Raw genomic sequence first — 57671 nt, 5'->3', positions numbered from 1 at the left:
GCATAATTGCTGTGGGTTATCATGGTCGTCTTCCCTTCATTCCTAGTGTCACGATCATTTGCAGTCTGGGCTTAATTCTGCTGCATCTTGCGGTATGTCTGCGGCGAGACCCCGGCATATTGCTTAAACATGCGGCTGAAGTGTACCGGACTCGTAAAGCCGAGGTGCTCGGACATGAATCCGATCGGTTCGTCCGATAGCTTTAATAGTTTCTTCGCATCATCAATGCGCTTACGCGTTATGAAATTATGAATAGAAACCCCTGTTACTTCTTTAAAAGAGTGACACATATAATATTTGTTCACATGCATTTCCTTGGACAGGTTCTCGAGTGTAATCTGGCTTCTATAATGCTGATTCAGATACTGGAGTATGCGGCGAACGTTGGTCTCTTTTTGCGATTGGGTCGGCGCCGTCAAGAGCGCATACATTTCTTTGGATCTGCGGTAAATTTTCAAAAGCAGCTGGACCATAAGGCTCTGCAGCATGAATTCATTGCCGATCACTTCCTTATCCTTTTCGTGAAACAAATTGGAGAAGTGATGGTCCATGTCGCGTAAACCTTCCTCATCCCAACGAATTAGCAAGCCATTCGGATGGCCGAACAGGCTGATCAGCTTCGTGTACAACTCTTCGCCAGCCATTTCCTGAATATAATCCGCTGTAAAATTGATATAGCTTCGAACATACGGCACATCTTCCATCGGACTCGGCCGGTGAAGCACATCTCCGCTGAACAGCAGCATGTCGCCCGGCTGCATCTGGTACAATTCGTCCCCAACAATCAAATTCACATTGCCTTGATGGAATAAGTACACCTCATAGCCGTCATGTGCATGCAGCGGCCAGCTGTCCTGCCATTCCGCAGCTTGATGGCGGATGTAGATGCGTTCCCGCTTGAGTGCCGTGTTCGTCAAAAAATGGAGATAATGCGCCATGTGCCGCTCCTTCTTGCTTAATGGATTCGCTTGATCAAATTTTAGCACAACCGTTGTTACCGATTAGCACCGATGTTGTCCTATATCCTACATATGTTGCTCTCCTGAACATGAATGAAGGACTGCCGGTAGGCAGCCCTCCTCTCATGCTTACTTGCTTTGCTCGCTGATCGCTTTGTCGATCAGTTTGGCCGTCTTATCCAGGGCATCCTTCGCTGTCGCTTTGCCCGTGATAGCATCAATAATATTGTTTTTCAAATCGGTAGAAAATTTAGGGATGAGAGTTTGACGGGACCAATCGTTCGCAGCAAGAGGTGTTGTATTGGCCAGCTCATCTGCAAACACTTCGAACATTTCTTTGCCGAACGCATAGTCAAGTTTTGCATTGTCCTTACGAGGACTGATGAACAGTGAATCCTTGGTGAACTTGGCGTTTACATCTTTGGAAGACAAATATTTAATAAACTCCGCAGTCTCCTTTTCTACACCTGTACCTTTGAAGCCCATCACGTACTTGCCGCCTGGAACGGAGGAACGGATCTTGCCTTTAGGCATGTAAGTGACGCCCCACTCGAAGTTCGTAATGTCCTTGTAATTGCTGAGCACCCAGTTTCCTGCCATATGAACGGCTACCGTACCGGAACGGAACAAGTTGTTCGGATTCTCATTACCTACCCATACGGATGGAGGCATAATACCGTCTTTGTGAAGCTTTACAAAGGCTTCCAGCGCCTGTACGCCTTCCGGACTGTTGATCGTAGCTTTTTTACCGTCTTCGCTGATCATGCTGCCGCCAAATTGATACAGCATAGTCGACCATCTGTGAGGCGATACGTCCCAGACCATACCTGTCTTGGCTCCGCCTTTATCCATGACTTGCTTAAGGTCCGCTGTGAATTCATCCCATGTCCAGATGTCATCCTTGGAGGTAGGCACCTTGACTCCTGCTTTATCGAATAGCGTCTTATTGTAGATCATCCCGTTAGCGGTTACATCCATGGGTGCAGCGACAATTTTGTTGTCCATCACATAGTACGGCTTGATAGAATCAACAAACTGGGACGTAAAGCTATTGGCATCGCCGACATACGGCGTCAGATCCAACGCTTGGTTAGCAAACATCCCGGTATCGGTAATACGCGCCAGTGCAGGCGGTTGACCACCGGAAATCATCGTCTTCAGTTTCGTCGGCAGGTCTTTAAAAGCAACTTCGATGAGGTTGATTTTTACATTCGGATTTTGTTTTTCATAATCGCCAATAATCCCTTTCATCACGTCGCCTTCAATACCGTCCGTAAACCAAACATAGTCCAGTGTAACCTGCTTCTTGGAATCGGAGTCGCTCTTACCTGCAGCTTGGCCGCCGGCTTGCGAGCCTCCCGAGCTGGATCCACAAGCTGTTAACCCGAGCGTGAGCAGTCCTGCAAGAACAAGATTCATCGCAGATTTCATGGTTTTCTTCATATGACATTCCCCCTATTTTTTGGATCATATTTACTGTTAGCGTTTTCTGATAGCGGTTACAATAAAAATCTTATCATATCTACATTTTTCTGTTAGATCGATTATTGCTCATAATTTAACGGATATTGCTTTAAAATATGAATTCAAATATAACCAAAAAAGCACCTCACAATGGAGGCGCCTCGTTAAGTTGCTATCCGATTACTTGAATGACCGCTGAATGAAAGCCCGTCTTGAACCCGACAGTCAGCACTCCGGCTTGCTCATTAAAGTCAAAAGAATGGGGGTTATCTTCGATACGAACACTCACTGGTACAAACGGAACGTAAAGCATGCGCAGATGGATAAACTGTATACCGTTTTCAAACTCTTTATGCCGGTAATTCAGTTGTACGGATACTTGATTCGGACTCTCGTTCACCTGAATATTCAGCAAATTGTAGCTGCCTTGCTTATATTGAGCCGTTCGCCCATCATCTTCGTAGTAATCAAACTGATGGTCGGCACGGCCGGAACAATACATATCGATGGTAAGTTCAGGACTGGAAGCTTCCGACAATGACTGTCTGAGCGGTGCTTGCGGCACAATCGCGCCTTCTCTGATGAAAAGAGGCATGACCGAAAGCGGTGCATGGCACAAGTGATGCTTGCCACCTTCAAGGCGTTCGCCGGTCCAGTAATCATACCAGGTTCCTTCCGGGAGATAGACGGCTCTATGATCCGTGGACGGTCTAAGTATAGGCGCTGCTAAAATGTGGCTTCCGAGCAGGAACTGGTCGCATAAATTGAACAATTTCGGATCATCCGGGAACTCCAGCAGCAGCGGACGAAGTACAGGGAGACCGCTCCGGCTCGCTTCGTAAATCAGCGAATACATATAGGGCATCAAGCGGTAGCGCAGCGCAATATAGGTGCGGCAAATTTCCTCAATCTCCGCCCCGAACGCCCATGGTTCCTGCCGGATTGAATCCAGCATGCTATGATTGCGGCAGAACGGGAATAATGATCCTGCCTGCGTCCATCTAGCGAGAAGCTCTCCGCTCGTATGATGCGTAAATCCGCCAATGTCCGGCCCGGCAAACGCTACGCCAGACAGACCCAAATTCAGCACCATGGGAATGGATAAAGCCAAATGCTCCCAATAGCTGCGGTTATCTCCGGTCCAAACAGCCGCATACCGCTGAATACCTGCATATCCGGCCCTCGTTACGACAAATGGACGCTCTCCGTTCAGATTCCGTTCAAGTCCCTCATAGGTAGCCTTCGACATCATCATGCCGTACAAATTATGCGCTTCTTTATGCGTCATTGGGCTGCCGTTATTGGAGTGGACAACATCCAAATCCATCGTCTTGGAATCGTTAAACACGGAAGGCTCGTTCATATCGTTCCATATCCCGGCGATCCCCAGTTCCGTATAGTAACGGTGCAGGTCGCCCCACCATGTACCCGCTTCCTGATCCGTAAAATCCGGGAAGGCGCTGTCCCCTGGCCACACTTTCCCAATAAATACTTCGCCTTCGAGCTTCTCACAGAACAGCCCCTGCTCGATTCCTTGGCGGTATACCTGATATGTCGGGTCTTTTTTCACGCCGGGATCGACAATCGGCACAATCCGAATGCCAAGCTCTTTTAGCTCTTGAATCATCTGCTTGGGGTTAGGGAATCGTAGGGGATCAAACGTAAACACCCGGTATTCATCCATATAATGAATGTCCAAATATATGACATCGCAAGGAATCTGCTTTTCACGGAATGTACGCGCAATCGTCATGACTTCTTCCTGATTCATGTAGCTGTATCTGGACTGCTGATACCCAAGCGACCAAACTGGCGGGAGCTGCATGCGTCCGGTCAATCCGGTATACGAACTCACTACGTCTTTGATGGACGATCCGCCTATAAAGTAATAATCCAGGCTTCCTGTTTCACAGCTTACACGGTAATGATTGGGATAGGAGCGCATATCAAAAGCGGTTTTTCCCGGGTTGTCTAGAAAAAGCCCATAAACTGTACCTTCATTCAAATGAATGAGAAATGGAATCGACTGATACAAGGCCTCGATGTCGGGAACGTGAGGCGAAAATACATCCGAATTCCACATTTCGTACCTTTCGCCGGCTTTATCTAAAAATCCCGTTTTTTCGCCCAACGCATAAAAATGGGAATCGCTGCTTTTTTCGAAATGAACCGCCGCTTCTTTATGAACATTCCATACAACAGGCTCTTGCCTGGCAAGCAGATGGCCTTTGTCATCATAGATGGCTATGCTGCTATCCGATTTATGAATGAAAGCTTGTAAAGCCGAAGAATGAATGATAAATTCATCTTCCCGCTCTTCAACTTGCTGATCTACTGCGTTCTCGGGAAAAAGGACGACTCCGCTGCCTGACCAAGCATGGGTGTCTGAAGCCGACTTTGCGGTCACTCTTATGATCTGTTCGGTAATAAATTGAACCATGAGTTGCCCTGCCGAGCAGTTGACAATCGTCAGCCCGTTTGCGGCTGTAATCCTTTCTGCACGGCCCAATGATCGGCTTTCCACCGCTTGAGCCTGAGTCTGTTTATCCGGATGAATCGTAGCACTGTTCTCCATGTCTGCACTCCTATTGATATCTATTTATTTGCGTATAACTTGACTTCAGATGGATTACATCCAAAATGTTTTTTGAACATCTTGCTGAAATGCTCGGGTGATTTGTAGCCCAAATCTATTGCAACCTCGTTCACTCTTTTATTCGTTGTCAGAATCAGCCTTCTGCCCTCTTCCATTCTTTGCTCGGTGACATAGTCCCACAAGCTCGTTTTCATCATTTTTTTAAATAAGGCGCACAAGTAATTCGGACTTAAGAAAACGGAAGCGGCAATCTCCTGCAGCTTTAATCCCTGATTTCTGTAATTATGGCGGATGTAGTCCATCGTTTGGTTGATTAAGGCATGTTGACCCTGAACATTCACTTTCCCCTCGTCCGGCTCACCCAGGTTCTCGACCGCTTCGCTGTAAAGTTTGGGCCAGCTTGAAAGTCCTGCACTCACAGCGCTTATACCGGTCTTGCATGTCAAATTCAAGTAGCTCGCCAAATTATTCTGAAGCTCTCTGGCTGTCATACCCAAATGGCCAAACTGCTTGCGGCTCATTTGCAGCCCGATCGTCATTTCATTTTGTTTGCTGAAGAAGATGATGTTCTGACAGCTTTTTACGGTTTCTTCCGCAATGTTAGCAGCAGCATATTTAAAAAGATTGCGATGCCGGAAAGAAGAAGCTTTACCGTCCACGAATCCTGCAGAGTTCAAGTCCAATTGGATCACGATCATCCCGTGTAACGCTTCTTTGTCATGAAAACCGAGCGAAGCCAGCATTTCTTCCACTTCGCTGCCGGAAGCCGATTCGGCTATGCACTCGTTAAGGATATAATTTCGCTCTGAATGAATCTCGTCCAGTGAAAATTTGCATGAAAAGCTTGTATTCATACGTCATCCCTCACTCCATAACCGTACTTCCCACCATGCCTTGCATCCATTTCATGATTTCATTATATGTCCGTTTCTGGTCCTTCCCTACCAATTCTGTGACCCCAAATGATACGATTATGACAATAAAGAGCCCCTCGCACGAGGGGCTCCGTTTGTTGATAAAGTAGGTTTCATTAAGAGCTTCAGTAGCTTTTCTCCGATCGCTATTTGTCGAACAAGTTCATCGACTGCAAGGCGCGAAGCACGATTACGGCCGATTCGGCTCTGTTCGCAGGCGCTTGCGGCGCCAATCGATCCGCCGATTGCCCTTGTATGACGCCGCCTTGAACAGCTTCTACGAAAGATTCTTGTGCCCAAGAGCTGATTAACGAGGCGTCCTGATATCGGGAAAGATCCTGCTCGGATTGCTGCTTGCCGGAAGCAGCAGCAATCTTCATGGCTCTTGCGATCATGACTGCCATTTCCTCGCGTGTGACGGTTTGCTGCGGTCTAAACGTATGATCTTCAAATCCTTGGATCAGTTTAAATTCGGCAGCTGTCTTCACGGATGCCGCGTACCAGTCGGAAGCCGCTACATCGCGGAATTCGACTGGTGTTTCACGGCCCGGCGTCAGTCCCATAGCGCGTACTAGAAGTGCTGCGAATTCTGCCCGCGTCACCATATCTCCCGGAGAAAATGCCCTCTCCGATTTGCCGTTTACGATCTGCTTGGACGCCAGCCATTCAATATCCGCTTGTGCCCAATGCCCGGCAAGGTCGGGGAACGATAGGGATGCTGCCGCCAGCACATATATGCTGTTCGTTGTGCTTTTCACTGTAACAACCGTCTTGCCGTTGTCGGTGGAGAACAACGCAGGAACGTAGCGGAATTCACCGCTTGCAGGATCATAGACAAGCGCTGTTGTCGTGCGGTTATCCAGGATCTGATCCACGGTAAGGGTTCTTGTCACGAATGTGCTGCCGAATCGGTTTACTTCCTGCGATTTGTCACCTGATTGGAGCCACAGTCCAAAACGTACCGGCTCCCCTATGATCTTCATGCCGCTTCCGGAAGCGCTGCTTTGCAGCTGCTCTATGGAAGCCGCTTCCGGCTTTTCAATGACCACTTTGACTACGGCCGTATTCAAATCCATATCTGCCGTTGCCGCATCGCCAATCCATCGACGGATGTCGACTGGAAGCTCATAGGCTGCATGGCCATGGCGAATCACCACCACCGCATCGGGAGCATCTTTGGCAGCCTTAACCAAAGCACCCAGGTTCATCTCAACAGAGGAAGATGACTTGTTGGCATCCGTTTCAATGACAATTCTCTTCTGACCGTTGGCAGCTGCCGTAGTCAGCTTGCTGTCATCCACTTTCACCTTGTCGGATCCATCCGCTAACGGGCCGCCCGATCCCCCATGCGACGGTCTTGGAGTCGGTGTTGGATCTGTCGGATCTGTCGGTTGAACGTTGGTGCTGGCGAAGCCTTCATTGCTTTCATTTAGGTTAAATTGCCCGCTAGCATTGTTCGCAACGTCGCCAAGTCTGGCGTTTCGAATAATCACATTATCAATATTCGCTTCCCCGCTCACTGAACTGGCCACTTCTGTGCCGGTTGTTCCAGCGCCATCGATGACGATATTTTTCAAAGAAACTTGGTGCATCGCTTGTGTGCCTTGAATGGAAATACCTTGATACGTACTATCGAGCGCCACATTATCCTTGATCACAATCGGACTGTCGATCGGTTTCGTATCTGCGTAGAGCCAGATCGCGCCAAAATTCAGATTCAATCCTGCATCTCGGCTGCCTGTACGGATCAACGTATTTCGCTCGACAGAAGTTGTTCCGCTGAACGGAGTCGGTTCGAACCGCGTCGAGACGACGATCCCCCTCCCAGTCCGATTGTATCGGACAGCACATTATCCTGCATGTTGTTATCCTTACCGCCAAAGACGACCATGTTGTTGGATAACCAGGGAAGCTGGACCGTATCGAAGCGGAACGTATTATTTTCCGTAAAATCGTCCGGATATCCGGTCGTAAGCGTAGACCACATCGCCAGCCCGTCATCGCCGGGATATCTGACATTGGACTGCTCGACCATGCTGTTCTTCGTGTTAATGCTGAAATTGATGCCGTCCGCCATCAAATTGCGCATGCGCAGACCGGCTACATAAAATTCATTCGTGTAGATGTCGCTGTTAAAGCCGAATTGCGGCTTCGCGCGGGCGATCCACATCGCCGTCTTCGTATGCTCGATCCAAACACTTTGGATCGTTGAACCGGGACCAAAAGCACCCTCAAAACCATTCGTGTGCGCTTCGTCATCCCTGACGTTCAATTCCCCGTCCAGGAACAGGTCATACACGCGGATATGGCTGCCGATTCCATAAAACTTCGCGCCTTTAAGCGTCGTATGCCACATGCCCGCTCCGCGGATCGTGACATTGTCCAGCATGAACAATTGTCCGCCGTTATCGAGTTCATACGCACCTGCCGGGAACCAAACTCCCTTTCGCTGAGCTTTGGCCGCATCCATGGCAGCTTGGAACGCATCCGAATCATCCTGACCGTCACCTGCAACAGCGCCAAAATCAGTAACAGAAAGAAATCCTTGCGGCTGTTCATAAGGCTGATCGTCCACTTGCTCCAGCTCGGCAAAATCAATGATATAGTAATCTGCTGTGTTCGCATCGTTTTTCAGCGTAATTTCGGCGCCTGCCGGAACATCCCCGATCAGCGCATGTACTTCATCGAAGAATCGGTGTGCGCTGCCCTGCTGCGGGTCGTTCGACCAAGGATAGTTGCCGTATTCCCAAGCATATTTGGATGTCAATTTCAAGTCTTTCACTTTGACATCATTTACATACAAGCCAAGTGTCGTTTGAATGCCTGTACCGGAAGCGCTATCCGGTATCGCATAGCGGAGCACAATCGAATTCGCCTGCTTCGCAGTCGTAAATTTGACATATTGGCCGGCTTGGTCCAGCTTCACAGCTTTGCGGCCGGACGCTTCATTAGCCACTTCGCGGTATGTGCGTGATGGCCCGATCAATGATCCATTCGTCACCGCGTACTCCGCTTCGTACGTTATATAGGGCTGAATCGCGCCCCGGTAGGCTTTATTGACCGCATTGTGCAGCGTCAAGGAATCGATCGCTATTTGACCGGAGCCCGATCCCCCCGCTTCGACCGTAACCGAGTTATAGCCTGCACGGAGCTGAAGGTTGAGGTCCATCGTCTTCCACTCATCTGAACCATTTCCTGCATCAAAAGTAATTTGCTCTGCATGCAATCCGTTCACATAGACCGTTAATTGCTCGGCAGTGTCAGCTGGATTTTGATAACGTAGCGTTGCGTCATATTCCTGTCCTTCCTGCGCATTCACACCAAAAATCACTTTAGCGCCATCCGCTGAGAAATCGTCGACATAACCGGTTCCTGTAAAGGACGCGATAGAATCCGCTTTATGCACGCCTCCCGAAATAAATGCATCCTCTGCTTCATAGACAGCTTCGCCCGGAACAGGCACAATCATCCAATCTGCACTGCCCTGCTCGGCATTACTTAACTTATCAAGTCGCACATCGTCTTGAGCTTCATACAAATGGAGCTGCTGAGCTGCATTTACGACTTTCATGTATCCAAGCTCATCCTGAAGGACCCATTGACTGGTTGGATTGACCGGGTCGGTATCATTGGTAAGCACCGCAGCTTGATTGGGGGATGCAGACAGCAGATGGCCGGTCGCCCGATTCTGCAGCAGCTTGCGTCCATTAAAATCTTGAATCATCCATTGATCGCTGAAATCGCTCTGTTCTTCACCAGTTGAAAGAGCTGCTCCATTCTTTTCATACAAGGATTGCTTCGTCTTCTTATTAACAATTTTCGAATAATTCGTATCGTTAAAAATCGTTGTGTGTGTGTGTTCATTTCTCGCCTCATCAGAACTAGGAGTTACAAAATCGTCCGAAGCTTGCTCAAAGTTCCATTGCAGCGTCGCAAACTGATTAGGGTATAAGCCCCTTTCCGGGTAACCCAGGCCATTTTGCACATTCACATACTCATCGTTAAAATGATTCTGCGTACTGTGGATCAGATAGGTAGATCCTCCGTTATTGCTTTCTACCGCCCAGCGAGATGCCTCATCATCCACGTCCGCAGCTTCGCTCTGGATATACGTGTAGTCAGGATTCAGCACCATATAATGTCCGGTAGCCCGGTTCTTCAACCTCTGCCAGCCGCCCGCCGACTCGATGCTCCAGTGAGCGTATCCATTATTCGCTTCCGGCGTACCATACATGACGATACCGCGGTTGTTTTCATATAAATACTGGTTCGTAGCTGTATTCTTAATCCGAACGAACCCTTGAGGCAACTGGATCGGCACTTCAGGCGCCTGTTCAAATGCGAATTGCGCTGAATCCTGGTCCGCTACTTGTTTATTGGATTGCGCATAGCCGGTCTGATCCTTTACATTGATGTAATGCTCTCCGGTCCAACCGCTTCGGATCACTTTATAGCCATCCGCAGGAGCGTTCTCAATGAACCATTTCGGACTGGCAATGCCCCAGCTCAGATCCACATTCATGCTTTGCAGCGGAGTACTCTGCCCGTCATCACTGGGATCTACGCCTTCCATCGCGATGTAGTGGCCGGTAGCCCGGTTTCTGATGTATTGCGGCCCCCCGCCAGCATCCTCCATGTACCATTGGGCTGTCGCAGCATGGGGGTCGATGTCCCCATATTTCACTTTGCCGTTCTCCACACCCGGCGTGATTTCTTCATAGAAATAAGCTCCGGTCGCTTTGTTTTTCAATAAATAAAACTTCGCCGAATCATCCGTTACCGGAATGAATTTCCAATGGGGGCTGCCCCAGCTGCGATTAATCTCCCCATACTCTGCGTACTTCAACAAATTCTGAAGGTGGATAAACTTCTGATGGTTGATGTCGCTGTTGCTGTCATTCACACTGTGAATAAGTTTGGCGCCGCCGCTTAACGTTTCCACGACCCAAACAGCGCTGTTCCAGCTGTCTTCCACATCCGTTACGCGAATATGTCCGCCGGACATGTCCTGGATATTGATGTAGTGCCCGGTTGCACGGTTTTGAATCCGTTTACGTCCGGCGAAACGTTCGATGAGCCATTGGCCTCTGTAATCGTCCGCTTTCACGTTGCCGTATTTCAAATCGCCGTTATCGTCTTCATACATGGACAGCGATTGCCATTCATTTTGAATTTGCACATATTGCGTCGCTGCTGATGCGGCATTCGGATCCTCGAACAGCCATTGCGCCGGATTCGTGTTGGGATCGGCTGGCGAAGCCTGTACAAAGCCAAGATTGTCCGTGATATGAATATTTGCGGATGAGTAGACCGCGTTTTGTACTGTCACATAATCATCGTAAATGGCTGATGGGGTTATTCTCCATTGATCACCGCCCAAGTTATCCGCAGTCGGCAAGCTTAGAAGCGGATTCGCTGCATAGACGGCATCCTGAACCGACATGTAGCTGCCGGTCGCCATATTTTTGATCCGTTTGTTGCCGTTATAATCCTCTACCAGCCACTGGTAGTAGACCGACGAAGTAACCGATGAGCTATCCCATGCACCGTATTTGACCATGCTGTTATCCTCATACAAATAAGTATCGCTCAATTGGTGTTCCGTAAACGCAGCAATTCTAACGGGCGCTACATCGGCTGCAGGCTCTATTTTCCACTGTGCATTATCATTTTGTTGAGGCGGAACGCTGTCTCGTGTCGGCCAATCGTTCGATCGCACAAACGTATCGTCAAATTGCGTATTGAGTACGTAGTTCGAGCTTTGATCCAAGGCGTCCACATTGGTGAACGTTACCCAGCCTTGCTCCGTGCCGTCAGCCATAATCCACTGATTGACTTTGGAGTCAGCGGCAGGCAAGCTTTGGATTTTGTCATAAAAAACGCCTTGCGTAATGTAATGGCCGGTTGATCGGTTTTGGATGCGTACGCTTGTTATTCCGCTCGAATCAGCATGGACGGACTCTATATACCAGTGTGAGGTTGCATCATTCAGCGGCACTTTGCCGAATTCCACCAGGCCGTCCTTGTCCTCATACAAGTACTGGCCCTCTCTGAATTTATTGACAATGCGCACAGGCGCAGCCTCGTTAACCGGCTCCAGCTTCCACTGCGGGCTTTCCCAGATTGCGCCGATATCAGAGCTTACTTCCGCAAAGCTGAGCTGATCCTCCACATGGATAAAATTGTTGACATTCGGCGTCGTTGCCGTGCGGATCGTCACATATCCGGGTCTGCTCGCATCTTCGATCATCCATTGATCGCTAAGTGTGCCGCTTGCTCCATCTGCCGTTGTAACCGCCGTGCGGCGTCCGTTTACTTGATCCATCGTGATGTAATGGCCAGTGGCCCGATTCTTGATCCTTTTGTTCGAGGAACTTCCGGATGCGCTTTCGACGATCCATTCCGAACTAGGATCTGTGATGCTTGTAAAGCCATATCGAACAACTTGACTGGAGTCTTCATATAGATAAGTCCCCAACCATTTGTTCTTGATTCGAACATAGCCTTCAGGCGTATTCGCTCCTCCCCCCGAATCCTCAGCTCCGTAGACGCTGGCAGGTGCAGGTATAATGAGCAGCAGTGCCATCCATAGCAAAATAAGCTTTTTTATAACCAACTTCAAATCTTACAACCTCCATCTCATGATCAGATATGCCTTGAAACAAGTATATGAAACCGCTTACCATCAAGCCATGTCTAATCTTAAGAGAAATCGGTGTTAAATTACGATAACAAAAAGCCGATACCGGTTTCATTCGGTATCGGCCTTCTCGAATTTTTTCACTCCGCTGGGATCACAGCATCATGCAAATACTTCTCCAGCTCTTCGCTGTAAGTATTCTTCTGCTCCTCACTCCAGCCCAAATATTCAGCCATAAAGTCAATAACAGAGGCTTTATATTGACGTACCCAAGCGATATCGAACAGCAGCTTACCGGTACGGCGGATAAAGAAGTCGGCTGGTTTCACCGTCATTTCCGCTTCAAGCGCGTACAGGATCATGGCCAGAACGTCCTTAGGCAGGTCGCTCTTCACGCCTTTCTCCTCATACTGTTTCACCAACTCGTAAACACGGTCAATATTGGAGCCGTATTTACGAGCAAGCATCTCGGCCTGCTCCTTATGGAATCCGTGCTTGACGCCTTCCGCCGCTTTCCGCTGGATGTAAGCAGGGAATTGCCCCGGCCCTCCTACGTCGCCACCGGAGATTGGCATCGGCTTGGTGATGCAGCCGGTGAAGCGAGTTACGCCTTCTTTCTTGAACAGCTCATCGAGTCGATCGACGACCATCTCCGCCATTTTGCGGTAACCCGTTAGTTTGCCCCCGGCTATCGTAATGAGTCCCGAGTCCGACTCCCAGATCTCATCCTTACGGGAAATCTCTGACGCACTTTTCCCTTCTTCAAAAATGAGCGGACGCAGACCGGCCCAGCTGGACTCGACATCTTGGTCCGTGATGCCCACGGTCGGGAACATATAGTTAATCGCATCGATGATATAGGCGCGGTCCGCCGAGGTCATTCTCGGATTGACGGCATCGCCTTTGTAGACGGTATCGGTCGTGCCCACATACGCTTTGCCGTCGCGCGGAATCGCGAAGACCATCCGTCCGTCCGGCGTATCGAAATAGACCGCTTGCTTCAAAGGAAAGCGCGATTGATCGATGACCAGATGCACGCCTTTGGTCAGCTGCAGATGCTTTCTCGTCTTGGACTTATCTAGCTCGCGCAGGGTATCTACCCAAGGTCCGGCTGCATTGACAATTTTGTTGGCATAAATGTCATATTCGCCGCCGCCTACAACATCCTTCACTTTAACCCCAACCACTTTGCGGTCCTTATAAATAAACTGCTCCACCTTCGCGTAGTTCATAGCCTTGGCGCCACGGGAGACCGCTTCTTTCATGACCTCGATCGTGAGCCGGGCATCATCGGTCCGGTATTCCACATATACGCCGCTGCCCTTAAGCCCGTCACGCTTGACGAGCGGCACACGGCGGAGTGTTTCATCCACATTCAGCATGGTCCGGCGTTCACTCCGCTTGACCCCTGCCAGGAAATCATACAGCATCAGCCCCAAGGAGGTGCTCAGCGCTCCGAAGGTTCCGCCTTTATGAAACGGCAGCAGCATCCACTCCGGTGTCGTGACGTGAGGTCCATTCTCATAGACGACCGCGCGCTCCTTGCCCACTTCCGCGACCATCTTCACCTCAAGCTGCTTCAGATATCGAAGTCCGCCATGAACCAGCTTGGTTGAACGGCTGGACGTTCCCGCGGCAAAGTCCTGCATTTCTACAAGCACCGTACGCATGCCCCGCGTTGTTGCATCGAGGGCGATACCCGCCCCCGTAATTCCGCCGCCGATGATCAATACATCAAATGATTGGTTATTCAAAGCTTGCAGTAGTTCCGTTCTTGTCCTGCTCGAAAAGGCTTCAGCCATCTCGCTACCTCCCAAGTCTAACCTGTAATAACTGTTCTCTCTATGAAACTAAATCGAAATCAGGTCTCTCACATCGAAGTTAACCGCGATATCCATATCCGCGTCGCTGTTGGCCAGCTTGATCTTCGTTGTTTTCTGCTCAAGATCGTAGTACCAGCCCTCGCCATTCGATTCCCATTCCGCGCGATCCAGGAACATCGGCAGCTTGCGGCCCTGCAGGGTGACTTGAACAGGCGCGATTTTCTTGCAAATCAGATCAACGACCAGTCGTTTCACGCTGCTTGCATAAGTCCCTTCTTTTTTGAAAGAAATGACGGTATTGCGCTCTGTAGCAACGCTAATGGTAGTTCTCAGATACTCACCATTTTGGTAATTGTTCGTAGTGCCATCGTCTTCATAGAGCACGAAGCTCGTATTTTCAGACGGCTCGACCAACAGGTGCAGCTCCTCAATGCGTTCATTGTGTATATTATGCAGTTTCGGCGCCATGGGAATAATCGCTCCGCTGCGGATGAACATCGGAATGGAGCTTAAGTTCACGTCCAGCTCCACAGTCTGTCCGCCGGCATAGTGCTTTTTCGTATACCAGTCGAACCATTCGCTGCCTCCCGGCAGGTATACTTTTCTCGTTGCCGCGTCTTTGTCGAGGACATTGGCCACTAGAAGGGAGCGTCCGAGCATGAAGTCAAAGCTTTCTTCCCATGTTGCAGGGTCTGCTTGGAATTCATACACCATAGGGCGCATCACAGGTGAACCTTCTACGGAAGCTTCATGCAGCAGCGAGTAGAAATACGGAACCAAGCGGTAACGAAGCTGAATGGCATCCCGGATATACGACGTATACGAAGGATACATCCAAGGCTCAGTAACGGTATTGTCGGTATTACAGGAATGAATGGAGAATCTCGGTTGGAAAATACCGTTCTGTACCCAACGGACGAACAGTTCCGGCTCCGGCGCAGGTCCGAAGAAGCCACCGATGTCGCAACCTTGATTCGCCACACCGGACAGGCCCATGCCAAGAATGACAGGAACGTTGAACTTCAAGCTGTGCCAGCTCGTATTGTTGTCTCCCGCCCAGGTCTGGGCGTAACGCTGGATACCGGCAAATCCCGCGCGGTTCACGATATAAGGTCTTGTATTTGGAGCAGCCTCTGCGATCGCTTCTTTGGCCATTTGAGCCATCAAGTTCGGAAGGAGCGGACGCAAAGCGCTAATCTCCTTTTTGTCGCCTTCAAACTCGCAAAGCGCATCCGGGTTGTTAATTTCATATTCGTTGTTATCGTTCCAAATCGAGGTGACGCCCAGATTGATGAACGAGGATTTCAGATGGTGCTTCCACAGCTCTCTGCCTTTAGGGTTCGTAAAGTCAACGAAGGAAGCCTGCCCGCCCCAATAGCGGTCTGTGACGGACTTCTCGCCCTCGTCATCTTGAATATAGGCTCCCGCTTCATCAAATTGTTGGTAATGCGGATGCGTGAGCAGCATACCCGGCTTAATATTAGGCGCAAGCGCCACTCCCTTGCTCCGCATTTGTTCAATGAAGGCTTTAGGGTCAGGGAAACGCTTGTAGTTCCAGTTGAATACATAGCGCTTGCCATTATCGCCGGTCGTGTAGCCGGAGGACATGAAAAATCCGTCGCATGGAATGCCTTCCGCCTTGCATCGATCGACGAAGTTCAGGATCGCTTGATCTGAATTTTCCTCCAGCTCCGTGTAATACATCGTAGAACCCATATACCCCAAGGAGTATTTCGTCGGCAGGATCGTTTTGCCTGTCAAATCGGTATAATGTCGGACAACGTCCTTGATTTGCGGTCCATGCATGAAGAAATAATCCAATTCCCCGCCGTCCGCGCAAAAATAGCTGTACTTGCTCCAATAGCCGCTGCGCTCGCAACCCATGTCGAAGGCAGAATCGTAGCTGTTATGGTAGAACAGACCTGTGGCAGTTTGCGAAGCTCCGTTAAATTTAATATAAAACGGAATATGCTTATATAGCGGATCCGTATGCTCGGAATCGTAGCCGATCGTATCGACATTGTGCATCCGCATTCGGCGATGCTTTTTGTTCAAATAACCGCTCTTCTCACCAAAGCCGTAATAGTAGTCTTCGTCCTTCAGCGTGGAATAGTGATAGAGCCTTCCCTGCTTATCCTTCACGTAAGAGCGTTCTTTCACGTCCTCATGAAGCACGCGGCCTTCCGCATCTTGAATTTCAATCGCGAACGGGCTCTTATGAATGATGACGCGTAATTCCTTCGTAGTGAGCAGCAGATGCGTCCCGGCATCTTCATACCGAGCCGGCAGAGCTTCGACCCTCTTGCGGTCCTCGATCATGCCGTCCATTTTGTCGTCCCAAGCAGTCATGGTCAGCGTATACGAAGCTTCCTCGGCGAATTGCTCGTCGAAGGTTCCGCGGACCCGGACAATCGAATCATTCATCAGATAAATACGATATTTGGCTCCATCTGTCAGCAGCTCTATATAATGGTTCCCATCCACAACTTGCAATAAGTTATTGCTTACTTTCACTTTCATGGTTTACCCTCCAGCATCTCTATCCGTTATTTAAAAGCTCTCGCGGCATGCACGGCTTTCTTCCAGTTGTCGTAGAGGTGATGACGCTTTTCATCCTTCATATCCGGCAAGAACGTTTTATCTATCTTCCATCGGTCCACGATTTCGGACTGGTCCGCCCAGTAACCGACAGCTAATCCTGCTAGATAAGCAGCTCCCAGCGCAGTCGTTTCATTAATGACAGGCCGATCGACAGGTATATTTAAAATATCGCTTTGAAATTGCATCAAGAATTGATTGCGGACAGCCCCGCCATCCACACGGAGCCTGTTAACAGCAATGCCGGAGTCTTCTTCCATGACGTCCAGCACATCCTTCGTCTGATAAGCGAGGGCCTCCAAGGCCGCACGCACGAAGTGCTCTTTGGTCGTTCCGCGGGTCAGCCCGAATACAGCGCCTCTGACTTCGCTATCCCAATAAGGGGTGCCCATACCGACAAAGGCAGGCACGAGATAGACGCCCTCTGTCGATTCCACACTGGATGCATAATGCTCCGTCTCTGCTGCATCCTCGATCATCTTTAGTCCGTCCCGCAGCCATTGTAAAGCTGAACCCGCCACAAACACGCTGCCCTCTAGGGCGTAGACAACCTGGTCGCCAATCCCCCAGGCGATGGTCGTGAGCAGCCCATGCTTGGAGCTGACTGCTTTACTTCCGGTATTCATCAGCATGAAGCAGCCCGTACCGTACGTATTCTTGGCTTCTCCTTCTTGAAAGCAAGCCTGGCCGAACAAAGCTGCCTGTTGATCTCCAGCAGCTCCCGCGATGATGATTTCTTCACCGAATAGCGCCTTATCCGTATGTCCATATACACAGGACGACGGCTTCACCTCAGGTAGCATGGATGCCGGAATGTTCAGCATCTCCAGGAGTTCCTGGTCCCATGTCAGCTCATGGATATTGAACAGCAGCGTTCGCGAAGCGTTAGAGAGGTCCGTCACATGGACCTTCCCGCCAGTAAGCTTCCAGATCAGCCAAGTATCGATCGTACCGAACAGCAGATCGCCACGCTCCGCACGTTCTCTGGCACCTGGGACTTCCTCCAGGATCCAGGCCACTTTCGTTCCTGAAAAATACGGATCGATGAGCAGCCCTGTTTTCTCCCGAATCTTGCTCTGCCAGCCCTGCTTGTCGAGCCTTTCGCAGATGGCCGCGGTCTGCCTCGACTGCCAGACAATCGCGTGATAGACCGGTTTACCGGTCGCTTTGTCCCATACCACCGTTGTTTCACGCTGATTGGTGATGCCGATTGCGGCGATCTGCTCTGGTCCGATCCCCGCCTCCGACATGCAGGTACTAACGACAGACAGAACGGATTCCCAAATTTGATCGGCATCATGCTCCACCCAACCGGGGTTGGGATAAATTTGAGCAAATTCCTGCTGAGATGTGCCGACAATATCGTTGTTTCGGTTAAATATGATAGCTCTTGAGCTGGTCGTTCCTTGATCTATTGAAAGGATAAAGCGTTCCATAGATATAATCCCCTTAAAAATCCCTTCGCCCACAGAGCCGAGCCGGTCACTGTCATGGAAGGGAATTGGCTGTGATTATTTCATTCCGGACGTCACCATACCGCTGACGAATTGTCGTTGGAAAATGAGGAATACAACAAGAACCGGAATCATTGTAATAACGGACATTGCAAGCAAGCTGCCCCAATCGACATTGTACTCTCCTATGAAGTTGGACAACGCTAACTGAACGGTGTACAGCTTCGGATCGCTGATACCGATGAGCGGCCATAAGAAGTCGTCCCAACGCCACATAAAGGAGAAAATCGAGAGTACGGACAGAATTGGCTTACAAATTGGCAGAATGATTCGGGAATAAATGCGCCATTCCGACGCCCCGTCCATCCGTGCTGCCTCGAGCAGTTCATTCGGTACCGTGAGCAAATATTGCCGGAGCATAAAGACCCCTGTCGGCGTAGCCGCCGGTGGAATAATCAGTGCCCACAAGCTGTTGAACATGCCTAAGAAACTAAGAACTTTAAAAATTGGTATCATAATAACTTCAAGCGGAATCATCAGTGTCGAGATAAAGCCGACAAGCAGAATCGTATCACCTTTAAAACGATATTTAGCCAGAGCAAACCCTGCCATGGAGTTGATCAGCAGCAGCAGGATCGTAGAACTGATCGTAACAACCATACTATTCAAGAAATACCGGCCGAAATTCCCTTTCTCGAAGGCATCTCCAAAATGCTCAAACGTGATCGGGCTCGGGATAAAACGCGGAGGAAAGCTATACAAGTCATTATTCGTCTTAAACGATGAGATGACGATCCATAGAACAGGAAACAACCATACAGCGGCCAATACAATAAGACCAATGTAAAGGGTGACTCTAGCAGAGGATTTCAGTTCCATATTAGTCCTCGCCTCCCTTAGACAATTTATTCTGAAGTGCGGTAAACAAGCAGATCAGGACAAACAATACCACCGACATCGCGCTCGCCATACCAAGCTCCTGCTTCGCAAAGCCCGTTTCGTAAATGTACTGCACAATAAAGGTTGTTTCTTTACCAGGACCGCCGCCTGTCAGTGCGAACAATAACGGGTACGCTTTGAAGGCATCGATAAGTGCAAGCATCACAACAAGAACTGTTGTTGGCTTAAGAAGAGGCAGCGTAATACTGCGGAATACCCGAATCTTGGATGCTCCGTCCAGTCGTGCCGCCTCGTAATAGTCAATCGGAATGGCTTGAAGACCTGCCATGAAGATAACCATATAAAATCCGAGACGTGACCACACCGTTGCAATGATGACCGATAGGTTCGCGAAGAATGGATTCGACATGAACTGAATCGGCTCACTGCCAAACAAACTCAGCACGTAATTCATAATCCCGAAATCACCGAAAATCCACTTCCAAGTCAAACCGACAATAATATAAGAGATCATCGTAGGCCAGTAAAAAATGGATCGGAACAGTCCTTTCGCCCGAAGCGGCTGAATGAGCATCATCGCTACCGCCAAGGAAACGCAATAAATCGATGGAACCGCAATTACAGCATAGCGAGCTGTTTTCCCTAAGGCACCCCAAAACTCAGAGTCCTTGAAAATCTCTTTATAATTATCAAACCCCACGAATTCCATCGGGTTGAGTCCATCATATTGATGAAACGAATATACGAAGCCGATAATGGTTGGAATAACAATAAATACGGAAAAAATCAGCAGGTTAGGGAGCACGAACAGATACGGCGTCCATCCCATGGACTGATCTGGGCGACGTTTCTTCACCCTCTTTACAGCCGAGGCTTGTGTGGACATCAAGCATTCTCCTTTCTAAAAGAACCGCTGCCGGGTGAACCCGGCAGCTCTTGGTTTTTTACACTATTTCTTTTCACTAGCGATGGCTTTATCGATCAATTGAGCAACTTTGTCCATTCCGTCTTTTGCGGACGTCTTGCCGCCAATAATATCCGAAAGTGTTGTTTTCAGGTCGTTGCTGAATTTCGGCACGATCGTTTGTCGGGACCAATCTTGTGCTGCAGCCGGAACCGTGTTGTTCAGCTCATTGGAGAACAGCTCCATCATATCTTTACCGAATGCATATTCGAGCTTGGAGTTGTCTTTACGCGGGCTGAGGAACAGCGCATCCGTACAATATTTCGCGTTTACTTCTTTGCTGGAGATGTAGTTAATGAAATCTGTGGCTTCCTTCTCAACGCCGGACTTTTGGAAAGCCATAGCGAATTTACCGCCTGGCACGGAAGAACGCGTTGTGCCTTTTGGCATGTAGGTTACGCCCCACTGAAAATTCTGAATATCCTTGTAGTTACCAATCATCCAGTTACCTGCGAAGTGTGCCGCAACGGAACCTGTACGGAACAGGTTGTTCGGGTTGTCTCCGCCAAGCCATACGGATGTAGGCATAATGCCGTCATCGTGCAGCTTTTTGAAATACTCGGCAGCTTTCACACCCGCTTCATTGTTGATCGTTGCTTTCGTTCCATCCTCGCTCATCATGCTGCCGCCAAATTGATACAGCAGAGTCGACCAGCGCTGAGGTGTGTAGTCCCATACCATTCCGTACTTCGCTCCGCCTTTGTCCATGACTTGCTTCAGCGCTGCGGAGAACTCATCCCAAGTCCAGATGTTATCTTGCGATGTAGGAACCTTCACACCTGCTTTGTCAAACAGCGTTTTATTATAAATCAAACCGTTCGCCGTTACGTCCATCGGAGCGGCAACCGCTTTACCATTCACTACATAGAAAGGCTTAATCGAATCCACATATTGAGCCGTGTAGCTGTCCAAACCGCCATTGCTCGCAGACAAATCGATCGCCTGGTTAGCAAATGCGCCAAGCTCCGTTGTACTGATCCGCGCAAGAGCCGGCGGCTTTCCGCCTGAAATCATCGTCTTCAGCTTCGTTCCCAGGTCTTTGTAAGGCACTTCAATCAAATTTACAGTGATATTCGGATTTTTCGTTTGATAATCATTGATGATGCTCTTCATGATCTCGCCTTCATTACCGTCGGAGAACCAAACAAAATCCAGAGATGCTTTTTTACCAGCGCCGTTTCCGCCATCAGCCGATTCTTTCGAGCCGCAAGCGGTTAAAACCGTTAGAAGAACGAATACCATTGCAATGGTGACCGTTTTCATAAGTTTGTTCATGTGTCTACCCCATTCTTCATGTTTTGGATGCAGGTGTTCGAGTTCAAGCAGTATCGGCTTTAGGTTAGCCGCCTTGTTTACGGTACTGCTGTGGCGAGACGCCCGCATAATTTTTAAAAGACCTGCTGAAGTGAACCGCCGTATTAAATCCGAGCGCATCGGAAATGATGCCAATAGGCTCATCTGTCGTCAGCAGCATCTTCTTCGCTTCTTCAATTCGTTTGCTGATGACATAATTGTTGATGGTAAAACCGGTAACATCTTTGAAGCAATGGCAAATATAATATTTGTTTAAATGAAGCTCGTTAGACAATTCCGTTAGAGAGAAATTTTCCCTATAATGCTGATTAATGTATTGGAGAATCCTTTGGACATTCGCTTGAGTGTGCGACTGCTGCTGGGCAGGCACGAATTCATGCAATCGTTTGGATTTCCTGTAAATCGCAATAAGCATTTGAACCAGCATCGTCTTGAGCACAACCTCAAATCCAAATGCTTCCCGTTCATTCTCCCGATGAATGGCCCGAAAAAACGTTTCCATTTCACTGCGTTCTTCAACAGACCAGCGAATTAAGAGACCATTCGGCGCTTCAAACAAAGACATCATTTTCTCAAACATTTCCCCGGACATCTGCTCTCGCAAAAAACTTGGGGTGAAGTTCACATAGCTGCGAATATAAGGGACGTCTTTCGTTGGATTCACCCTATGCATGGTGCTCCCCGGGAAAAGAAGCATATCCCCCGGCGCCAATTCGTAGATAATATCACCAATTACATAATTAGCATCTCCACGAATGAAATAATAGACTTCCAGTCCTTCGTGGGTATGAACCGGCCAGCTGTATTGCCAGTCATCTGCATTCGCCCTTACATAAATACCGAGTTTTTGCAATGCGAGATTGGTGGGAGTATGGATGACCAAGTGGCTCCTCCCTTCTAGCCAAGCGAATCGTGTTGTTATGTTCTAAAAAAATGATAACACACTGAAATTGCGTTCACTTAACGTATATTGCTTATAATTTGTCGTGGATTGGCGAAAATTATGCGTGTATTGCTTCTAAACAGGCAAATTAAGCAGTAAATCGAATCAACAATACGCAATACCAATGAAGCGTTCAAGAGAATATAGAGAGATCTTCTCCAGTTCACCGTTTCCCGTCCAATAAATAAAAACAGAGACAGCCTGGGATCATTACGTCCCAGGCTGTCTCTGTTCGATCTGAAACTTATTTCAATTACGTGGAAAAGGATTCATCATTACATAATACCCAAAGGGTTTGTAACGTGTAGACGCCAAGAACCATCCGCCATTTGCTTTGCAACATTCGTTGCTGTTCCTGTGGTAGTAAACCTTTGGCCTGTTGAGTCCGTTAGTTCCATCACCCAATCTACGATAAGCAGTGCGATATCACCTGCGATGATTGAACGCTTTACCGTGTTTTTGAGGTATGGTTTTGCTAAAAACATTCTACTGATCCCACTCACGATGGCGTCAGTCCCCGTAAGCAGTTCATCAAATTGCGTCCGCATCGAGGCATCCTCCGTATACAAAGCTATAACACGCTCAAGGTTTTGACCATTGATTGCATCATCAAATGCAATGGGCAGCAACTCCGGATTCATCATTAATGCAGCCATTATAAATAAATCATCTCCCCATCTTTTGGAATATAAATTTGTGAGCCTCCATATGCACGACGATGATGCTGCTCCCGCATAAAGGATGATAACATCCGAACAGTATCTAATAATTGCTTCATTTACATCTTTGTGCCACACCGTATCTCCAGCGATGAACAATACAGGTTCCTTTTCCGCATCCAAAATAAAACCCGAAACCGGCCCCAATTGATTAGCCATTTCTCCCTTACCATGACGATCAAGGGTCGGAGTGAATGTAATCCCTTCCCACTTCGCGGTGCCAAATACAGCAATTACATGTGCCGATCTGCCGTATTGGGAATGGTGGGAAAGGAACCGGTTGGACTAAACATTGGATCGACAATAATTCGCTTTCCTCCTTTCTGACTATTTCAGTGACATTTAGCTAGATATCTTATTGTTAGATATCTAACTAAATGATAATACAAAAGCTTATTCAGAGTCAATGCCAGGGTAGGTACTTCCCCCACCCCAAATTAACTGCGGCACGCCTCGAATATCATTCATCTAATATGTTTTTATTACATTGTTTTAAGATTCCTACCATCTCTTCAATTTTGCCAAGTTCAACTCCTTGTGCTAATTTATTTTCTGTTTCCATAACAAGCTGCAAACAATCCTCTTTCAGGGCTCTGCTCTTCTCTGTCAAAAACACTCGATTTAAGCGAGTATCCAATTCGTCCGTTTTTCGGACGATCAAACCTTTTTGATCTAATCCTTTGATCAAGAAAGTAAGTGAGGCGGATCGAACTCCAACTGCTGTTTGGATCTCTTTTTGAGTGACCCCTTCTTGTTCCCATAAGAGCATCAGGACTCCAAGTTGTGAACTGGTGAGATCATATTCTTGTAAGCGACTATCTAGATAATTGCTCAAATTGCGATAAGTTAGCTTTAGCCAGTGTCCTACTAATTCCGTTAGGCGGATTTGGTCCACAGTGAAATCCCTCCTTACAGTTCTTTTTTTGATTACTATTATTGTCGTTATCATTTATGAACTTGTCAAACTATGCATGAATGCTAATAAACACGAATTGGTTATAGTTTTGCAATCTGGGGATTCTCTTAATCATCGGATCGCCAAAATTCAAGGTGAATATACACAATTTTCACAACATTTCTATTTTAAACAGGCAGCTGACGGAAGAGTATGAAACTAGACTGGCCACCACAACTGAAACAGCGCCCAGTCCTAGAAAGGCTGCCGCTATTTTATTGAATGCTAACATTCATCGTTAGTGCAATCTACTTTTGGATATAAGGTTATCTAACCGACTTCTGCGTCGTGCTTGACCTTCTCGCTCATGGTATTGGCCTAAGCCTGCACGAGGATCCGAACTATATACATGTCGGCAAGCCCGGTATGTCCGCAGATCTTGACAGCTCATAGGATAATGATGCTGCTTACCTCGACAAGATTACATATCAATACAGCGAATTCATTTCTAGCGACCATATGGGGGATTATTAATTGAATTTTGTCCCTAACCTTGTTGACAAAAATACGTAAAGATTTTCTTGTAGACCAATAGAATTTCATGTACTGTTTGTTACAAAACTGAAGCAAATAAAGGAGGTTCGTTGTATGGGGATACATAGAAAAGGGAACTTGCTCTTCCTTCTAGTGAAAGTATTTTCACTCATAAACGCAACGATTTCTGTAATCGGTTTCACATTGAAAAGCAGTCCTGTCTTCATACATATTACCGTTACCATTCTTTCGGTCTCTGCATTTGCGGTTCTGCAATATACTTTAAAAATATGGAGGGCTAGCCCTAGCCCGACAGCATTGAATTCTGACGATATGGAAGTATTGCTGGAACTCGTTGAAATGTCCGAACGACTGTCAGCAGCCGACTTCACCTATTCGGTTAAGAAAAAGAACGAAAGTATTTTCAATACAATAGGGGAAAATCTCAACCACGCAGCTTTAATCGTAAGCGTCTAATAACCAGGTGTATTGCAAAAGAAAAACCCATGGTTCATGAAGATCCACAGGCTCTGCGTTATGTACAATGTTTTTGAACCTCCGTACTCCATGGAAGGCACGCATCAAGTAGCTCTGGTTGCTGGCGAAATGCAGCCGATGGTAATTGTTGCAACAGATAAACTAGATATTTGTACGGGTTCAATCCATTTGCCTTTGCGGTCTCTACGATGCTGTAGATCGCTGCACTTGCGGTTGCACCCCGTGGGCTGCCGCTGAACAACCAGTTTTTACGACCCACGGTAAAGGGACGAATGCTGTTTTCAGCTAAATTGTTCGAGATCACACAGTTCCCATCTTGTAAGTAATTCATCAACTCTTGCTTATGGTTATGCGCATACTTCAGTGCTTCGCCTAGCTTGGATTTAGGAAGAACTTTACCTTTGGCCGTTTCTACCCATGACCAAAAAGCATCGAGTACAGGTTTTTCCTGCACCAGACGTTGCTCCTTTCGATCTTCAGCAGTATGTGACTTAAACTGTGACTCCAGCTCGAAAAGCTTGTTGCAATAAGCGACTCCTCTACTTGCAAGCGACTCTGCAGACTGCTTCGCCTCTGGTGGCAACGCCTCAACAAACTTACGTCTAAGATGCGCCCAGCACAGGCAGGATGTTGTCCCTGTTAGATTCGCATAGCCCGAGTAGGCGTCGCTATGTAGATATCCCTTGAATCCTTTCAGGAACGCTTGCGGGTACTTCGCCCCTCGCCCTGGTTGGTATTCAAAGATTCGTATGGGATGCTCACTATGCTGCCCACTGCTGTAGATCCACATGTAAGAGTCAGTCGTGTTCTTCCGTCCCTTCTCATTCATCACCTGCAAGGGCGTTTCATCTGCATGAAGATATCGCTCTTTTACAAGCAGCCCATGCAGTCGATTCACGAGTGGTTTCAGCCAGTCTCTTGAGGCCGCAATCATCCAATTCGCCATAGTGGCTCTACTCAGATCAAGACCGATGCTCTTCCATTCCTTCTCCTGACGGTACAGGGGCATGCTGTTCACAAATTTCTGGTGCATGACCCATGCCACAGAGGAAGCGGAGGCCATCGAATGCTGGATGACCGGCGTAGGCGTCGCTGCCTTTTTCATTTGAGGTTTGTCCTCTTTACGGCATGTCCGGCACTCCAGGGTTTCTCTGTAGATAGCAATGGCTTGAACACGGGCAGGGATAAACTCCACCTCCGTGCGCACAAACTCTTCGCCCACCAAGACAAGCTCGCTATGACATACGTCACAACAACGGTCCTGAACCTGAAATAGTCGCTTTTCATGCGGAAGATCCTGAAGCAGCTCCGCTCGTTCACCTACCTGCTTCTTCCGCTGGTAGCTTTGGATCTGCTGGGTGGTCGGCTCTTGTGCAGTTCGTGAAGCTGCTGTCTCTGCCTCATCAAATAAAGACAGTTGCTCCACTCCTACGGGGAGGAGAGCTGTTTTCTCGGAGCTTTTGCCGTAAAGCTTCTGCGTTAGAAATTGCACGGTTTCTTGTAGCCGCTTATTCTCTTTTTCCAGGTCGCCGATGCGATGTTCCATTTTTTGTAGCTGTTCCGAGGGGCTCATGAGATACCGTTCCTTCACTGTCTTCTATGTCTACCATTATAACATAGAAGCAGGTATAAACCCAGATTTCGCAAAGGTTTTTGGCTCTGTTACGACTTAGATGGAAGGGGTAAAATCAAGCTTTTTGACCGCTTTCGGCTGATGGATGGATAGCCCCTCCAGCAACCACCGAAACTCCTGTGGCGTGATCGAGCGTACGGCCTCCGCATCCATGGGCCACTGGTATTGACCTGATTCCAGTCGCTTGTATAACAGGACGAAGCCATCACCTTCCCAGTACAAGGCTTTCATTCGATCGCGCTTGCGACCGCAGAACAAAAACAAATGATTCTGAAACGGGTTCAATTGTAGCTGATGCTGCACCACGAGAATAAGACCGTCAATAGATTTTCGCATATCCGTATAACCACAGGCAATATACAGTTGATCAGCCTTAGAAATGTCACCGAACATAATGCAGGATGCGAAGCGTCTGTTCGAGAAGTACGGTAGACGCATGCTGATGAATTTCGATCGTAACGGCATCCGTACGAAGGATGATCGCCGCTTGTTCATGACTTGCTTCGGAACGTGAGGCGTTCGTCCGCAAAGATGGAGGGACCGGCACTAGAGTTGGTTCATTCGGAGAGGAGAAAGCAGGAAGGGATTCACAAGCAGCTTCACGGATTTTCCGAAGCCAGTAATAATAGCTTTTCACACTGACCTCGTGCTCGGCACACCATCGAACCACAGTCTGACCACTGGAGCGGCAGTCACGAACAATCTCGGTCCACTGCTGAAGCCGATAGCGATTCCTCATTTCTAGAGTTTGCAATTGAACACACTCCCATTAGAGTTTTTCGAGTAGAGTCGAAAAACTCCAACGACTTACTCTAAGGGAATTGTCTCAAAATCTAGACTGACTTGGAATACACCTTCTTGTTAGACGCTTACCTTTAATCATGGGTGAAATGTTTAGGCGTGTCTCCCATCATTCGGCTGAACTCACAAAGGCGTTTCATGATTTTTCAGAAACTTCATCCCGTACGAGCTCAGAAGCTAATAATATCGCTAGTATTATTCACGAAGTAGCAAAAGGTGCGGAAACGCAAGTTCGTGGAGCTCTTGACAGCGCAAAAGCGATCGAAGAATTATCAATCGGCATCCAACGTATTTCTGAAACTTCCAGTGACATCTTTGAATCGTCGCAAACCACTTCACAAATTGCAACAGAGGGTGGGAATTTTGTTAATCATGCCATTGAATTAATTGAAAGCGCAAGCAAGACCGTTATGCAAACCTCTAATGCAATGAAAGACCTGCATGGGCGAACACAGCTGATAACCAAAATGATTGGCGCTATTCAAGAAATTAGCACCCAAACCAATCTTTTATCTTTAAACGCTAGTATTGAAGCTGCTCGTGCTGGGGATAAAGGAAAAGGATTTGCTGTTGTTGCCTCTGAGATCAGGAAACTGGCAGAGCAAACGAAACAATTTTCAGAGGAAGCAAGAAGGAGTGTGCTGGAAGTAGAAACTCATTCGAAAGTTGTGGATCAATATGTCTACTCCGGCATAGAAGTAGTTGAAAAAGGAAAGTTAAAAATGATCGAGGCTGGAGGCCTCTTCCAGCAAATCATGGAAGGGATTCGTAAAATGGTAGATCAAATACAGGAGACCTCGGTTTCCCTGGAACAAATGTCAGCCGGTTCACAACAAGTGTCAGCTACGGTGCATGAGTTCGCAAAAATCGCAACGGATGCCGGACAATTCGCCCAACATGTAGCAACTGCAAGCGAAGAACAGCTAACAGCCATGAAGGAAGTATCCGAATCTTACAAAGCAATGAGTCTACTGGTCTTTGATATGAAGGATATTCTCCAACAATTTAAACTATAATTATGGGAAGTGTCGAGTGTGTCCAAAGAAAATAATGTCCTAGACTGGAGTTGTTCATTTAACGCGAATTTGGAGTTGGGAGAGCGTCAGCTTTTGAAGAATAAGTTCTAGACTGCGCCTAGAAATAGAAACAGCGACGGCCAAGGACAAGAAAATAAAGTCCTAGACTGTCGCTGTTTCGTTAAACTAACGTGTCCCAGATAGTTTAAAGCACTAAGATCAGATAAACAATATTTTCAGTCTTCTGGATCCTTCCACTCCTCATCAAGTTCAAACTTCCCATCTGTCCCCCTAATGTAAGCTGAACCCGAAGGCGAATCCAAGAGTGGAATTATTTTGGGATCATAGTTACATATTGTATTAACCTGAAATACGGTGTGATTATTAGGATTATCCATGTAATCTTGATCTTCATCTCCAGCCATAAAGCGCCATCCACTATCAGGCCACCCATTTTGATGAGGCTCTTCTTTATACATGAACCTCACCTTGCAACCATCAACCGTTATCCGGTCAGTTGCAATACAGCCTTCTTGGGAATCGATCAACCTTAAAATCTGATTGGATGAAAGGAAGTATTTCTTTTTGTTAGAATCGAACATTTTGTTTCTCCTGTAAATAGAGTTATCCCATGCTACCTTCAGCTATCGTTCTCCGTTACTTCAATGGACAATGGTAGCCTTTAGTGTGCCAGCTGCCGTCGTCAGGTAGGGATTGAACTAAAGTTCCTCTTTAGCTTAATAACCAATCCACCAAGAGTAAAAAAAGCATATTTCTGTTGAGATACCAAATGCATCTTGACAAAGTAATCCCTTGTTAAACCCAATAACATTTAGATCATTTAAGACTTCAGGGATAGATGTGAAAAGAATTTCATTATTTTTGTTACATATCCTTACGAGATCTTTTCTTAGAGAATCAACAAATTCGTCGGAAGGTAACACTTCAAAAGTGTTCTGTTTTATATACTCGGGAAGCCAGAATGTCCTTAGTGGGTCAAACCAAGACTCAATCGTTCCACCGTATTGATCATCAGCCCACTCCTCGTTATAGTAAATAAACTTTTTTAACATTGTTGCAAATGCTTCTTCTGTTGAACTAAAGACATTTGGGCATAACATTAAAGTTAATGTCTCTATCCCATCTCCTCGAGGCAGATTTCTATTTGGTATATCAATGATTTTAAAATCATTATTTCTCAAATCTGACTTAACCCAAATATCAGTAAAAGAATTAACATCGTTTAAAATTCTAGTTATTTCGGCTTTCATCGTTGACCTTCTTTTCACAGATATCAATATTATCCATTTATTTCTAGACATAATTGGCATTATCCTACCCATTAGCGTGAAAACGACACGTCATGACCGGCTATCGCGATGTCTTTATTAAGCTATAGTTCCTCGTTAGTTCAATGGCTTTGAAGCATCAAACAACTCATTTTCACTCTCTAAATAGCGTAATGTTCGTTCAACATCATCTTCAGCATAGCTCCTTACAATTATCATATGTTTGATGAACAATCCTGGAGGGTCGATATTCAATCTGAAAAGATTATTTTTTAGCCTGTCTGGTGTGTATAAGATGCTCCACCGCTTGCTTCCATCTTCAAAAGTCAGGGTGACTTCAACCCAATTCCATTCATCTAAAGGACCCACTGTGTCATCATCGAAACACCAATTCAATAATTTCATGAAACCTCCAAAGACTGACCTATTTAGATAGTTCAATTAAATAGCCCAATTATGATCGGCAGGCAAACACTCATCACAATGCAATTTATTATTGTGTACCGCTCCATTATCTAGTCCAAAAATCGCGTTATGCTTTTCCTTATCCGTTGTCCAACAACCACAATTCGCACATCTACCACAATTCATGATTTGAGGATTCAAAACCTTAAATGAAGATTGGTTCCATGACAGTTTTCTTCAATTTGCACCTCGCATAGGCAATTTAGATACCTCAATATTATCACAGGTCAATAGGCTTTATTGAAGAATTCTGCTAGTTAGCTTAATGGCTCTATTCAGTCTAAAACTTTATTTTCTCAGTCTACTACTTTATTTTCCTAGTCTAACAGTTTATTTTCCAGTCTAAAACTATATTTTCATCGGACAGAGTGACCTGTTTTACACGTATGTCGGCTGTACCCCTTGTAAGTATCGATTAATCGGATTTTATGAACGGATACGCCAAGCGACGTCATCTGATTCGGATAATAACCGGCTCAGCTGACACAACGCAAAGTCTCCCACATTATGAAGCCATCTAGCAATTCTGTCCATTATATCGGCTAAGCATCCATTGCGTTATCCTGCCCAATCGTATTATGAGGTCACCAGATCTTTCTGGTCGACCTCTCTTTGTATTGGTCGCAAGATTGCAGTAGCCGGGGCTCGAACGTTTCTGCCCATGGGACACGGATCCCGCAAGTATTCCGTTACCCCCTGTATATTGCATACTAAAAGTGCCGAATATTGCAGCGTAAACGTGCCTAGCTAAAATGCAAAAAAAGAGACACTTGCCAGCATCCTATTATCCTCCTATCGTTAGGTTTGCGAGAACTGACGAAGGAGACTGGAAGGAATGCTGAAAATGCCTCAACAAGAGTATATCAAATTTTTACGTGAAGCAGAAGGCTGCTCGGTGAATGAGATTGCAAGACAAGTAGGGATTCATTGGAGAACAGCCAAACGGTATGCAGATAAAGATAATTGGAATGAAAACATCAATAAACGAAGAAGCAATAGCCCGGTGATGGGGCCTTTTATGGAAATTGTGGATACGTGGCTGGAGGAGGATCAGTTACTCCCTCGCAAGCAGAGACACACTGGGGTGAGAATCTTTCATCGATTGCAAGCCGAATATGCATTCACGGGTGGACAACGTACGGTATTAGCCTACGTTAAGAGACGAAAGAATGAAATGGTCTTGGAGCGTGCGAAATCTTATGAACGACTAGAACATCCACCAGGAGAAGCACAAGTCGACTTCACCACGATTCAGGTTAGTCGTGATCAGCAATTGCTTACCTACAAACTGCTGGTGGTTTCATTTCCTTCAAGCAATGCAGCATTCCTCTACCCTACACCAGCAGAAAACCAGGAATGCTTCCTAGAAGGTATGAAGCAGTGTTTTACACAAATGGGTGGTGTTCCTCGTCGGGTCTGGTTCGACAACCTATCCGCTGCAGTAGTTCACATCGAAAAACATGGAGAACGACAGTTGACGGAAGGCTTTCAAAGATTCTGTGCTCACTACCGGATGGAAGCAGTATTCTGTAATCCATACAGCGGCCACGAAAAAGGGCATGTCGAAAGCAAATGTGGCTATGCCAAGCGAAATTGGGCTGTACCTATTCCCATCTATGAAAGCCATGAGCAGTTGGCCGCCTACTTTGCCGAGCAGGCGCAGCAGGACCGTGAGCGTCCACACTACGCCAAGAAAGAGCGTATCGCTAGTCTATGGGAAGAGGACCGTCGTCATCTGCTAACGCTGCCTGAAGTGACTTTTGAGTCCTACCGAATGAGTGCAGCAGTGGTCAACAAGTACGGGGAAATCCGAATTGAGAACACCTCCTTCCCGTTAGTCGGCTTGGTTTCACCTGGCAGTGAAGTACTCATTCAGACCTTCTGGGATCGGCATGTTATCCTGACACAAGGACAGCAGACAGTACGAGAAGTACCACGACCGTACACCGGCAGAACAGCGGATGTTCCATGGGTACAGGTATTCACCAACCTGCTGCGCAAGCCCCGAAGCGTCAACCATTCGCAATTCGTCCGGATGCTGCCAGAAGCGGTTCAACAGTATGTTCGCATAACAGATTTGATGTTGCGCAAAGAGCGATTGCAGGCGCTAGCCCATTGGTCAGGTGTTTACCCGATCACACAGATTGGACAAACGCTGCAGGAGACACATAACGAGGCCACGATTGCTCAGGTAACAGCTGCGCTTGGATTAAAGCAAATGAACCGGGATATTCCAGCAGCATGGGTTGAAACGCTATCTCCGCCTGGTACGCAGGAAGCGATTCTCTAGGGCGTTATGATCGCCTAATGGGGGTGAGCTGAGGTGAGAAATGATCTGACAGAACTATGCCGGCAGCTCCGCCTGGCTCATGTGGTAGAATATGTCGTTCAACAGCAAGACGAACGCACACAGGAATTAGTGGAACAGCTGTTATTGGCCGAGAGAGAAGGCAGACGACGGGCAAAACTAGGGAAACTTGTCCAACAGGCAGGCTTCCCCCATTTGAAGACCTTTGAGGGGTATGTGAAAGACCATATTACGTTTCCTGCTGGTTGTACGCTCGACATATTGTTGGATATGACATGGTTAGAAAGACGAGAAAACTTGCTGTTGATGGGTGCGGTCGGAACAGGTAAAACCCATATGGCCACTGCTCTGGGGGTGGAGGCTTGCAGGCGAGGGCATGCGGTACAATTCTCTCGAGCTTCAGACCTTGTGGCGATCCTGCAAGAGAAGTTCGCAGCAGGCACGCTGAGTCGCTTTCGAGAGAAGCTAAGGAAAATGGATCTAATTATCTTGGACGAGGTAGGTTATGTCCCTTTTAGCCAAACGGGGTCGGAGCTACTGTTTAACGTCATTGCCGATTGTTATGAACAGCAGAGCGTGATCGTGACCTCCAATTTAGAATTCGGTCAATGGACCTCGATATTTGGGGACACGAAGCTCACCTCTGCGCTTGTTGATCGCCTGGTACACCACGCGCATATCCTGTCTTTTGGTGGTGAGAGTTTCCGATTCAAACAAGCTATGGAGCGAATTCCGCAGTAAGTTTTAACTGGCAGGTGTCCTAGGCATTTTTCGCAGCAAAACTAGGCACTTTTCACTTGCAAAAAACAACCCCCCTATGTGTTAAACCATGTTTAGGCTGTTTGGGACATTGATTCCCGTAGCACATGTGATAGAGTGGACAACAATAATTTTTAGGAGCTGCCGGCGAATTTACTCTGGGAGTAATAAAATGAATTCGGTCATTGGTGTGGATATTTCTAAGTGAGAGAACCATGCATAAGCTTTTTAAAATCGGGGATTACCGTACGAAAAGGTCTTTAAGTCCAAGCATGATCTTGAGGGCTTAACGCCCTTTCTTGTCTATATCAGAGATAAGGAATCCGCCATATTTCTATATTCATTGCACTAAAATCAGCTCCAGATAGCATTCCGGTTTCTTTGGCTATAGTTAAGAGGGAAGATTGTCTAAGTAAAAAACAAAGGTTGCTCTGAGCCTCAGCTCAGAACAACCTTGCACTTACTGGTTCACGATTTTGTTACCACCAGACATTAATATTTGCTTATTTGCATGTTAGTGAAAAATAAAGTTGGGAACTAGATCTTCAAGTGTGACCTATGTTTTTAAATCGCAAATATAAGTACGTTTTAATAATAAGTTGGGAACTGGTTTTCACCGGTTCTTTTTTTATTGAAAAATAAAGTTGGAAACTGAAACGACTAATATCAACTTTAGAGGGAAATAAGGTGGTTTCCGGAAAACTTTAAAAAAGGGGGTGATTGTCATGTCGGATACTAACCAACAACAAAAATGCAAACATGAATGGATTATAGACATCATTTATGATGACCAATCATTTGATCGCCATTGTTCGAAATGTTTTCATCAACAATATGTAATTGCAATTCTAAAAGAGGGTGAAATGGAAGAAATAATGGCTAGATTAAAATCACTTAGATTGGGGAAAAATCGTCATAGATAAACATATAAAAGTAAAAATTCTAGTAAAAATCTATCGAGATTCAAAAGCCGCTTCATAGTTTTATTTAATGCTACATGTTCCCCCACGAATTCACAAAACTTCCAACCGGGACACAAAGTCCATCATTTTCCAATGGGATTACCTCATTAGTCATCATTGGAGAATTAAAGATAAGATATTCAACATAAATTAAAAATAGCGAACAAAAGTTTAATTTTAACAACAATAGAATCAGAGCGTTATAATAGTCTTAAAGAAATGAGCAAGCATTTAGTCCTATATTGCTCTGTTCTTCGGCAAGCATTACAAGGAGTATATAATTAATTTGTAAATCACAAAATATTACAGTGATTAGTAAAAAGGGGTAAAATTGATGGAAAGTATTATGATTGTAGAAGATAATCAAGATCTACAAAAACTCTTAACAGAGCATATGCAAAAATTCGGTTATACTGTTATCGCACCTCAACACTTCGATAATATTTTAGAATTGTTTTTAAAAACAGACCCTCATTTGGTCTTATTAGATATTAATTTGCCTTCCTATGACGGCTATTATTGGTGCAGGAAAATTCGTAAACATTCCACGTGCCCAATTATATTTATATCCGCACGCGAAGGAACGATGGACCAAATCATGGCTCTTGAAAACGGTGGGGATGACTATATAACCAAGCCTTTTTCCTATGATATGGTTATCGCAAAAGTAAAGAGTCATTTACGAAGAGCATACGGAGAATATGCTGCTATCCAGGGTGAAAGGACCATTAATTTTCATGGATTAATATTTTTACCCGAAAGAATGGAGCTTAAATTTCGTTCGCAGACCATCGAGGTTTCAAAGAAAGAAGCTTATTTGCTTGAGGTTCTTTTGGAGCGTGGGGATAAAATTACAAGCCGAGATCGTTTGATGGAAAAAATGTGGGATACAGATCTATATGTTGATGAAAATACATTAAATGTATATATTACCAGGGTTAGAAAACGGCTTTCTAATCTAGGAATTCAAGATGCTATTGAAACGATTCGAGGTGCAGGTTATAAAATGAAGCAAACGTGGGAGGATATCGAATGAAATTGTTCGTACACTCTCATTTATCTCTTATATTTCTTACTTTTGTACAAGGCATATTTGTTTTTGGGTACTACTGGTTCTTAGGATTTCAATCATTGGATCATTTATTTTATGTTTTTTCTATTCAAATCCTAACAACCTGTTCATTTATTGCTTATCGATGGATACAAGATAAGAAAATATATGATTGGCTGTTACAAAACAATTCGAATGAAGAGTTTTCCGTACCTCATTTTGGAAATAGTCAATTCGCAGAAGCCCTTAGCGAAAAGCAAACCGTGCAGACGCAAATGCTCATAAATAAATTTCAACAAGTTCAAACTGATTTAAATGAAAGAGTAACGTTTATCAATCAATGGGTTCATCAAATGAAAACCCCTTTAAGCGTTATTCATTTAATGATTCAGGAAAATGACGACCTCATATTTCAAAACATTCGAAAAGAGCTGTATCGATTAGAAGTTGGATTACAAACCGTTCTTTACTCATCGAGGCTGTCGATGTTCGAGAAAGACTATACAATTGAAAAAGTCCTGCTCCAAAATTTTATTAGCGAAATCATCAAAGAAAACAAAAGATTGTTTATTCAATACCAAATTACTCCTCTAAAACTGTTTCCGGAACAAGGGATATTTGTTTTTAGCGATAAAAAATGGCTCCAGTTTGCGATCGGTCAAATTATCTCGAATGCACTGAAATATTCAAATCAGAAAAGTAAATTGAATTTCAAAATTGAAAGCTTCGAAGAGCACATTGTGTTAGAGATACAAGATTTCGGAATTGGAATTCCGCCGGAGGATCTAAAAAGAGTGTTCGAAAAGTATTTCACAGGCGTTAATGGTAGGTTAAATCATGAGTCAACTGGGTTAGGACTTTATTTAGTGAAAGAAATAATGAATAAACTTCAACATGAAATAACCTTGGAGTCGAATGCTGGAAGCGGCACAATCTTCAAAATATATTTTACGAAATTTACCCTTGCGAATATCGAACATTCAAATGGGTAATATTAGAAAGCATTGCCTAAAGTATAAATAAGGCAACGCTTTTTTTATTATCTTACTAAAGTGTAAGTTATAAATTAAAAGGTTTTTTCTCAATCTTACAAAAATGTAATTGTGGTTTAAGGTAATTCAATTCTTCTCTAATTCATTTTCTTATACAATCAAGTTGTTAACAATTGAAGGAGGGCAATCTAATGGCAGATCTATTGCGGGTAAAGCATATCAATAAAAAATATGATGGAAAGGCACCTTTTCAAGCCTTGACCAATATTTCCTTTAATGTTGAAAAAGGTGAATTTATTGGAATCATGGGTCCATCTGGATCTGGAAAAACGACGTTATTGAATTTAATATCCACCATCGATAAACCGACATCCGGGGAAATCCTTATAAATGAGCAAAACCCTCATCAATTAAAGAAAGGAAGGCTGGCTCAATTCCGCAGAAGAGAACTTGGATTTGTATTTCAAGATTTTAATTTATTAGACACGTTAACGTTGGAAGAAAACATTATCTTGCCGCTTACCTTAGAGAATATTAAATCAGCAACCATTGATGAAAACTTGCGAAGCATTGCTGAAAAATTAGGGATCCAATCGATATTAAACAAACGAACTTACGAAGTTTCTGGCGGGCAAAAACAAAGGACGGCAATCGCTAGAGCTATTATTCATCGCCCCTCGCTTCTTTTAGCTGATGAGCCGACAGGAAACTTAGATTCCAAGTCATCGAAGGATGTAATGGGAGCCATGCAAGCCATTAATGAAATCGACCAAACCACTATGTTGATGGTTACGCACGATCCCTTTGCAGCAAGCTATTGCCATCGTATCGTATTCATTAAGGACGGAGAACTATACAATGAAATTCATCGCGGCTCTAATCAGCAGGTATTTTTTCAGCAAATCATGGATGCCTTATCGATGTTAGGAGGAGATATGAATGACCTTTCCTCAGTTCGCTTATAAAAATGTGCTTCGGAATCTGCGGTCATACTTAGCGTTTTATTTAAGCAGTTCATTTGCAGTCATGATATTCTACATGTTCGCCATGTTTATTTTCCATCCCGCTTTAAAAAATGGTTATATAAATACCTTTGCCAAAAAGGGAATGGTATTTGCTGAATGGATTATATTTATTTTTTCAATTTTATTCATTTTGTACTCCGTTAGTGCATTTTTAAAAACTCGAAGCAAGGAATTCGGGATTTTGACCATTTTAGGTATATCACCTATGAAATTTCGCTGGTTAATCACGTTAGAAAATATGATTATCGGGATTGCCTCGATTCTCACTGGGATCGTTGGAGGCACAGTCCTCGCCAAAATGTTTTTTACAGCAGGAACGTATATCGTGGAAATGGAGCCGCTACCGCTATATGTTCCGTGGAAAGCAATTATTGTTACAGCAGTCGTATTTTTTCTTTTGTTTATGATTATCTCACAATTCACTTTATTTACTATTTATAAAAAAAACACGCTTGCTTTGTTAAAGGGAACGCAAAAGCCCAAAAAAGAACCTAAACCATCTCTGTTTTTCACAGTTCTTGGCACTTTATTCTTAGTGACGGGATTTGGAATGGCATTGACTGCGGAAATTGATACAAAGAATCTTGTCGTTATTTTGATATCCACAGTATTCGGGACATACTTCTTTTACAGTCAATTGAGTGTATGGATGCTTAAGCTATTGAAACGAAGTAAAACCTTTTACCGAAAAGGAATGAATCTCCTTTGGGTTTCCGACTTAATGTATCGTGTCAGAGATAATGCACGCTTGTTTTTTATCGTAAGTATTGTTTTAGCTGTTACTTTTACCGCTATCGGCACGCTTGCAACGGTTAAATCATCGTTTTCTCAACAAGAATCGCTTTACGAAATGGAGTATCTCTCCTATTCTATTAATCAAGAGGAACAACAACAAGTCCAATTCATCGAAAAGCAGTTTGCTTCGCAAAACATTGATTACACTGAAGACAAATTTGAAGCGATTCAATCTAAATACAAACAAGGGGATCACAGTTCTATTCTCATTGTTATTTCTGAGATAAGCTTGCCTAAACAAATTTTAGAGCGGGTGACCGTGACACTTGCAGACCAAGAAGGGATTCTCTTTGGACAAATAAATACCCAAAAGGTTCATCCCGAACTTCAGCTGTTCGACCAACAAAGTCAAGTTTCGATTGATTTGCGGGTACATTCTTATGAAAAACCGATCCTTTCTTCCTCAGACGTACTGATTGTAAACGAGAATACTTTTAAACAATTACACCAACATTTTAAACAAGTTTCCTTCATTGGTTTTAATTTCGAGAATTGGAAAGAAAGCCTCGATATCAGTAGAAATATTGAAAGTCATATCGTTGGAAAAACTTACAATCCAGATGCAAACTATGTGTCAAAAGCGATTCATTATTTTATAACTGTTCAAATGCCAAGTTTAAGTTTATTTATTGGTCTGTTTATAGCGATTGTCTTTTTCATTGCCTCTGGTAGTTTCTTATACTTCCGTCTATTCACGGATTTATATGAGGAACGGGAAAAATACAAATCGCTCGCAAAAATAGGTCTAAGCGAAGCAGAAATGGCGAAAAGTGCATCCATACAAATGGCAATCCTTTTCTTTCTGCCATTTGTACTTGCCGTTGTTGATACAGGATTTGCCTTGCATATATTACAGCGGGAAGGCGGTTATATTAACGTAGTTCCATCAGGAGTTCTAACGATTATTGGATTCTTCCTCCTACAACTGTTGTACTTTATTATGATCCGGTTCGGTTATATAAAGAATTTAAAAGCTTTTATATACCGATAATAAAAATAACTGACAGAGAGCAGAAAGTAACGCCTTCCCGATGTCTTAAAAAAAATCTAATCAAGGATGAAAAAGGCTGCCACAATGGCGGTCTTTTTTCAGTTTACATTGTCTTTATTTTCTCTTGACAAGTATATAAAAAACACAGGACTTCCCAACGAGCACATTATATAAAGAGATTAAAAAAGAGGTGCCCTGTTAATTGGCACCTCTTTCAGTTCCCGACTTTAATTTTTAGTTCCCATCTTTATTTTCTGGTTCCCGATTTTATTTTTCAGTTCCCAACATTATTTTCTTTGAACATTTGCTGTCAGGTGATAAAAAAGTCTGGAACCCATTTTGTTGATTTTATTGGGTTTGCCGCGGCACGTGATAAACATGAAAAATAAAGAGTCTGGAACCACTAGATATTACCATGTAAAGAAAGTGGGAAACCATTCGATGATCGAGGCGTAAGCCCTACTTTAGAACAGGTTTTTTCATTCTCCTAAGAATAAGAGATCTAAGGTTGTGGGCCCCAGTATTCTAGCCCCGCCCAGAATACCGGGCTTTTCCATTTTTCAATTTTCTGTAATTCACGCTGGCTCTTCATTAGGGAATCAGCAATACCCACTACTTCCTTTTTCGTAATATCATTGATTATGATATCTAGTATTTCAAATGTTGCTTGAGCATTAACATCCCATCGGCACAACACTAAACCAGAAAAATTATATGATAAAATATTGTTAAGAACGCCAGTGCTTGATTCAATTTGTTCCTCATAATTTGAGCCTGCACTACAAGATATTAATACAAGATTATCTGTAAACCCCTCCAACTTTTCGAAGTCCTCTCCCCAAATTGTATGGGTGTGACCTTGTATACCAACTGCGCCGCTCAACACCCCTGCATTTCTATCCGAAATCCCATGACCAATAACAATAACAGTAGACGGATGTTCCACTCTACAAAGATAAGTAAGCTTATCGATCTCATCCACTTGTCCGGCTAGCTCCAAATGTATTATTTGTGGATTGGTTACCCACGTTTTTATTTTTCTCCTCGCTATTCCGATTGCTTTATCATTCGCAGAGCCTAAGGTTGCAATTACAATTTTTGTCCCCCGATTCTTCGCGATTCTTGGATCAACTACATGTGATAAATCAAGAACGTTACTAACCCCTTTCACTTTGTTCAGCAGCCATTCTCCTTCGTCATTTAATAAGCTTATAGAGAACAAAGGTAGTGATAGATCAGGGGAGATATATAAATTTATATCTGATATCTCTACATTCATAGATGATAAGAAGTTATTCAGAGGTTGCATTAACGGTTTGGACAATTCTTGTGTAATCTTTTTACAAAGTTCCACTTCTCTCTCTGTGTGAAGGTCGGCACCTTGCAGCATGTTTCCTAATCGTTCATTTATTCCCCTGTATTTTATAGTATTCAACATTACGTATTCTATGTTTAAGCTTGTGTTATTCACAATTAATAGGATAATCCCGAACTTTAATACTGCATACTGAACAAAGACACTTCGTTCATCTAGCTTAGTGTGTAACTCCTCAATTCTTGCATCAATATTTGATAATGAGCGGTAATGGGGATGAGACTTTTTTAATTCTTCTAGCAGCTCATTTTGTTGACGAACTAGTTCTTGTTTCTCATTTGAATGTTCTAATAATAGTATTTCATCATTAACGCGATTATAGGCTTTCTCCAGCTCCCTCAGTTCAGGTGTCAATCTTGAGTCACTCACTCGAGTTTCGAGGACTGACCTCGGGTTAATAAAGGAAAATACCTTAATTATTTCCCTGTGAGTTGATTGTTTCTCTTCTTCTGAAAATCCTTCTGTTTTATTTATTATTACAAGTACTTCGAGATAATCAAGTAATACACCTCGGTGGATATCAGAAAAATTTGCGCGCTCTCCTTTATGAAACAGACCGCTTCGCCTAGTATCCATAACCTGGACTGCCTCTTCTAATAGACGACGAGCAAGCCGAAACTTATCTAATGATTCTCCCGCCTTAACGCGAACTAATATTTGTGACCACGACTGCAAGCAACGAGGGAGCAAGTCCCTCCTAGCATACAAATATGGAATCACCATTTCAGAGTAAGTAGTAATTAGTCCAAATGCCTCTGCGGGGCGATTTGTCTCCATGCATGCCATAATATAGTTTGAAAGATCAACTGCCCATTCAGTATCTACTTTCATTGGCAAGCTATTTATTACTGGATTGAGTATTTCGTAAACCTTTTCAAAATCTTTGATTAAAACTGCAGAACGAATCGCAGCATGTTTTGAATCAATCCTATCAGAAAATTTGTCGAATAAATCACGTATTTCTTGAATCTTTGCAGGAGATACAGCAACTCCCTCATCCAAAATAATGCGATAAATCATGTTCATTCCGTCTTCTACGAATGCCCCTATTTCCCCGGTTCTCCTTGCCAATCTCATACCTACAATGATAGAGAAAACCCCTTCTATACTGTTACCGATTCTGAATTGGGTATTTCCCCAAGCAAAGAAGGCAAGCATTCTTGCGATATGATTGAGTGGTTCGGAATCGCTCTCGAGATTTCAAACAAAGTTAATGAGTGATTTAGTGCTTCTTGATCCTTTCCAATTGCCCCCAAAATTAAAGCTGTTTCGTATCTTATCCAGACCTGATTTGCTGTATCGCCAAACATTTCTGAGCAAATCAAACCCCCACTAACAGTCTCAAGAAGTTCTTTGTCATCTCTGCCCTGTGCTAACTCCATACCTTTAAGCTTTCTTAGCAAGCGCAATGATGTGGCAGGATTCACACCCATATCTGGATCGGCTTCTTTATCATTCCTGTCCAAATATGAGTGATTTATCAAATCTTTATCAACTAACTTCCAGTCATCAATTTCATTTATTAGTGCCTTTAATAATCCCTGTTTCCAAGTATTTTTGGTGTACGATTTATCAATATAATTTCCCCATGACAAATAACCTTTTGGGTTTGTTGAAAGAACCTCCATACTCTTTAATAGTTCCAAGACCTTCCTATCCAGCAATCGTTTATCTTCCCGTACGTCATCTTCTTTTAATTTGATTCTCAAAACCTTACAAGCTACGAGATTATCTTCGAGTAACTCGAGCCTACCTTTTGCAGCTTCATATGCAAATCTGCTGCTAATACTGGTGGATACTTCCGACCAGTGCTCAAATGCTTTGTACTGGCTACCATAATTATTCATAAAAAACAAACCTAATCTGTAGTGCGCCTCTTCCTCAAGCTCGGGGAATTCCTGTAGCAGTGCTAATACATAACTAGAAACAACACTCAAATCAGTCGGAGGTTCATCTTGCAGATCCAAGAAACGAGCTAGTAGAAGTTCTGTAGGATTACTATTAAGAGCAAAGATTTCCCTTCTAATCTTTGCAGCTTTTTGATAGTTCCTAATTCTATTGTACCCATTGGAGATTAAATCCAATATCTCAGGACTTTCTTTATCTATTTCACCACATACCTCAAGCCAATGGCGGATTTCATCATCAGCAACTGAATCGATAGACAAAACCGATCGAAGAGTTACTCTTGTTGCCCCATAAACGAACGGGTCTTGTAAAATGAGTTGTCGTCCAACTTCAAGGGATTTTTCTGGCTCATTATTTGCCAGGTACAAATCAGCTAACATTATTTTTTCATTTGACAGTAAAGATTCCCTTTCCATTTCAAATGATGAAATTGCATTTGTTTTCAAACCATGCTTCATATAAGTTATTGCTTTAAATATATTTAATATCCTTTTGGGCAGACGATCCTCGTGGCTTTCAATTGTCTTAATCATATCTTCTAAGTTTTTATTTTGTATATCTTCAAGCATTGTTTTCTGAATCTCAAGTACTACATCGTTTTCTTTATTAGCAAGAGTAATCTGTGCAATATCAACATCATCGTCATCTTCAAGTAATTTGTAAATCGACTCACTGCCGTCTCCCTCAACATAAAGACATATAACCGCTCTTCTTTCATCCAGCTCTTCATGAAGTCTCTTTACAAACTCAGGCAACCATTCCCAGTTAAGTTGATTTTGTTTAAACACTCGAACAAGTTGATCAACAATTTTTCTAACAAACAATCCATCACCATTAAAAGTTCTAATTAACCTTTCCGTCCCATTAATTAAGAGATAGTCATACTCAGAATAATCTTTTAATGAAACAAAGAGGTCATTCACTGACACAGACTTCAAATTTAGAATTTCAACTAAAGGATTGGTAGATACCTTCTTGCCTCCATAGTAATCGACAACCAACAGCTTCTTTTCTTGATCTAAAAGATAGCCGGCTATTCCTTTGATCGCATCTGGACCTATATCGTTAAGTATGATAGTCACCTTATTTTGAAAAACTTGCTCATCAACCGTTGGCTCATTCATGCAACTCGCTCCATAATAATATTTTGGTTTTCCTTAGTTCTTCGTCAAATCCTTATAACCTACTGTTATGCCAAATTTCCAATACACATTATGTATTTGGGGATACTTATACGCCAATACTTCTCACTCCCATTCCGCACCTCCGGCACGTGGTAGCGAACGTTTTTTTTGGGGGGGCAACAAGTCGTTAACGGATGTAGTGATGGTTCAAGGGTAAAACCACCGCTGGAACAGAGTTGATTCAATTAGCCGAGATAAATCGATTCATTCAAACCGAGACTGGTCAACACACGCTTCCCCTCTTTGCTCAAGTGGCGAGTAAATTGTCGGATTCGTATCTCGTCTGGCATGCGAAACACGAGGATCTTCCGGTACTTTAAAGATTCAACAACTATATAATTCCTTCATTTTATGTCCTAAAGAAAGTAGCTTTTGAAGTAGTCACCCTAGAGCAAGGTTATTTTTTTTGTTTATTTTTCTAGATTGTCTTTGCTGCTTTAATTTCTTTTTTCGATTATCTTTATTTGACCTTATCCTTGCAGTATTCTCTTTTATGGCTAATTTTTGTTTCAGAGATTTAAACCTTTTGTTCGCAAGATCTGTCGGGTTACTGGTGAGAGAAAAATCAAGAAACCCAAGTGGTTGATTTGTACTATCAATTAACATTAATGATCTGGAAACAGGTTCTAAACTATCATATATATCTGCAATGGTATGAGGTTTTTGGAGGAATTCTTTGAATTCCAATGGAGTTGGGTATTCCTTTTCCCATAAGGAGTACTCACCTACTTTTTTTCTTGTTTCACCAACCTCAAATTGTTCCACAAGAGGGTTTACAAAGTATTTAGTAAGCGAAGAGACATCTGTAATAATTACATCGTCCTTCTCTTTCGCCGTAAAATTAAAGATATTCAAACAGACGACCTTAATAATCTTAGTTGGGTCAGGAGGATGAACTGGTAAATCGATCGTAGCGACTTCTCTAATTTTATTCCAATCCTTTTGTAAAACTAATGCTCGCCTATTTACCTGCTCAACACCGTAATTAACTTCATGCTCTCTTTGAAAGATTTCTTTAGGTGAATAGGGCCTGCGGAGACATTTCATCTCGATTAGCAGGATCTCTTCTCCAAAAGTCGCAATGAAATCAAATTCTGCCGATCTTCCATCGAAAGCATCATCTATTTTCAACCCACCAACATTTACGTTCAAACTCGAATTAAATGAAAGCGCCATATTAATATAGCGTTCAAATTTTTTTCCTTTATAGGCATCATCTATATTCCAAATACCGAATTGTTGTTCAATCATTCGAGGTATGTTCAACTGTTTGATTAGAGCAGGAACAAGGATTATTTCCTTTTTCCCCATGTAAACTAATGGTTGCGAAAATACATCTGAAAAATCATCTTTATTTGCCTTAGGCTGAAAAGTTAGCATATTGAGTAATTCATTTGCGACTTCATGCTCTACACCAAATATCTCCCTGAAGTTCGAAACAACTAATTCTTTTTCTATTCTCGGGGCGAGATGTCTATAACCCCCGCGGTTATAATCATCAAACTTCTCGTGAGATTTTTCACTATATACGGACCCAAGCGCTTGTAGATAGGAAATAAACAAAAAGTAATTATCAAAACTTATATTTTTATTTATTCCCATAGTTTTTTGAGACCAAAAGTCACCATCAATAAACTCTAAAGATTTAACAGCGCCATTGTTTATCTTCTGATAAAGTTGAACCAATTTCATTAACTTTGCAGTTTCCAAACGAAATAAAGATTGGGGATCGTTGAGATCAATGGATTGTGCAAGATCACTTTCCAAAGGAATCAGGTCATGTATCAGGCTATTATAGAGAACTTCTTTTTTTACAATATCCAGTTGATCCTTATATGTGTACCTGATCATTGCCGCTGATTCAAGTTTTACATATTCTTCGTCCATCGGTTCGTAATACATATACTCTTCATCTTCCGTATTACGCTGCATGGAGTATTCCCACTCTCTATATTTCACCAACTCCCACAGGTGGTTCAGCATTCCTCGATGTAGAGCAAGTAAGCTCATTTTTTCTATGTTTGGAATATCATATGGGGACACATCATTAGCAACTTCTAAATCTTTGTCTAGAACCTTTTTTCCTTTATAAAATAAATAGGAACAAAGTGTATTAAACATTTCGATACCTGCTTCAAGATTAGACTCCATTGATATTTTCCCATTATTGCTACCAATGTCAGCGACATTTCGTGAAAAAAGATCAATATGCTTAGAGCCTTTTATACTCGCTTCATGCTCAATTAGTGCAAGTCTTTGTTGATTTTCTAAAAAAACACATAGCATATGAATAATTGTTGGAATAGGAATTATGAATAGTTCCGTATCCTCCAGTTCTGTTGTATTACTCTTATTGTGTTTATAAATTTCTAAAATGGTTTTTATAGTGCTCATATGCTGAATCGAGAAGTCTATATTATCTCTACCGTTTTGATCTATCTTTTGTCGCACAAGTCCACATGCGGAAATGAATGTCTTAAGCGCTTTATTTTTTTTATCAAAATCTCTTTGGAGTGGCTCGGGTAGACAATCACTTAACAGTATCGGTTTCATCACATTATGGCTATGTTGGAGATATACCTCATAAATGATACCTGCTGCCGTTGTAGCATCCCCATCAGCTAATGATTTTTTTAGAATATCGTAGTCTATAGTCATCGATTACCTCCATTAAATAGAGCCTAGAACAGTTCTGATAATTAATACTATTTTCCGAATCTGAATTCTAAGTTTATTGCCTTATACGGAACTGCTGTTATGCCAAAATTATTAGCCATATTGCAACTCGCCTAATATGGTTACTTTCGATTCAAACCGTAGGCATATCAAATGACATTCCATTCTCAGTTCTACTTACCCAGCGATGAAGGAGTCTTCTTCATATTGGCTGATTGTCCTTTATAGACAACTCTTCCAGCTCTTTATTGTATTCTGAAAGTAACAATTGATTTAATTCAACAAATGCCTCTAGCTTCTTAATTTTTGAAGTTATATTATTTTTTCTTTGGGCTATTTGATTTATTTCCCCGACGTCGTCCCAAATCTCAGAAGCATCATTATATAAGTCGCGGAAAATTACTGAAAGACCATCTTCCTCCTGTACGGCTGATGAATTCTCCAACCACTCAACTGTGTCTTCGTCTGTTGCGGCCAGTGAAGCTTGTTCAAATACATATTTGAGCCATACACGTGCAGCTTCATCAATTCCATTTGCTACATCCAGCCACTTCTGAACTTCCTCCGGGACATTGTCTATTGTTTCCTTTGTATTGTCAAAGAAGAAATGACGGTCGTTTTCAGGATTAAGTCGTGCTAGTGTACGAAGTATTGGCTCATAATTCTCAAATGGCCTTGAGCCACTAGGTAAAGCTGATCTGTGATTCCATAATTTTAATATCGTTTCAAAACAACGTACTTCCGCCTCTTGTTTTTGAATACCTGAACTGTGTTCCGCAATTTCAATTTGCTCAGCAATATAGTTCGCCATCCAACGAGCAAGGGTATCAACACCAGGGTCCAAATTAAGCTCTTTGACTAACGCTTTGCCTAAGTTCATAGTACGTTTCTGTATCTCTGAGTCTTCCATCGGCTGAGAAGATAAATAATTTGCTAAGCGGTGGCTTATACTCATCCGATCCACTCCTCTCATGTATGATTTCTGTCTAAATCTTCTTCTAATTTGAACTTCAATAATTAACTCACTTTGGAATTCAGAACAAAGTCTTTTTAGAAATGAGAGCGATGCTGATAGTCTATTGCCGCGGCACATTTCCTCATCTTCATGACTATCATGAATAGGCGCCCAGATTTCACAAATTATTGATGCTCTACTCTCATCCGCCAAAGTCCATTCCCTCTTCTCATAGTCAGCGGATATCTGCATTTTCTCAGCGATGGAGCTCCCTATTTTATAAGGCGGGTAATCTACTTTAGTAGAATGTGGATCGAACTCATCCAGACGCTTAGATGCTTCTTCTTGATATACCCAACCTTTAAGTTTAAAAGTATCTACATCTATTTCCATTTCATTTTCTTCGTAATCAGGCAACTTAAAATCATGAGGGCTTGAGCATGTACTCAATGCGTGCAAAAGAGCTTGAGCAGTGGCCGATGATACGAGAGAGCTTGCAATATTGAAACTTTCCGATCTTTCACTATCTCCATCCTCCCAAGAACCGACCACGTTTAGCCATAGTTCTCCGTTTCTTTCAGACAATATACCTTCAAGAAAATCATCATTTGATATCTCTTCACGCCAATCTGGATTTCTCATATCAATAATCCAATCCCTTCTATACAAAGGAACAGGATCTCTACGATCGTATAGCCAATAACCATCACTGCGAGTCAATAAGTGTCGGTGTAGCCAATCAATCCACTCATCTTCATACCAATCTGAGCTATGGACAACAGGCATTTTCTCCAGCAGCCTTGAAGCTACAACAAGCATGGCATGATATGATAGATAAAAATTATAATCATCTATTCTTGGGTAACTCCCATGGCTATGATATGTTCCTTGTTGTTCTCTCGACGATCTCCACAAAGAGTGGCGCGGATCATCTTTATATCCACCATCAAGCTGCATTTTCCATTCACTAACAACAACTTCGGTAGCAAGATCCTCCACTTGCTCACTGGAAATTCCGAATACTCTCCCTAATGGTTCAAACCAGTAGCTATCAAAATCGTAGCCATGATGAAAATTCAAACTAGTATCAATCGTCTCGTTAGCATGCCAATAACTATCTCTTGTTTCCCAACGGTCATCTAATTCAACCTTATCAAATTGACTTTTCCCCACTTTTTGAAGTTCGTCAACTACTTCTTTCGAGTAAGTCTCTGGATGAGCCTTCTCGATATTGAGTGTAATATCAGCTGCATATTTTTGAATAAGCATATGAGGAGAAGATTGTACGGCATATTTATAGAAAACATTACTACGATGCAGCAATATGTGCGGATTATCAATTGATACTCGAGCAAGTGAAATTAATAAATATAATCTTGCATGTAAGTTGTAGAACGGAAACTTATTAGCCCCAAATGCATCAACAGTATCCCTTTCCATCCAATCAACCAAAGCATCAATCTCATCCCTGCATTGAGCTTCTGCGAGTCTACGAACACAGTGAACGGCACACCAGCGTGTTGAAGATCTTGGAGAACCTAAAGCGGACCAAACAAAACCTGTAAAAGCACTTTCCATGTGAACCGGCGGCAACAACATTTGAGACCATGGTCCTTCAGCGTACTCAGGATCAATATGTAGTTCGAATCTCGATAATGCGAAGTCAAGTAAATCAGTTGCTTCTTGTGTTGAGATATGTTCGGAAGCTACAGTTACAAAACCAAAAAATGTAGTTGCGTGAACCAAATCTCCGTTGCCTGCTAATCCTTCGATTATTCCTTTTTGAATATAAGGTATATTTTCTGATCCTAAATGTAATCTTCTAGTGAAATAAGAGGTTGTTCCCCTTTCGAGTAAAGCTGAAGCAAACCGTTTGCCCACGAATTGCATTATTTTCGGCCACTCTGTTTTAATACTTACTTTGCGATGCCATTCGTCCGGCATTAACAAAAGCGCATCCTGTATATCATAAATATCCGCTTCATCTACTTGTATAAGCTCATACAAAAACTTCTTCGCTTCATTGTCGGAAATTCGATTGTAGACTTCACGCCACAAGGGCCCTCTATATCGTAGATTCTGAGGAATTTCTTCATAACGCAGAATAGCTTGTCTTAGTCCATTAGATGATACTAAGTCCAAATCATTCAGCAGTTCGTTCCAGTCAATTGTTTTTTCGTCTGACTCTAGACGGAGCGTGGAAGTACTTTCTTGGTTAATAGTATTCTCTTCTCTAACAATAATGTCATCATTATAAGCAATAACTTCATCCAATAGATTACTTTGTAAAGAATACTTGTTAGCCGTTTCTCTAACCCTTTTCCAAACTTCCCCTCCAACTCCATTTATCCTAAGTTCCTTAATTACTGAATCAAAAATATACTTCCGACGATCATCCGAGGTTTCCTTCTCTATACATAGTAATGAAAAGTCCGCTAATTCAAACTCCGCCATAAACGCAGATAGAGACCATGCTACCGATGGTGCAACGTAGCCGCTTCTTACAATTTCTTCGGACAAAGCAATTAATTGACGATTAAATCGACCAATTTCCCGGTCCCGCCATCTGCTTAGTGCAGCGATTCCAGTTACCGGGGACAATCGAATACAAGTCCTAACAGCCTCGTCCCTGTCCCAATACTTTTCGCGAGCAACATTTTCTCCGATAAGCTCTGCACAACGTATATATCTGTAAGCTAAATCGTAAGGTGCAAATTCATCTACTTTTCTTTGGTTAGCTAAGGAAAAAACTGCTTCCCATCTCTCGACGATCTCATCCCCAAATTTCGAAACGGCTTCGATGGCAAAATTGAAGTATTCTGCGGCATCATCACGATTTACATTAATCAATGCTCGTGCAAGATCAATGTAACAATTTGCCCTATCCTCTGGGCCAATGTCTGTAGCAGAACGGATTACGTCATAAGCATTTTGTTCAAAATCGCGCTTCTGTTCAGCTAAGTGGCTTAATCGGAAAGCAGAACGAACTAATTTCAGATGATCAGGAAGAAACATCCTGTTACTTTTTATATAATTTTCATAAAAGGTCTTGACTGACATATGTCCGGAAAATTTGTGAAACATCAAAATGTCACAACATATTCTAGCTATTTCCGTTGGTACACTATCATAGTCTCTATATCGACTCGCTGTTGCTGATCCTGACTTCTTATTCACTTCCGCTACTTCATTATCAAAATCAAGAATATCCCCTGCTAAACATCGTATCCGCAGCATATACCAAGGTAACAAACCGCCAATTACCTCTTTTATTTCTCTTACCTCTTGTTCATCCTTATATTTTGTATTCTGTTGTAAATCCTTTGGAAGCAATTCGTTAATATCGAATTCGAGATCTGAAAGTAATACTTTTTTTAATGCCTGGGCACGCATAAAAATTGCACGATCTTTATTATCGTAATCGCTTGTAATAGACCGTAAAGCATTTTGAGGGAAATAATGATTTAGAACCCTGATGATTTTCTCCTTCGGTAACTTGTTTGCTGCGCAAGATTCAAGAAAACAGATAAGAGATTGAAGTGTAGTGTCTTGAAAGGTGTCTTGTATTTTTGAAATTCTCGCTCGCTTTGCAGTTAGTAAATCAAGGCAAGTGCAGAGAACATCCGAATTAGGAATATACCCGATATCTAAGGATTCATGTGCGAAAGCAATTATTAAATACTGATTACGTTTACCTAGTTTTGCAAACTGTGTTGCAGCAGATAATTCCCCTAGGTCCATAAGCCGTTTAAACAGCTGCCTAGAAATATGATAGATTACTTTCTCCGGGTGCCAACTAATAAGGAATTTGAAGGCCTTCTCTATCCCATATAAATTAAGATGTGTGTATACAAGTTCCATAATTTCTTCATTTTTTAGTTGTTCATGATGAAATGGAATATCTTCTTCTTTTTTCTTATCTCTATCCTGGAAGTATAGACTTAACCAGTTCTCAGCAGCCCTAAGAAAGCTTCTGGCTTCCCCTCTAAAATTCTTGACTGTTGATAACAATGCTGCTGAGTAAACATTCTCTGATCCTCTCCAAGAACCACTAAACAAACGACGAAAAGCAAACTCCTGTACACGTTGTTCATCTTGTAAAGGCGCAATCAGATCAATATTTCTTGCAAGAAGTTCGAACTGTCGTTTATCACCAGCTACTTCTTCACCAGCTCGTAAAGCTAATTTTATTGCCTCAACAAAGCTTTTTTGCTTCAACGAAGCCTTAAATGCAAATTGAAGACGAAATACTCGAACATTTCGCTCATCAATGGGATTATCGGGGAGATAATTATCGGATAAAGCTAATTCAACAAGATCGGTGTTCTTCCCTGCTTGTAATAACAGAGCAGGCATAGCAGAAGCGACATATGAATACTCGTTAGCTAATGGTTTGATTTGTTCAATAAAAAACTCTATTTGTTCCTTCGATGCTGCATAAGTTTCCCTAAACCAAGTTTCCGTAGGCTCATCTCTAAACTGAACTGAGGAGTCAGAAAGCCATAAGGGACGTCCTATATCTGCAACAAAACTTCTTATAGCAGACTCCTCAACATCAGCTGCCCTAGATAGTATCTTTAATGGAATAAAGGGAGGTAATGTAGCAAGGCCTACACAGATAGAGTCGATTTGTTTTCTGTAATCATCATGAAGTTTATCTCTTATTGAATCAATTGCTGACATTAATTGTCCTTCTATTTGTTCATCGACAGTGGTTCCAATACTACCAAGCCTGGAGAATACTTCAGCAATCGTACTACCATTTAAACTTAAAACATTTGACTGTACACGTGGATTGCCACTAGTAAGCCTATAAAATTCTAATCCGTCCTCTTTAGACGCTTGCGGATAATAAGACCTTAAATAATCAAAAGACTCTTTCTCCGAAAATGGCTTCAACTCAAGTTGTTTGATGTTACTAGGCGGCTGGAGTAAATGTATACGCTCGGTTCTACAAAGGGCAACTATTTTAGCACCTTCGATTATACGTTCACGGAGAAGTTCATGAGCAAAGCAATTATCATTGAACTCCGCCGCGGCCATTTCAGCATTATCGGCTGCATCTATTAGAATCACTAGGACTGCATTGCTATTTGATTTCTTCATAGCAATAACTGCTGTTTCAATTCTGTCGAGGAACTTTCTTAATATATCTGTTTCAGATGCGCCGGAATTCACTATTAGTGGATCGCAAAGGCCTTGTACAGCCAATTCATTAACAATCTGAACAAATGCTTGGCGATGGTGATGCCTCACTTCGCTCCGATTACGATAACGTCCACCACCAAAGCAATCATATACAACGCCGAAAGATCCAACAGGTAATGATTTGGCTATTTGGCGAGCAAAAACCGTTTTTCCTACTCCTCCAGGAGCATGTATGATCAACGGAGCTGCTAATTCTAAAATGGTTTTCAACAAGTCATTATGCTGCTCTCTATGCACAAGAGTCTCCAGTTTTTCAAACTCAGGTGGAGCAGGAAAGAGATCACGTTCAGACGTAACTTTAAATTTCTCAAGTATTTCTTCACGAACAATTACACCATTGGAATCAGGTAAAGCCTTGTCGCGAACTAGTCCAGTAATGCTTTCTATTTCAGGGTTATCGATACTTCCGGCAACCAACTGAGATATTTCTACATGAAGCCTATACTTCTGTGCATTATAGTCTCCTTCGCCGTCTGCGAATTTTATACAAGCACAAAACTTTTTTAAATCTTCATCAAATAGCTGTGTATACTTTGAAAGCGTATTTCTATACTGTGAATTAATTTGCTCATCTGCAGATAATTTCTCTATGCTGTCTTTAAGGTTTTGATTAATTGGCCGATTGGTGACAATAGTAAAATTCATTTCACCTTTTGCAGTTGTTGTTTCACTAATAAGTTCTTTATATCTTGCTGAAAAACCCTCAAATGTTTCTTTAAGATCGCTAAGGTTAAATGGATTATTTTTATGCACAGTAGTGTGCTTCAACTGATAATAGGCGACATCCTGATATCCTTGAATTAAGGAATCCAAATACTCAGCTACATCAATTACGTATTCTCCAGCCAGCTTACTTTCCCTAGATCCCTCGATTACGATAGATTTAATTCGAGATTTAGGGTGTATTAAACGCAGGCAACGCCGAGCAGCCCACCGATAGTGAAAAATGTCGCCGGCTCTTGAATATCTAACAAGTTCGTTTTCCAAAGTACCCACCTCTACTTACCAAAAATAGATGTACAGTTGTTTGAGTTTATGAGCATCCTCAATGCGTCCGAAACTTATGTGGAATCCCTTTTGCTGCTTCACTTTCCATAGAAAATCACCATCAACAAACACTCTACATTGGCGTATTGTGGCGGAATATTTTTTATGCCGCGCATCTATAAGTAGTAGTTCAAAATCATATTTTTCATCACACAATCCGTGTTCATCAATATTAAGCCTTAATGGTTGAGATGAACTAAACCCAACAAGCAGATGTCCTACAACTTCTGACTTGGGTGGTAAGGCTAATTTAAAATCAGCATCCTCAATTCGATTATTCAGACCGTAAATAGGATGATGGGTTAGTTCTTTTCCGTGCTTATCGCGTATGAATAGCTCTCCAGCAATAATTGTAATCGGTAAATTCGTTGTATTCGAGAACGCTACCTCTATAGATGCACACCCATCCGCATCATATATTGCATGTAAAGATTGTTCCAGAAATCTTATTTCGAATTGACCTTTATTAAGGTACATATAATCAAAGTCACTACGCTTTGCTAGGGCATTCATGCTACCTTTCCTGAGCAAGCAATACCCTTCATTTAGTCGCTCATATTTCTTTTTCAGCATATACGGTTTATTTTCTGTTCCGTGAATTCTAAAAACGCCTAACACTGCCCCCTTGTATTCATACTTGAAATAATCAAACTGTATCTCAGGTTCAATGTTATTTAGAATTACTTGTTTGTAGTTTGACGAATCAATAAATTCTTCTGGGTTTATTCCCTTGATTTCTTTTCCTTCAGGCCGATCCTTTACTCCCACTATGATAAATTTATCTCCGTCATAACGGGAGTTTGCCATAGCCATAATGTCCACAATCAAGTCGGCAGTCTTTTCTTTGGAATATTGTTTTTCTTTAAAGTCTAAGAAGTCGCACTCGTATCCGTATTCTACTAATTCATTTATCCTATCCATATGGATCTCACCCTAAAGTCATAATTGATTTGTACGCAATATGAACCATTCCTATTATTAATTCGACTTTTTATGCCAATATCCTACTTTTCCCAAATCGGCAAAGAAAAAAGCTACTGATGAGTTCAGTAGCAAATAGCTGTCTATAATGACTTGGGTCGTTCCTTAGAACTTCTTTCATTTTACCTGGGCTACTGGAAATTGCGTGAAGGAAACCCTGGACCACTGATATTACAATGGCCATCTCAAAACAAAAGCTGATCTTATTTGACTCTATACTCACATCAATTCTTGTCGTTTTCCAATAATCCCGTTCTATTGTTTTTCTTTGGTCGGTCAACCTGCTCTAATAACCAAATAACGTGCCACATCCCAGGCAATAAGAGAGCCGCAACCCATTCTTTGTAGATAACGTCTGTAAAGAAGACAATTATTACCGATAAGACTAAGAGCAGGAGATGCGCAACTAACTTACACAGTTCTAACTTAAAAGTAGAAGGGCGATAGCGATTTGCTATTGATTTCCCTAAAAAATACAAACAAGCCATTAGCAGATATAGAATTACAAACGAGGCATGTGCTCGTGTAATGTCAGAACCATATAGACTTACATAACTTTCATAAAAGCTCGAGAGCGCACGGGATAAAAGACCTGATATAACAAAAATGATCCATCCAACTGCTAAAAATAAAGCTATTGTAACTCTAATCCCAAAGTGTCGCTCATTCCGAGCTTGCTCAAACTCTATACATAAGTTTTTAAAGCCTGTGTAAACAGAGTCACTGACCTGTATCAATGTCCCTCGAATTGAATTTGGTATATTGCGTAGTCTATCTATCCTTTTTCTACACAGCGATATAATTAATGTACGCTTTTTTTGCAGCCAACTCTTGCGACGAGATCGGTACACGTTCAATAACGGCACACATGAGTGCAGGATATAGTGACCATGAATCATCCCACGGATCGAGCCTCCTCCAAAATAGATCGCCTTACGTAACAAGTACATCATTTCAGAGGTAGGGATGTTGGTGTTGCTGCATGCGCTGTCAAACACTTTTTGTCCTTTACTCTTACTAGCCGCTTCTCTATATTTGAATATAAGGATTGGAAATGTTGTACCTAGTGAAAAGGGTAAGATCACATATTTCAATGTTTGCTCATAAAACAATCTAAACCCAGTTTCATCTTTCAACTCAAAATAAGAAAGCATTTCTTTGTTAGTCTGCAAATAATCGAACAATATTTGTGAAATAGGCTGCGCCATAAGAAGTCCAAGAACCGATACTGCTCCGAAAAGGAAGGCCACTGTCTCTAGGGCCAGCCTACTTTTTCTAATTTATAAACGGGTTGAATGATGACATATAATAGTTGAAATGCGAACGAATACATAAAATTATAAAAGGCAAATCTTTTGTCTGTTCCAGATTGAACAAACATATAAACATAGCTATCAAAAAAGTTCTTAATTGGTATCGAATATGGAATGCCTGTAATATGGGATAAGATTTGGTTTATTTCATTTAATACACTTAGGAAAAACGATAAGGAAATAAATGGGCTGGTTAAAGAAATCAATGGTATAAGCCAGCGTCGGCGCGTAATGGATAAAAAGCAAAAGGCATAAAAGATTAATCCAAGCCATCCTGCAAAAACAAAATCATTAAACAACCACCTATCTATTGAAAAAGCAAAAGGTTCCCATATCCAACTTACAATATAGCCAAGCGATACAAAATAAGAAAATAGCAGCGAGATGCCCTTTCTAAACAACCTCAATCTAGCCTTTAAATCCTCAGTTGTATTATCAATACCAATATAGTTACACATTCTAATTCTATGCCAAAGACGACAAGTTAGCCTAGTCTTAGATGCGATTATTCCCAAATATGGAATGAACCACAATACTACTAATAACACATTTAAGTACCATGGCAATAAAGAGGAGAAATAAATCAAAAGAATAAGAACATCAACAATAATAAAGCGATTTATTATCCCCCATTTTCGGCTACGGCGCAAAACTTTGAAAGCGATTGTATTGTTGTAATTCTTATAGATTCTTATAAAATTATTTAATTTTGTCAATATATAGACCTCCGCTAGGACTCAAGTAAGCTGTAGCAGTTTGAGGCCGTCCTTTTATACTGTACGAAGCGGCATCATCCATGCCGTATAATAATTACTGTTCCTGCGTTTCCCAACGTTCTTTACAAATATTCTCTGCTTCCTCAAGAGACAATTGTTCAAGAAGTTGCTCAAACTCAAGAATGATCGCGGCAGCATCCATCGCTTCCAAATAGCCAACTTTATTCAAAGAAGCTATTAACGTACCTACTGCCCTTTTTGCAGTAATTTGGTTACATAGTTGATAGGTAAGATTATCTACGAATAATTCACTATTGGAAATTGCCGCCTTTTGATTGATCGAATCGTTTGTGCTTAAGAAAATTCGGATTGATTCAAGATAATTAGCAAAGGCATTTTTACTAGGAAGATTTTTAATATGACGATCCAAGGAACTTATCAAAAACGTCACTTTCTCGGTATCATCTAGTAAAGTCAAGTTCTTTCACCCCCATAATTGTTCGTAAATACTGCCGCGGGTAATGCATGTACGAAATTTGGACTAAGTCTATGCTGATAGGGTCACCTGGCTCACCTAATCTCCTCCGAGTTCATTTCATATGCTTTACCCTCAGCCATACTAATACTTTATACCTAGTTTATTATCCCATAATTCAATTTACAAGTCTTGTAAAGAGAACCAAGCACATAGGTTGCTTGGTTCCTCTACAATCAAAATATCATTGTCTCCAATTGGTTAATGATCCTTTCGTCCACCTCCGCTGTACTTTTCCTGTACATTGGACTGAACGTTTTTATACTATCAAGGGAAATGACTCTCTTGTTGTATTTTTTCATCTGCTCAATAATTACTGTAAGATGGCGGATTAAGTAATTTGTGTCTGACTCAACCTTGTTTTTTAGTAATTCTGCAACTCTTGGGAATTTTTCAGGTGCATTCTCTAGATGCTCAGTAATAATCTTGGGGGCATTAGCCAAAATGGTATACTTTCTTATCTGCTCAGCG

Annotated in this window: 40 protein-coding genes (2 of these 40 cut by a window edge); 9 read left to right on the top strand and 31 right to left on the bottom strand. The window is 43.1% G+C overall.

Annotation, left to right across the window (positions count from 1 at the left end):
- The 16 genes from L0M14_RS00540 to L0M14_RS00465 all read right to left on the bottom strand — a co-directional run.
- A protein-coding gene (locus L0M14_RS00540; protein ID WP_235120185.1) for a hypothetical protein crosses the window boundary here: on the bottom strand, window positions 1–23 show its start. 1573 nt of this gene lie to the left of the window's left edge; 23 of the gene's 1596 nt are visible here — the first part of the coding sequence; the start codon lies at window positions 21–23; its stop codon lies beyond the left edge, outside the window.
- 48 nt (window positions 24–71) lie between these two features.
- The gene (locus L0M14_RS00535) at window positions 72–938 is read right to left on the bottom strand and encodes a helix-turn-helix transcriptional regulator (RefSeq protein WP_235120184.1); all 867 of its coding nucleotides are present in this window, start codon (window positions 936–938) and stop codon (window positions 72–74) included.
- Between the two features lie 150 nt (window positions 939–1088).
- Window positions 1089–2402, bottom strand: a complete 1314-nt coding sequence (locus L0M14_RS00530) for an ABC transporter substrate-binding protein (RefSeq protein ID WP_235120183.1) — start codon at window positions 2400–2402, stop codon at window positions 1089–1091.
- Window positions 2403–2595: 193 nt separating this feature from the next.
- Window positions 2596–4998 carry a glycoside hydrolase family 31 protein gene (locus L0M14_RS00525; protein WP_235120182.1) on the bottom strand — a complete coding sequence of 801 codons (2403 nt, stop codon included), beginning with the start codon at window positions 4996–4998 and terminating at the stop codon, window positions 2596–2598.
- 20 nt (window positions 4999–5018) lie between these two features.
- The gene (locus L0M14_RS00520) at window positions 5019–5873 is read right to left on the bottom strand and encodes a helix-turn-helix domain-containing protein (RefSeq protein WP_235120181.1); all 855 of its coding nucleotides are present in this window, start codon (window positions 5871–5873) and stop codon (window positions 5019–5021) included.
- Between the two features lie 206 nt (window positions 5874–6079).
- Window positions 6080–7684: an S-layer homology domain-containing protein gene (locus L0M14_RS00515; protein ID WP_235120180.1), complete on the bottom strand. Its 1605-nt coding sequence runs from the start codon at window positions 7682–7684 to the stop codon at window positions 6080–6082.
- Window positions 7681–12555 carry a glycosyl hydrolase family 28-related protein gene (locus tag L0M14_RS00510; protein WP_235120179.1) on the bottom strand — a complete coding sequence of 1625 codons (4875 nt, stop codon included), beginning with the start codon at window positions 12553–12555 and terminating at the stop codon, window positions 7681–7683. The genes L0M14_RS00515 and L0M14_RS00510 overlap by 4 nt, the downstream gene beginning before the upstream one ends.
- Before the next feature lie 158 nt (window positions 12556–12713).
- Complete coding sequence (locus L0M14_RS00505; RefSeq protein ID WP_235120178.1) at window positions 12714–14375, bottom strand: glycerol-3-phosphate dehydrogenase/oxidase; 1662 nt, start codon at window positions 14373–14375, stop codon at window positions 12714–12716.
- A 48-nt stretch (window positions 14376–14423) separates the two neighbouring features.
- A complete protein-coding gene (locus L0M14_RS00500; RefSeq protein ID WP_235120177.1) occupies window positions 14424–16916 on the bottom strand; it encodes a glycoside hydrolase family 31 protein in 2493 nt (830 codons plus the stop codon).
- Window positions 16917–16942: 26 nt separating this feature from the next.
- Entirely contained in the window at window positions 16943–18430 is a 1488-nt protein-coding gene (gene glpK, locus L0M14_RS00495; RefSeq protein ID WP_235120176.1) for a glycerol kinase GlpK, read from the bottom strand.
- 75 nt (window positions 18431–18505) lie between these two features.
- Entirely contained in the window at window positions 18506–19327 is an 822-nt protein-coding gene (locus L0M14_RS00490; RefSeq protein WP_235120175.1) for a carbohydrate ABC transporter permease, read from the bottom strand.
- 1 nt (window position 19328) lies between these two features.
- Window positions 19329–20234: a carbohydrate ABC transporter permease gene (locus L0M14_RS00485; RefSeq protein ID WP_235120174.1), complete on the bottom strand. Its 906-nt coding sequence runs from the start codon at window positions 20232–20234 to the stop codon at window positions 19329–19331.
- Window positions 20235–20297: 63 nt separating this feature from the next.
- The gene (locus tag L0M14_RS00480) at window positions 20298–21587 is read right to left on the bottom strand and encodes an ABC transporter substrate-binding protein (RefSeq protein WP_235120173.1); all 1290 of its coding nucleotides are present in this window, start codon (window positions 21585–21587) and stop codon (window positions 20298–20300) included.
- Between the two features lie 64 nt (window positions 21588–21651).
- Entirely contained in the window at window positions 21652–22509 is an 858-nt protein-coding gene (locus tag L0M14_RS00475) for an AraC family transcriptional regulator (RefSeq protein ID WP_235120172.1), read from the bottom strand.
- A 335-nt stretch (window positions 22510–22844) separates the two neighbouring features.
- The gene (locus L0M14_RS00470) at window positions 22845–23447 is read right to left on the bottom strand and encodes a YybH family protein (protein WP_235120171.1); all 603 of its coding nucleotides are present in this window, start codon (window positions 23445–23447) and stop codon (window positions 22845–22847) included.
- Between the two features lie 301 nt (window positions 23448–23748).
- Window positions 23749–24183, bottom strand: coding sequence for a MarR family winged helix-turn-helix transcriptional regulator (locus tag L0M14_RS00465; protein WP_235120170.1), 435 nt, complete (start codon window positions 24181–24183; stop codon window positions 23749–23751).
- 648 nt (window positions 24184–24831) lie between these two features.
- Here L0M14_RS00465 and L0M14_RS00460 point away from each other — a divergent pair.
- Window positions 24832–25194: a hypothetical protein gene (locus L0M14_RS00460; protein ID WP_235120169.1), complete on the top strand. Its 363-nt coding sequence runs from the start codon at window positions 24832–24834 to the stop codon at window positions 25192–25194.
- A gap of 58 nt (window positions 25195–25252) precedes the next feature.
- Here the strand turns inward: L0M14_RS00460 and tnpC are convergent, their stop codons facing one another.
- The 3 genes from tnpC to tnpA form a co-directional block, all read right to left on the bottom strand.
- Window positions 25253–26788, bottom strand: coding sequence for an IS66 family transposase (gene tnpC, locus L0M14_RS00455; protein ID WP_235119386.1), 1536 nt, complete (start codon window positions 26786–26788; stop codon window positions 25253–25255).
- Between the two features lie 96 nt (window positions 26789–26884).
- On the bottom strand, window positions 26885–27184 hold the full coding sequence (gene tnpB, locus L0M14_RS00450; RefSeq protein WP_235119387.1) for an IS66 family insertion sequence element accessory protein TnpB: 300 nt from the start codon (window positions 27182–27184) through the stop codon (window positions 26885–26887).
- 46 nt (window positions 27185–27230) lie between these two features.
- Window positions 27231–27602: an IS66 family insertion sequence element accessory protein TnpA gene (gene tnpA, locus L0M14_RS00445; RefSeq protein ID WP_235119388.1), complete on the bottom strand. Its 372-nt coding sequence runs from the start codon at window positions 27600–27602 to the stop codon at window positions 27231–27233.
- Between the two features lie 127 nt (window positions 27603–27729).
- On the opposite strand from tnpA, the gene L0M14_RS00440 reads away from it, so the two are divergent.
- The gene (locus tag L0M14_RS00440) at window positions 27730–28665 is read left to right on the top strand and encodes a methyl-accepting chemotaxis protein (RefSeq protein ID WP_235120168.1); all 936 of its coding nucleotides are present in this window, start codon (window positions 27730–27732) and stop codon (window positions 28663–28665) included.
- 236 nt (window positions 28666–28901) lie between these two features.
- Here the strand turns inward: L0M14_RS00440 and L0M14_RS00435 are convergent, their stop codons facing one another.
- The 3 genes from L0M14_RS00435 to L0M14_RS00425 form a co-directional block, all read right to left on the bottom strand.
- A complete protein-coding gene (locus tag L0M14_RS00435) occupies window positions 28902–29267 on the bottom strand; it encodes a DUF2185 domain-containing protein (protein ID WP_235120167.1) in 366 nt (121 codons plus the stop codon).
- 135 nt (window positions 29268–29402) lie between these two features.
- A complete protein-coding gene (locus L0M14_RS00430; RefSeq protein ID WP_235120166.1) occupies window positions 29403–29936 on the bottom strand; it encodes a hypothetical protein in 534 nt (177 codons plus the stop codon).
- Between the two features lie 135 nt (window positions 29937–30071).
- Window positions 30072–30359 (bottom strand): hypothetical protein, encoded by a 288-nt coding sequence (locus tag L0M14_RS00425; RefSeq protein ID WP_235120165.1) that lies wholly within the window; start codon window positions 30357–30359, stop codon window positions 30072–30074.
- A gap of 895 nt (window positions 30360–31254) precedes the next feature.
- On the opposite strand from L0M14_RS00425, the gene istA reads away from it, so the two are divergent.
- The 7 genes from istA to L0M14_RS00390 all read left to right on the top strand — a co-directional run bounded on the left by istA (window position 31255) and on the right by L0M14_RS00390 (window position 39302).
- Window positions 31255–32709, top strand: coding sequence for an IS21 family transposase (gene istA / locus L0M14_RS00420; RefSeq protein ID WP_235120164.1), 1455 nt, complete (start codon window positions 31255–31257; stop codon window positions 32707–32709).
- Window positions 32710–32742: 33 nt separating this feature from the next.
- On the top strand, window positions 32743–33468 hold the full coding sequence (gene istB, locus L0M14_RS00415) for an IS21-like element helper ATPase IstB (RefSeq protein ID WP_235120163.1): 726 nt from the start codon (window positions 32743–32745) through the stop codon (window positions 33466–33468).
- A 743-nt stretch (window positions 33469–34211) separates the two neighbouring features.
- Complete coding sequence (locus L0M14_RS00410) at window positions 34212–34409, top strand: hypothetical protein (protein WP_235120162.1); 198 nt, start codon at window positions 34212–34214, stop codon at window positions 34407–34409.
- Window positions 34410–34782: 373 nt separating this feature from the next.
- Complete coding sequence (locus L0M14_RS00405) at window positions 34783–35484, top strand: response regulator transcription factor (protein WP_235120161.1); 702 nt, start codon at window positions 34783–34785, stop codon at window positions 35482–35484.
- Window positions 35481–36491: a sensor histidine kinase gene (locus L0M14_RS00400; protein WP_235120160.1), complete on the top strand. Its 1011-nt coding sequence runs from the start codon at window positions 35481–35483 to the stop codon at window positions 36489–36491. The genes L0M14_RS00405 and L0M14_RS00400 overlap by 4 nt, the downstream gene beginning before the upstream one ends.
- Window positions 36492–36682: 191 nt before the next feature.
- Window positions 36683–37456, top strand: a complete 774-nt coding sequence (locus tag L0M14_RS00395) for an ABC transporter ATP-binding protein (protein ID WP_235120159.1) — start codon at window positions 36683–36685, stop codon at window positions 37454–37456.
- A complete protein-coding gene (locus L0M14_RS00390; RefSeq protein ID WP_235120158.1) occupies window positions 37431–39302 on the top strand; it encodes an ABC transporter permease in 1872 nt (623 codons plus the stop codon). The genes L0M14_RS00395 and L0M14_RS00390 overlap by 26 nt, the downstream gene beginning before the upstream one ends.
- A 502-nt stretch (window positions 39303–39804) precedes the next feature.
- Here the strand turns inward: L0M14_RS00390 and L0M14_RS00385 are convergent.
- The 9 genes from L0M14_RS00385 to L0M14_RS00345 form a co-directional block, all read right to left on the bottom strand.
- Entirely contained in the window at window positions 39805–41697 is a 1893-nt protein-coding gene (locus L0M14_RS00385; protein ID WP_235120157.1) for a hypothetical protein, read from the bottom strand.
- Window positions 41698–41780: 83 nt separating this feature from the next.
- A complete protein-coding gene (locus L0M14_RS00380; RefSeq protein ID WP_235120156.1) occupies window positions 41781–43709 on the bottom strand; it encodes a tetratricopeptide repeat protein in 1929 nt (642 codons plus the stop codon).
- Between the two features lie 441 nt (window positions 43710–44150).
- Entirely contained in the window at window positions 44151–46427 is a 2277-nt protein-coding gene (locus tag L0M14_RS00375; protein ID WP_235120155.1) for a hypothetical protein, read from the bottom strand.
- Between the two features lie 220 nt (window positions 46428–46647).
- Window positions 46648–53595 carry an ATP-binding protein gene (locus L0M14_RS00370; RefSeq protein WP_235120154.1) on the bottom strand — a complete coding sequence of 2316 codons (6948 nt, stop codon included), beginning with the start codon at window positions 53593–53595 and terminating at the stop codon, window positions 46648–46650.
- Between the two features lie 15 nt (window positions 53596–53610).
- Window positions 53611–54576 carry an AlbA family DNA-binding domain-containing protein gene (locus L0M14_RS00365; protein WP_235120153.1) on the bottom strand — a complete coding sequence of 322 codons (966 nt, stop codon included), beginning with the start codon at window positions 54574–54576 and terminating at the stop codon, window positions 53611–53613.
- Window positions 54577–54860: 284 nt separating this feature from the next.
- A complete protein-coding gene (locus tag L0M14_RS00360; protein ID WP_235120152.1) occupies window positions 54861–55886 on the bottom strand; it encodes a hypothetical protein in 1026 nt (341 codons plus the stop codon).
- 5 nt (window positions 55887–55891) lie between these two features.
- The gene (locus L0M14_RS00355; protein ID WP_235120151.1) at window positions 55892–56665 is read right to left on the bottom strand and encodes a hypothetical protein; all 774 of its coding nucleotides are present in this window, start codon (window positions 56663–56665) and stop codon (window positions 55892–55894) included.
- A 94-nt stretch (window positions 56666–56759) separates the two neighbouring features.
- Complete coding sequence (locus L0M14_RS00350; RefSeq protein WP_235120150.1) at window positions 56760–57143, bottom strand: hypothetical protein; 384 nt, start codon at window positions 57141–57143, stop codon at window positions 56760–56762.
- 233 nt (window positions 57144–57376) lie between these two features.
- Window positions 57377–57671 carry the final stretch of a TnsD family Tn7-like transposition protein gene (locus L0M14_RS00345; protein ID WP_235120149.1) on the bottom strand. It continues 1628 nt past the right edge of the window, so 295 of the gene's 1923 nt are visible here — the last part of the coding sequence; its start codon lies off the right edge, out of view; the stop codon is at window positions 57377–57379.

It is taken from the genome of Paenibacillus hexagrammi (assembly GCF_021513275.1).
Taxonomy (GTDB): Bacteria; Bacillota; Bacilli; order Paenibacillales; family NBRC-103111; genus Paenibacillus_E; species Paenibacillus_E hexagrammi.
The sequence above is the reverse complement of the archived record's forward strand: the minus strand, read 5'-3'. Positions and strand labels throughout refer to the sequence as shown.

What these genes read in the sequence shown, in the direction of transcription:
- L0M14_RS00535 (WP_235120184.1), bottom strand. Translation starts at nt 938, where the DNA reads ATGGCGCATTATCTCCATTTTTTGACGAACACGGCACTCAAGCGGGAA.
- L0M14_RS00530 (WP_235120183.1), bottom strand. Translation starts at nt 2,402, where the DNA reads ATGAAGAAAACCATGAAATCTGCGATGAATCTTGTTCTTGCAGGACTG.
- L0M14_RS00525 (WP_235120182.1), bottom strand. Translation starts at nt 4,998, where the DNA reads ATGGAGAACAGTGCTACGATTCATCCGGATAAACAGACTCAGGCTCAA.
- L0M14_RS00520 (WP_235120181.1), bottom strand. Translation starts at nt 5,873, where the DNA reads ATGAATACAAGCTTTTCATGCAAATTTTCACTGGACGAGATTCATTCA.
- L0M14_RS00505 (WP_235120178.1), bottom strand. Translation starts at nt 14,375, where the DNA reads ATGGCTGAAGCCTTTTCGAGCAGGACAAGAACGGAACTACTGCAAGCT.
- L0M14_RS00500 (WP_235120177.1), bottom strand. Translation starts at nt 16,916, where the DNA reads ATGAAAGTGAAAGTAAGCAATAACTTATTGCAAGTTGTGGATGGGAAC.
- glpK (WP_235120176.1), bottom strand. Translation starts at nt 18,430, where the DNA reads ATGGAACGCTTTATCCTTTCAATAGATCAAGGAACGACCAGCTCAAGA.
- L0M14_RS00490 (WP_235120175.1), bottom strand. Translation starts at nt 19,327, where the DNA reads ATGGAACTGAAATCCTCTGCTAGAGTCACCCTTTACATTGGTCTTATT.
- L0M14_RS00485 (WP_235120174.1), bottom strand. Translation starts at nt 20,234, where the DNA reads ATGTCCACACAAGCCTCGGCTGTAAAGAGGGTGAAGAAACGTCGCCCA.
- L0M14_RS00480 (WP_235120173.1), bottom strand. Translation starts at nt 21,587, where the DNA reads ATGAACAAACTTATGAAAACGGTCACCATTGCAATGGTATTCGTTCTT.
- L0M14_RS00470 (WP_235120171.1), bottom strand. Translation starts at nt 23,447, where the DNA reads ATGGCTAATCAATTGGGGCCGGTTTCGGGTTTTATTTTGGATGCGGAA.
- L0M14_RS00460 (WP_235120169.1), top strand. Translation starts at nt 24,832, where the DNA reads ATGGGGATACATAGAAAAGGGAACTTGCTCTTCCTTCTAGTGAAAGTA.
- tnpC (WP_235119386.1), bottom strand. Translation starts at nt 26,788, where the DNA reads ATGAGCCCCTCGGAACAGCTACAAAAAATGGAACATCGCATCGGCGAC.
- tnpB (WP_235119387.1), bottom strand. Translation starts at nt 27,184, where the DNA reads ATGCGAAAATCTATTGACGGTCTTATTCTCGTGGTGCAGCATCAGCTA.
- L0M14_RS00440 (WP_235120168.1), top strand. Translation starts at nt 27,730, where the DNA reads ATGGGTGAAATGTTTAGGCGTGTCTCCCATCATTCGGCTGAACTCACA.
- L0M14_RS00435 (WP_235120167.1), bottom strand. Translation starts at nt 29,267, where the DNA reads ATGTTCGATTCTAACAAAAAGAAATACTTCCTTTCATCCAATCAGATT.
- L0M14_RS00430 (WP_235120166.1), bottom strand. Translation starts at nt 29,936, where the DNA reads ATGAAAGCCGAAATAACTAGAATTTTAAACGATGTTAATTCTTTTACT.
- L0M14_RS00425 (WP_235120165.1), bottom strand. Translation starts at nt 30,359, where the DNA reads ATGAAATTATTGAATTGGTGTTTCGATGATGACACAGTGGGTCCTTTA.
- istA (WP_235120164.1), top strand. Translation starts at nt 31,255, where the DNA reads ATGCTGAAAATGCCTCAACAAGAGTATATCAAATTTTTACGTGAAGCA.
- L0M14_RS00410 (WP_235120162.1), top strand. Translation starts at nt 34,212, where the DNA reads ATGTCGGATACTAACCAACAACAAAAATGCAAACATGAATGGATTATA.
- L0M14_RS00405 (WP_235120161.1), top strand. Translation starts at nt 34,783, where the DNA reads ATGGAAAGTATTATGATTGTAGAAGATAATCAAGATCTACAAAAACTC.
- L0M14_RS00400 (WP_235120160.1), top strand. Translation starts at nt 35,481, where the DNA reads ATGAAATTGTTCGTACACTCTCATTTATCTCTTATATTTCTTACTTTT.
- L0M14_RS00395 (WP_235120159.1), top strand. Translation starts at nt 36,683, where the DNA reads ATGGCAGATCTATTGCGGGTAAAGCATATCAATAAAAAATATGATGGA.
- L0M14_RS00390 (WP_235120158.1), top strand. Translation starts at nt 37,431, where the DNA reads ATGACCTTTCCTCAGTTCGCTTATAAAAATGTGCTTCGGAATCTGCGG.
- L0M14_RS00385 (WP_235120157.1), bottom strand. Translation starts at nt 41,697, where the DNA reads ATGATTTATCGCATTATTTTGGATGAGGGAGTTGCTGTATCTCCTGCA.
- L0M14_RS00380 (WP_235120156.1), bottom strand. Translation starts at nt 43,709, where the DNA reads ATGAATGAGCCAACGGTTGATGAGCAAGTTTTTCAAAATAAGGTGACT.
- L0M14_RS00375 (WP_235120155.1), bottom strand. Translation starts at nt 46,427, where the DNA reads ATGACTATAGACTACGATATTCTAAAAAAATCATTAGCTGATGGGGAT.
- L0M14_RS00365 (WP_235120153.1), bottom strand. Translation starts at nt 54,576, where the DNA reads ATGGATAGGATAAATGAATTAGTAGAATACGGATACGAGTGCGACTTC.